The sequence below is a fragment of the Escherichia sp. E4930 genome, assembly GCF_005845405.1.
Classification (GTDB): Bacteria; Pseudomonadota; Gammaproteobacteria; order Enterobacterales; family Enterobacteriaceae; genus Escherichia.
Genome location: NZ_VCDZ01000007.1, coordinates 403,701 through 461,371 on the forward strand (window position 1 = coordinate 403,701; position 57,671 = coordinate 461,371).

Sequence of the window (57,671 nt, forward strand, 5' to 3'; positions counted from 1 at the left end):
GGGAACTCACTTCGCGACGCCAGATTTGCGCTTCGCCCTGCTGAGTTTGAGTTACCGGTAATACGCCTTCTGGCGCTTTGCTTTCACGAGCACCAATATTTTGGGTAAACAGTTTCCCTGGCAATTGCGCCTGTTCGTCAGTGCCATCAAACTGACCAACAAACAGTGGGGTTTGCAGTTTTGAATCCTCATACCAGCATAGCCCCGCGGCACCGTCTAACACCCCGTTCAACTTGTCGTTTTCCTGAGCGATTTGTGAGAGCATTTCTTCAGCAATACCGTGCGAGTAAGGCACCGCCACGCAGAAGCTGGCCCCGGCAGGCATACTGCTCCATACCGGCATAAAATCGAAACTGGCATCCACACTAGCGGATTCATCATTTAACGCCAGAAAGCTATGCCAGCCGTCGTTGCTCATTTCGAAACGCACTCCGGCAAAAGAAGGCATTAATCGCTGGTAGCCAAAACCCAGCAAATTTGCGCTAACCACGATGCGCTGGCGTACTGGCGTTTTTCCGGCAGTACGATCTTCCAGGACAAAACTAGCTTCCCAGCGTTTTTTACCGCTCAACAAATCACTTGCGATCGCCGTGGCTTCGGTATCCTGCTGGTCATCTTTAAACAGCATATCCGTGCTGGAAAACACCAGCATCTTGTCCTGATATGTCGCGAACATCAGGGCGTTATTGCCGTTATAGCGCAACTGATAAACAGGGATGGTTTCACTATTTAGCTTAATACTACTGATTTCCGTCTTGCTTAACTGGCTGTCGCTGGTAGCAGCAAACAGCAATGGCTCCAGCAACTTGCTCAAGCCACTACGCTGGATAAGCACCATATAATGTGAAAGATGGCCTTGTTTATCGTGCCACAGTGCCGCCTGCGCGGGCTGGTCTAAGAGCGACGAAAAGAGCTTATCTTTCAGCGTGAGATCGTGTTCATAGACAATGCGGCGAATACTGCCTTCAATGCCCAGACGATCGGCATGATTCTGATAATAGAAAACGAAATCTTCACTCAGGACATCGTGGAGAAAAGGAATAGTAAGGAGATCTTTGGGAAGCTGGCTTAGAGAGTCGCTATCGAGAAAGAGGTCAGGTTCATTGAGATCGATTTGCAAATTATTGTGCACTACCAGCGGCGACAACGTTTTTTCTGGACCACTGCCAGTGTATTGCAATGCCCAGACGCCCGCGGAAAGGAGCGCAACAACACCGACACCTACAAGGCCATAAAACTGCCAGCCTTTCGCCTTTTTTTCACCGCTCATTGCCACATTCCTTGTGTATAACCGTCATTTTTGACGAACGAACTCGCCCTTTAGCGCGCCCTAATACGACAAAAGCCCAGACTTTGCAGCCTGGACTTTTCATTTCGAAGAAGGGATGTTTACTCCCTTCAGTCATGAAGCGATGAAATTATTCTTCTTCCGGTTCGTCGTCAACGTCCACTTCCGGAGCGATTTCATCGTCCCCTTCCGCGGCACTGCCGTCGATGGTATCCAGATCTTCTTCGTCAACCGGTTCAGCAACACGCTGCAGACCCACTACGTTTTCATCTTCCGCTGTACGGATGAGGATCACGCCCTGGGTGTTACGGCCCACGATGCTGATTTCTGAAACGCGAGTACGTACCAGCGTACCAGCATCGGTGATCATCATGATCTGGTCGCAGTCATCTACCTGCACCGCGCCAACCACTAAACCGTTACGTTCGGTAACCTTGATGGAGATAACCCCTTTCGTCGCACGCGACTTAGTTGGGTATTCCGCCACCGCGGTACGTTTACCGTAACCGTTTTGCGTTGCGGTGAGGATTGCGCCATCGCCACGCGGCACGATCAGAGAGACGACTTTATCGCCTTCGCCTAAGCGAATACCGCGAACACCGGTAGTGTTGCAGCCCATCGCACGGACAGAAGACTCTTTAAAGCGCACCACTTTACCTTCGGCGGAGAACAGCATTACTTCGTCTTCACCGCTGGTCAGGTCAACGCCGATCAGCTCATCGCCTTCAACCAGTTTGATCGCCACTTTACCGGCGGTACGCAGACGGTTGAACTCGGTGAGGACGGTTTTCTTCACAGTACCGTTAGCGGTCGCCATGAAGACTTTCACGCCTTCTTCAAACTCGGTCACCGGCAGGATCGCGGTGATACGTTCGTCCTGCTCCAGCGGCAGCAGGTTGACGATCGGACGACCGCGCGCGCCACGAGAGGCTTCCGGCAACTGGTAAACTTTCATCGAATAGACGCGACCGCGGCTGGAGAAGCACAGGATATGATCGTGAGTGTTCGCCACCAGCAGTCGGTCGATAAAGTCTTCTTCTTTAATACGTGCGGCAGATTTACCTTTCCCGCCACGACGCTGCGCTTCGTATTCAGAAAGCGGCTGATACTTCACGTAGCCCTGGTGAGAGAGCGTGACGACGACATCTTCCTGGGTGATCAGATCTTCCAGGTTGATGTCTGCGCTGTTGGCGGTGATTTCAGTACGACGTTTGTCACCGAACTGTTCACGAACCAGCTCCAGCTCTTCGCGGATCACTTCCATCAGACGATCGGCGCTGCCAAGAATACGCAGCAGTTCCGCGATCTGATCCAGCAGCTCTTTGTATTCGTCGAGCAGTTTTTCGTGCTCAAGGCCAGTCAGTTTCTGCAAACGCAGATCCAGAATCGCCTGGGCTTGCTGTTCGGTCAGATAGTACAGACCATCGCGCACGCCGAACTCTGGCTCCAGCCATTCCGGACGCGCAGCATCGTCGCCAGCACGTTCCAGCATCGCGGCAACGTTGCCCAACTGCCACGGATTAGCAACCAGCGCGGTTTTCGCTTCTGCAGGCGTCGGCGCATGACGGATCAGTTCGATGATCGGGTCGATGTTCGCCAGCGCCACAGCTAATGCTTCAAGGATATGCGCACGGTCGCGAGCTTTACGCAGTTCGAAAATGGTACGACGGGTCACCACTTCGCGGCGGTGACGAACAAACGCCGCGATGATGTCTTTCAGGTTCATGATCTTCGGCTGACCATGGTGCAATGCCACCATGTTGATACCGAAAGAAACCTGCAACTGGGTCTGGGAGTAGAGGTTGTTGAGCACCACTTCACCGACCGCATCGCGTTTCACTTCAATCACGATACGCATGCCGTCTTTGTCAGACTCGTCACGCAGCGCGCTGATGCCTTCCACGCGTTTTTCTTTTACCAGTTCCGCAATCTTCTCGATCAGGCGCGCTTTGTTTACCTGATACGGAATTTCGTGGACGATAATGGTTTCACGTCCGGTTTTGGCGTCGACTTCCACTTCTGCACGGGCGCGGATGTACACCTTGCCGCGACCGGTACGGTAAGCTTCTTCAATACCGCGACGACCGTTAATGATTGCCGCCGTCGGGAAGTCCGGCCCCGGGATGTGTTCCATCAGCCCTTCAATGCTGATGTCTTCATCATCGATATACGCCAGACAACCATTGATGACTTCCGTCAGGTTGTGCGGCGGGATGTTGGTTGCCATACCTACGGCGATACCGGAAGAACCGTTCACCAGCAGGTTAGGAATTTTGGTCGGCATGACGTCAGGAATTTTTTCCGTGCCGTCATAGTTATCAACGAAATCGACCGTCTCTTTTTCGAGATCGGCCATCAGTTCATGGGCAATTTTCGCCAGACGGATTTCCGTATAACGCATTGCCGCCGCAGAGTCGCCGTCGATAGAACCGAAGTTACCCTGACCGTCTACCAGCATATAACGCAGCGAGAATGGCTGCGCCATGCGGACGATCGTGTCATAGACCGCCGAGTCACCATGGGGATGGTATTTACCGATTACGTCACCAACGACACGGGCAGATTTTTTATAGGCTTTGTTCCAGTCATTGCCTAGTACGTTCATGGCGTAAAGTACGCGACGGTGTACCGGCTTCAGGCCATCTCGGACATCTGGCAGCGCACGGCCAACAATGACCGACATCGCATAATCCAGATAGGAGCTTTTCAGCTCTTCCTCAATGTTGACCGGTGTAATTTCTCTCGCAAGGTCGCTCATCTAACCGCTATCCCTCTACTGTATCCCGGATTCAAAGGTCGCAAATTATAACACAGCCGCGCAGATTGAGGTAAACCAATACGCTTTATTCACATCCAATGCCTGATATACTCGATTGTCTTGCCAATTACGGAGTAGAAGTGCCAATGAATGCCGAAAAATCGCCGGTAAACCATAACGTAGACCACGAAGAGATCGCTAAATTTGAAGCCGTCGCCTCCCGCTGGTGGGATCTTGAAGGTGAGTTCAAACCACTGCACCGCATTAACCCGCTGCGTCTGGGCTATATTGCCGAGCGTGCTGGCGGATTGTTTGGCAAAAAGGTGCTCGATGTTGGTTGCGGCGGCGGCATTCTGGCCGAGAGTATGGCGCGAGAAGGTGCGACGGTGACTGGTCTGGATATGGGCTTTGAGCCATTGCAGGTGGCAAAGCTGCACGCGCTGGAAAGCGGCATTCAGGTAGAGTACGTACAGGAAACCGTTGAAGAACACGCGGCAAAACATGCCGGGCAGTATGATGTGGTGACCTGCATGGAGATGCTGGAGCACGTCCCCGATCCGCAGTCAGTGGTCAGAGCCTGCGCACAACTGGTAAAACCGGGTGGCGATGTCTTTTTCTCCACGCTTAATCGTAATGGCAAGTCGTGGCTAATGGCGGTGGTCGGCGCGGAATATATTTTGCGCATGGTGCCTAAAGGCACGCACGACGTGAAGAAGTTTATTAAACCGGCAGAATTGCTGGGCTGGGTGGATCAAACCAGTCTAAAAGAGCGCCATATGATCGGGCTGCATTATAACCCGATCACTAATACTTTTAAGCTCGGCCCCGGCGTTGATGTGAACTATATGCTGCACACGCAGAATAAGTAAGGTTGTTGTTTGGATTCATCCGGCAACCGCGCCAATGCCTGATGCGACGCTTGCCGCGTCTTATCAGGCCTACAAATACCCCCCATCGGCCGGATAAGGCGTTTACGCCGCATCCGGCAACGATGCCGGGCGGACAGCGATTACCATTTCACCGTCATCGACAAAAACCCGGCCGTCTGGGCAAAATCATCGCTTCCTTTCTGCCACGCCACGCTGCCACGCAGCGAAACTCGCTGACTGATATTGCCCGTTACTCCCACTTTTATTTCACCACGCTGCTTCGCCGCATCGTCGCTGATTTGGCTACCATCTTCTTCAATTTCCGTCGAATGGGGATCGTGATAATAATTCAAATCCAACGTTGGCGTGATATGAAGCGCAGTATGCCATTCGCTGTGTAATCCCAGCCGCGTCTGAATATCATCGCCCTGCGATTGTGACACCCGCGCATGGTTAGCGGCGGTAAAATCCTCCTGCTGCACGCCCTGATAAATCACCTGCGCCTGCGGTTCAATCACCACACCACGCCCCGGTAACCACTGATAGCCGGCTTCCAGCGAAGCAACGATCCCCGACGAATGGTAATGATCCGCACCATCACCTTGTTCAGAAACATCATTGCTAAACCAGGCATATTGCAGCCAGCTATCCAGCCATGCCCCTTGTTTTTGGCTACCGTGCTGAAACCAGCTTGAGGTCAGCCCAACAGCATAACCGTGGTTCTGGTTATCGGCGCGAGTTCCGGTCATGTTTGAGCGACTGTCCCCCTGATTATCACTGTAGCCACCTACGGCCCCTAGCATCCACTGGCCATCATCGCCCCAGTCTCCGCTTAACAGGTTGCTGCTAAGCTGTACCGTAGAAATGTCTTCATGCTGGGCCAACTGCCCTGCTGCTGTGTAATGATAATCTCCGCCGATAACGCGTAAATTCAGCGTCTGACCATCGCCACCAGCGTGATCGTGTCGCTCCATCATAAACGCCTGATTTGCCGCCCGAAGGTTATTAAAATATCCACCAACTTTGGCATTCAGCACAGGCTGATAAGCGGGTGTTGGGTCGGGCTCCGGCGTGGGATCGGGAGTCGGATCCGGATCGGGCGGTGGCGTCGGAGTGACTTTTTGCGAGCGCAGATACCAGTCATTATCATCTTCCACCAACGTATAGTCGTAAGCTCCCATATTGACGTAGCCGCTGCCCGCCAGACTAAACTGCGCATTGTTTTGAAATTGCGTGGGATCGGCTGCGAAATCAATCACTTTAATGCCTGTAGATGTCGGCTCACCAATCCCGGTAATGGGGTTAACCACCACGGTCGTGTTGCCAGCAGTATTACCGTTCAACACCAGTTGGTCGCTTGCTGAGTCATCACCGTTTAATTCGCTATCGAGCAGTAGCGTACCGCCGCCGGTATAATCACCGTTTACCGTCAGCGTATCGCCAGCGACGCCATTTTGCAGGCTAACCGCACCGGACGTATTGGTCAGATCACCATTAACCGTCACGTCTGAAAGATAAGTCAGACTGTCGGTTTCCAGGTTGGTATTAAGCTCACCTGTCAACATCACACCATCGGTGGCATTCACCAACGTACCGTCGCCGTTAAACAGCGAGGCATCCAGTGCGGCGGAAGTATCCTGCCCGGTCAGGCGCAAAACCGTACCATCGCTGATGTCGATAGTGCCGCTGGAAGTAGCATCAATAGACTGAATATCCTGATCCGCACCAGTCTCGAACGTCGCCCCATCACCGACCCACAGCGATGATGCATAAGGAAAGATATCCACAGCATCGCCTTTCAACGTGCCTTCTTCCACTCGCACCGCCGACTGCGCCGTGCCACTGGCAGTCAGTTCCAACGTTCCTGCACCGGTTTTCGTCAGTGTGGTTCCCGCGTCCTGCTGCTGCCCGCTGCTGTCAGCCATCAGTGCGCCCCACTGCGTGTCTACACCCGCATCCACCATCACTTCACCATCGGCGCGCATTTCGATATCACGTCCGTGGCCTGCCGCATCTGAACGCGTGTCAACGTCGGAGGTAATCTCCATCGTGCTATCTTGTTGATTATCAGTAAAGATAACCTGGCGGTTATAGTGGGTATCACCAAGCTGAGAGTTGTCGCTCACCACCAGCGTACCGGAAGCGATTTGTGTTGTGCCGAGGTATTGATTGTCATTTGCCAGGCTGACCTGCCCGTCACCTGCATCCACCACCACATAAACACCATTATTCCCGTCATCGCCAATATGCAGCTCGTCGCCGCCGTAAAGATCGACAACATCCTGCTGACCAATCACCGTACCGCCGCTGCCACTGATTTCCAGACCATCGTTCTCTGACGTACCGCTCTGCCAGGTAGTGAAATCGGAGAGATCCAATACGCCGCCGTTTAACACGATGGACTGCGGATCGTCCTGCATATCCGCAAGGTCCGTGGCGTTACCCGAAAGCGAGAGGATTGCGCCATCTTCCACCACAATATCGCCGGTCAGCGCCATCGACTGCGCCCCCGCCAGCACATAGCTACCGTTTTCAGCAATAGTGAGTTGCCCGGCACCTTCAATGGTTCCGCTAAACCCACCTGCATTAACGGTAACATTACCGCCAGCATCAATATTTAACGTGCCATTCTGAAACCCCGTCAGGGAGTGAACAAAAGTCTGCTGTGTAGCGCCAACGTTCAATTCCGCCTGGTCATCCCGATGGCTGATACTGCCGACCATCAGGCCATAGCAATTTTGCGAATTACTCTGGCAACGGTCATCGCCGACATTCATCAGCGAATTGCTACGCCCCAGCGTCACTTCACCGTTTTCGATCCGCATCTCGCCGGTAAAATTATTATTATCCGCATTGAGCACCAGTTCGCCCGCGCCGGTTTTACTGATACTCCCGGTTCCGGCAATGGAATCGATCGCACCATCGTTACTTACGTTACCGATAACCAGGGTTTTATTGGCAGCGATATCAAACCTTACCTGGCTTGAATCGACGAACATAAAGCCGCCCGCCGCTGGAGAAGGAGCATTGCTATAACCTGCTGCGCTGTTGTTCTCATCCACTAACACGCCGCCGTTCTGGCTGTAGCTGTCATCAACAGAAATATCAATAAGATAGGGAGCCGTCGCGCTATTGGTATAAATCGCCCCGCCATAACCTTCGGCAGTATTATTTGTAAAGGCAGTGTTATTTATTATCGTATAACCTGAAGGGTGTGTAATATCGCTATTATTATCGGTGACATCGATTGCACCACCATCACCATCACTGTAACTTGTTGATGTGTATGCCTGGTTATTATCAAAAATATCATCACTTAAATAGACGTCATTATTGATAGTATAAATTGCACCACCTTTGCCGTCATTGGCAATGTTTTTGCTGAACACAGTATTAGCAACACTTATATCTACTGCACCAGGGTCATTGGTCCCAGAAGAGTAGATAGCGCCACCATATCCTCCGGCCACGTTACCCACAAAAATAACATTATCAAGATTCAGCGTTGAGTTTTCTTTGGCAAATATTGCCCCACCATTATTATATTCGCCATTTACGGTATTATTCGCAAACAAGGTCATACCGCTTTCATTTTCTGGCGATAGTAAAAGTCCTGCCCCCTGTTGCAAAAATACTGCCCCTCCGCTGGCGTTATTTGTCATATCCGAAAAAACCAGCCATTGTCCATCAGCGACGATCCAGTCTTGTGTAATGCCTGAAAGGCTTTGTCTGCTGGCCTGGCAACTGCTGGCTACGTAGCTTCCCTGACATGATTCAAAAGCCTGCGACGAGGCATTTGCGGCTGTTAATGACCCCGCCATTATGGCAGGGATCCCCCATATCATCCCTTTAGCAGAAAAAAGAATCCATTTTTTACTTTGCATGACCTGGTTACCACTTAAATAACATCGGTCTATTAAAAAACAGGTTCTGCCTTTAAATAAAAATTAATTGTAAATCGAAAATAAATTAACCTTATGATATGGCAGTTAATGATAATAAATAGATCTGAAAATTTTCTTAAACTCACATTAATTCTTTAATTAACAATACTTAAATGACATTAATTTTATTAAATAATTTATCAACCATAAGAAAAATCAACATTGAGAGTAATTATTTAACATTAACTGAATAAAAAACCACCGTTACCAACCTTACAGCAGGTTACAAATGCTCATATTGTGAACAATGAAAATAAATGATTGCTCCAGATGCTGTTGTGGCAAAATCAATTTTTGTTGAATTGAATTAAGCGCAACAAATAACCTGGATCAATAATTATCTTAAATTGAACGTTCAAGAAATCACCGAACGGTTATTTTTAACAAATTTTTCTCTTCCCATTGACTTTCCCGAACACCTTGTCTGACCTAAGGTACGCGGAAGTCACTTTTTCCTTCCTGAGTTATCCACAAAGTTATGCACTTGCAAGAGGGCCATTTTCACACTATCTTGCAGTGAATCCCAAATAGACCCCCTATATATAGTGTTCGTTGCAGCTTTCCTTACTACAGGTAGTTGCGCGAAACTATTGCGGAAAAAACAGGTACGACATACATGAATCAGAATCTGCTGGTGACAAAGCGCGACGGTAGCACAGAGCGCATCAATCTCGACAAAATCCATCGCGTTCTGGACTGGGCGGCAGAAGGACTGCATAACGTTTCGATTTCACAGGTCGAGCTGCGCTCCCATATTCAGTTTTATGACGGTATCAAGACCTCCGACATCCACGAAACCATTATCAAGGCTGCCGCTGACCTGATCTCCCGTGATGCGCCGGATTATCAGTATCTCGCCGCGCGCCTGGCGATCTTCCACCTGCGTAAAAAAGCCTACGGCCAGTTTGAGCCGCCTGCGCTGTACGACCACGTAGTGAAAATGGTCGAAATGGGCAAATACGATAATCATCTGCTGGAAGACTACACGGAAGAAGAGTTCAAGCAGATGGACACGTTTATCGTTCACGATCGCGATATGACCTTCTCTTATGCTGCCGTTAAGCAGCTGGAAGGCAAATATCTGGTACAGAACCGCGTGACCGGCGAAATCTACGAGAGCGCCCAGTTCCTCTATATTCTGGTTGCCGCGTGCCTGTTCTCGAACTACCCGCGCGAAACGCGTCTGCAATACGTGAAGCGTTTTTACGACGCGGTTTCCACATTTAAAATTTCGCTGCCGACGCCAATCATGTCAGGCGTGCGTACTCCGACTCGCCAGTTCAGCTCCTGCGTGCTGATCGAGTGCGGCGACAGCCTGGATTCCATTAACGCGACCTCCAGCGCGATTGTGAAATACGTTTCCCAGCGTGCGGGGATCGGCATCAACGCCGGGCGTATTCGTGCACTGGGTAGCCCGATTCGTGGCGGTGAAGCGTTCCATACCGGATGCATTCCGTTCTACAAACATTTCCAGACGGCGGTGAAATCCTGCTCCCAGGGCGGCGTGCGCGGCGGTGCGGCAACGCTGTTCTACCCAATCTGGCATCTGGAAGTGGAAAGCCTGCTGGTGTTGAAAAACAACCGTGGGGTTGAAGGCAACCGCGTGCGTCATATGGACTACGGGGTACAAATCAACAAACTGATGTATACCCGTCTGCTGAAAGGTGAAGATATCACCCTGTTCAGCCCGTCCGACGTACCGGGGCTGTACGACGCATTCTTCGCCGATCAGGAAGAGTTTGAGCGCCTGTACACCAAATATGAGAAAGACGACAGCATCCGCAAACAGCGCGTGAAAGCGGTTGAGCTGTTCTCACTGATGATGCAGGAACGTGCGTCTACTGGTCGTATCTATATTCAGAACGTTGACCACTGCAATACCCATAGCCCGTTTGATCCGGCCATCGCGCCAGTGCGCCAGTCTAACCTGTGCCTGGAAATCGCTCTGCCGACCAAACCGCTGAATGACGTTAACGACGAAAACGGTGAAATCGCGCTGTGTACGCTTTCTGCTTTCAACCTGGGGGCAATTAACAGCCTGGATGAACTGGAAGAGTTGGCCGTTCTGGCGGTACGCGCACTCGACGCGCTGCTGGATTATCAGGATTACCCGATCCCGGCAGCCAAACGCGGGGCGATGGGTCGTCGTACACTGGGTATTGGTGTGATCAACTTCGCTTACTATCTGGCGAAGCACGGTAAACGTTACTCCGACGGCAGCGCCAACAACCTGACGCATAAAACCTTCGAAGCGATTCAGTATTATCTGCTGAAAGCCTCTAATGAGCTGGCGAAAGAGCAAGGCGCATGTCCGTGGTTTAACGAAACCACTTACGCGAAAGGGATCCTGCCGATCGATACCTATAAGAAAGATCTGGATGCCATCGCTAATGAGCCGCTGCATTACGACTGGGAAGCACTGCGTGAGTCAATCAAAACGCACGGTCTGCGCAACTCCACACTTTCTGCCCTGATGCCGTCCGAGACGTCTTCACAGATCTCTAACGCCACTAACGGTATTGAACCGCCGCGCGGTTACGTTAGCATCAAAGCATCGAAAGACGGTATTCTGCGCCAGGTCGTGCCGGACTATGAACATCTGCACGACGCCTACGAGTTGCTGTGGGAAATGCCGGGTAACGATGGCTACCTGCAACTGGTTGGTATCATGCAGAAATTTATCGATCAGTCGATCTCTGCGAATACTAACTACGATCCGTCACGCTTCCCGTCAGGAAAAGTGCCGATGCAGCAGTTGCTGAAAGACCTGCTCACCGCCTACAAATTCGGGGTCAAAACGCTGTATTATCAGAACACCCGTGACGGCGCAGAAGATGCGCAGGACGATCTGGTGCCGTCAATCCAGGACGATGGCTGCGAAAGCGGCGCATGTAAGATCTGATATTGAGATGCCGGATGTGGCGTAACCCTTATCCGGCCTACGGTTCGAATTTGTAGGCTTGATAAGACGCGCCAGCGTCGCATCAGGCACAGGATGCGGCGTAAAATGCCTTATCCGGCATTAAAACCACAGGACACATTCATGGCATATACCACCTTTTCACAGACGAAAAATGATCAGCTCAAAGAGCCGATGTTCTTTGGTCAGCCGGTCAACGTGGCCCGCTACGATCAGCAAAAATATGAAATCTTCGAAAAGCTGATCGAAAAGCAGCTCTCTTTCTTCTGGCGTCCGGAAGAAGTTGACGTCTCCCGCGACCGTATCGATTATCAGGCGCTGCCTGAACACGAAAAGCACATTTTTATTAGCAACCTGAAGTACCAGACGTTGCTCGATTCAATTCAGGGTCGTAGTCCGAACGTAGCACTGCTGCCGCTGATCTCGATCCCGGAACTGGAGACCTGGGTCGAAACCTGGGCATTTTCAGAAACAATTCACTCTCGTTCTTATACCCATATCATTCGTAATATCGTTAACGATCCGTCTGTTGTATTCGACGATATCGTCACCAACGAGCAGATCCAGAAACGCGCAGAAGGCATTTCCCGCTATTACGATGAACTGATCGAGATGACCAGCTACTGGCATTTGCTGGGCGAAGGCACCCACACCGTCAACGGCAAAACCGTGACCGTTAGCCTGCGCGAGCTGAAGAAAAAACTTTATCTCTGCCTGATGAGCGTTAACGCGCTGGAAGCGATTCGTTTCTACGTCAGCTTTGCTTGTTCCTTTGCCTTTGCAGAACGCGAACTGATGGAAGGTAACGCCAAGATTATTCGCCTGATTGCCCGTGACGAAGCCCTGCACCTGACTGGCACCCAGCATATGCTGAATCTACTGCGCAGCGGCGCGGATGATCCGGAAATGGCGGAAATAGCCGAAGAGTGTAAGCAAGAGTGCTATGAGCTGTTTGTCCAGGCGGCACAGCAGGAGAAAGACTGGGCGGATTATCTGTTCCGTGACGGTTCGATGATTGGTCTGAACAAGGACATTCTCTGCCAGTACGTCGAGTACATCACCAATATCCGTATGCAGGCAGTCGGTTTGGATCTGCCGTTCCAGACGCGTTCCAACCCGATCCCGTGGATCAACACCTGGCTGGTGTCGGATAACGTGCAGGTTGCCCCACAGGAAGTTGAGGTGAGCTCTTATCTGGTCGGTCAAATTGACTCGGAAGTGGACACCGACGATTTGAGTAACTTCCAGCTCTGATGACCCGCGTTACCTTGCGCATCACTGGCACACAACTGCTGTGCCAGGATGAACACCCTTCCCTTCTGGCGGCGCTGGAATCTCATAATGTGGCGGTTGAGTACCAGTGTCGCGAAGGCTACTGTGGCTCCTGTCGCACACGCCTGGTTGCAGGTCAGGTTGACTGGATTGCCGAACCGTTAGCCTTTATTCAGCCAGGGGAGATTTTGCCCTGTTGTTGCCGGGCAAAAGGCGATATTGAAATCGAGTTGTGATCTGGCACTAGTGCCAGATGCGACGCTGATACGTCTTATCTGGCCTACAACGATTACATGGCGTAGTAATACGCTTTCACCTGTTCCCAGTCGGCTTTGGGAATCGGCTCCAGATATTTTTCCAGTTGGCGGAAGTCATGATTGATCGCTTTATGGCGCCGTACACGACGGCGGCTTTTCTCCAGGTCAAGAAAACCAGCTTCTGCTTTACCTTCCGTTTTCACATAGATATGTCGAACATAACAGCAACCATGCTGCCGATTAACGCTATGCATTTTCTTAAACGCCAGCGCTACCGCTTTTAGCATCCCTTCGCGAACATCATCAGCAAAAGGCGTAATTGCATGTTGCGCATACCAGTCAGCAATGCTGACAAACCCCGCCATATCTTCTGTCACCAGCAACGCACGCCATTCGCCATCAATTTTCACCGCTTCTCCAAAAACGATTTTCGGCACAATCACGCCAGCGCGTTCCAGATCTTTTATCACCGCAACCTCGCGCACAATCGTCGGGCGACCAAACGGATAGCGGAGGGAATGAAACAGGTGCTGAGTCATGCGCTTCACGTAAATTTTTTGCCCGTCTCGTTCAACGCATTGCACCCCACTCATGCCATTGCGGCGGAAATTCGGCTCTTCAACCCAGTCTCCTTCCGTTGCCCACCAGTGATTAAATTCATCGAGTTTTGCTGAAACAACCATACCCTGTCGCCTGTTGTTATTGTTAACGACAACGACTATAGGTGTTCACCTTAAGAAAAACTTAATAAAAAGTGTTTATTAATGGGTTTCTTTTGCCGGAAACAAGTCATCCCGCGCTAAATAACAGCAAGTAAGGATAACCAACAGATTTTATTGAAGAATTAACTATGCCCACTATGTGTAGGGGTGTGGATGAAGAGTGGTATCGGATGGCACATAAGTGCCATCCGACACTGAATTTACTCTTTGTTGAGGAATTTTACCGCCTTGTCAGGGAAGTCGGTAAATAACCCATTAACACCGGCTTTATTGTACAGAATGTCATACAACTGATTCACATCGGTGGCATATTCCGGTAGCTTGTCGGCCCGCACGGTATAAGGATGCACCACCAGCTTATTCTGCTGTGCATCTTTTACCATTCCGGTAAGCTTGATATTACCCGGCTGCGATGTCTCATCAATCACCATATGGTAATCCGGGCCAATACCATCAGCATATTCCGCTACCTGTTTCATGGCACCCGGCTTGAACATCCAGTCATAGCTGTAATTAACCCAGCTTCCGTCCGGTTGTTTCTGCTGAGTTTCGTTCCAGTCGGTGTATGCAATCAGCTGTACCAGGTTGAGGTCCATACCCATTTTGGGTTCCAGCTCATTCTTAATACGCTTCAGTTCATCAGCATCAAAGCATTGCAGATAAACCTTATCATCCTTACCGGTGTAGCCATATTTCTTCAGCACTTCCAGGGTTTTTGCCGCAATATCCTTCCCTTCCTGATGATGGAACCACGGCGCTTTAATCTCTGGATAGATACCAATATTTTTCCCGGTCGAATGGTTTAGCCCCTGAACAAATTCAATTTCCTCTTCGAAAGTGTGCACCCGGAAGTCAGATTTACCCATCGGGAAACGCCCGGGAAAAGTCTGCACTTTTTTACCGTTTTCAATATCGAAGCCTTCAGTGAATTTTAAAGACTTAATTTCATCCAGCGTGAAATCTATCGCGTAGTAACGGCCATCTTTACGCGCCCTGTCCGGGAAACGATCGGCAACATCGGTTACCCGGTCAAGATAGTGGTCATGCAGAACGACCAGATGGTCGTCCTTCGTCATCACCAAATCCTGTTCAAGATAATCGGCCCCCTGCGCATACGCCATCGCCTTTGCAGGCAGCGTATGCTCCGGCAAATAACCACTGGCGCCACGATGGGCAATCACTATTTTCTCACTGTTATCCGCCGCCATTGCACTGCTTCCCATGATCATTCCACTCATCATGATAGCCATGCTAAGGTTTTTCAGCGTCAATTTCATGCCATTAGCCTCCGTTGCGTTTTTGCTGTAATTCCTGATGGCGACGTTTTTCGCCAATCATTACGACAATTAACAAGATAACCGCCAGGATGCTGCCGCCAATCATCACCATGAAGCCGCCATCCCAGCCAAAGTAGTCAACGGTGTAGCCGACAATCGCGCTTGCCGCTACGGAACCGCCAAGGTAACCAAACAGTCCGGTAAAGCCCGCCGCCGTACCTGCCGCTTTCTTCGGCGCCAGTTCCAGCGCGTGCAGACCAATCAGCATGACTGGGCCGTAGATCAGGAAGCCGATAACAATCATACAAATCATATCGACGGTTGGGTTGCCTGCCGGGTTCATCCAGTAAACGATGGTGGCGATGGTCACCAGTGTCATAAAGAAGACGCCGGTTGCCCCACGGTTACCGCGGAAGACTTTGTCCGACATCCAGCCGCACAGCAGAGTGCCTGGAATGCCCGCATACTCATAGAAGAAGTAGGCCCAGGAGGATTTATCCAGCGCGAAGTGTTTCACCTCTTTCAGGTAAGTCGGTGACCAGTCGAGGATACCGTAGCGCAGCAGATAGACGAACACGTTGGCGATGGCGATGTACCACAGCAGTTTGTTCGGCAGCACGTACTGCATGAAGATCTGTTTCGCGGTCAGTTCCTGTTCCGCTTTTTCGTTATAGTCGTCCGGGTAATCATTTTTGTACTCTTCGATCGGCGGCAGGCCACATGATTGCGGGGTATCGCGCATCATCGCAAAGGCGAACAGAGCCACCAGAATGGCACAGAAAGCCGGCATATAAAGCGCCGCGTGCCAGTCATTGAACCAGGCCATCCCCAGCAGGAACAACAGCGGCGGAATACCACCACCGACGTTATGCGCACAGTTCCACACCGACACAATGCCGCCACGTTCTTTCTGCGACCACCAGTGCACCATAGTACGACCGCACGGCGGCCATCCCATCCCCTGGAACCAACCGCAGAGGAACAGCAGCACAAACATCACCGCAATGCTCGATGTCGCCCACGGAACAAAGCCCATAAAAAGCATAACTGCCGCAGCAAGAATCAGACCTGCTGGCAGGAAAACGCGCGGATTCGAGCGGTCCGACACCGACCCCATGATGAATTTCGAAAATCCGTAGGCAATTGAGATCCCTGAAAGGGCAAAACCTAAATCACCACGTGAGAATCCCTGCTCCACCAGGTAGGGCATCGCGAGAGCAAAGTTCTTACGAACCAAATAGTAAGCGGCATAACCAAAGAATATCCCCAGGAAAATTTGCCAGCGTAATCGACGGTAAGTCGGGTCGATCTCCGCAGCAGGTAAGCGCGCCTTGTGTGGCGCTGGTTTAAAAATACTCAACATTTATAGCCTCCGTGGCCGTGGTCTTATTTATGATTAACAGCCTGATTCAATGGAAGAACCTGCCGTTTCTTGAGTTGCCGCGATGTTAATTAATCATTCATTCCATGAATGTGAATTACCGCACACATTATTAAATAAGATTTACAAAATGTTCAAAATGACGCATGAAATCACGTTTCACTTTCGAATTATGAGCGATTATGCGCGAAATCAAACAATGCATGTTTTTTCTGTGGCTAAATGAGACAAAACGAACTTTTGAGGGATAACAATGAAAACTCGCGATTCGCAAACAAGTGACGTGATTATCATTGGCGGCGGCGCAACGGGAGCCGGGATTGCCCGCGACTGTGCCCTGCGCGGGCTGAAAGTGATTTTGGTTGAACGCCACGACATCGCAACGGGAGCCACCGGGCGTAACCACGGTCTGCTGCACAGCGGCGCACGCTATGCGGTTACCGATGCGGAATCGGCCCGCGAATGTATTAGTGAAAACCAGATTTTGAAACGCATTGCGCGTCACTGTGTCGAACCAACCAACGGCCTGTTTATCACCCTGCCGGAAGATGATCTCTCCTTCCAGGCGACTTTTATTCGTGCTTGCGAAGAGGCTGGAATCAGTGCTGAAGCCATTGATCCGCAGCAAGCACGCATTATAGAACCTTCCGTTAACCCGGCACTGATTGGCGCGGTAAAAGTTCCGGATGGCACCGTTGACCCATTCCGGCTGACCGCAGCGAACATGCTCGATGCAAAAGAACATGGTGCCGTTATCCTTACCGCTCATGAAGTCACGGGACTGATTCGTGAAGGCGCGACGGTGTGCGGTGTTCGTGTACGTAATCATCTCACCGGCGAAACTCAGGCACTTTATGCGCCTGTCGTAGTTAATGCCGCCGGGATCTGGGGGCAACACATTGCCGAATATGCCGATCTGCGCATTCGCATGTTCCCGGCGAAAGGATCGCTGCTGATCATGGACCACCGCATTAATCAGCATGTGATCAACCGCTGCCGTAAACCTTCCGACGCCGATATTCTGGTGCCTGGCGATACCATTTCGCTGATTGGCACCACCTCTTTACGCATTAATTACGATGAGATAGACGACAACCGAGTGACGGCAGAAGAAGTGGATATTCTGCTGCGTGAAGGGGAAAAACTGGCCCCCGTGATGGCGAAAACGCGCATTTTGCGGGCCTACTCTGGCGTGCGCCCGTTGGTTGCCAGCGATGACGACCCGAGCGGCCGTAACGTCAGCCGTGGCATCGTGCTGCTCGACCATGCTGAACGCGATGGTCTGGACGGATTTATCACCATCACCGGTGGCAAACTGATGACCTATCGGCTGATGGCGGAATGGGCTACCGACGCAGTATGCCGCAAGCTGGGCAACACGCGCCCCTGTACGACCGCCGATCTGGCACTTCCTGGTTCACAGGAGCCCGCTGAAGTCACCTTGCGTAAAGTCATCTCTCTGCCTGCCCCGCTGCGCGGTTCTGCGGTTTATCGTCATGGCGATCGCACACCCGCCTGGTTAAGTGAAGGCCGTTTGCACCGCAGCCTTGTTTGTGAGTGTGAAGCCGTTACTGCTGGCGAAGTGCAGTACGCAGTAGAAAATTTAAACGTCAACAGCCTGCTGGATTTACGTCGCCGCACCCGTGTGGGGATGGGCACCTGCCAGGGCGAGCTCTGCGCCTGCCGCGCTGCCGGACTGCTGCAACGTTTTAACGTCACCACCTCCGCGCAATCTATCGAGCAACTTTCCACCTTCCTTAACGAACGCTGGAAAGGCGTGCAACCCATAGCCTGGGGAGACGCACTGCGCGAAAGCGAATTTACCCGCTGGGTTTATCAGGGACTGTGTGGTCTGGAGAAGGAGCAGAAAGATGCGCTTTGATACTGTCATTATGGGCGGCGGCCTCGCCGGATTACTCTGTGGCCTGCAACTGCAAAAACACGGTCTGCGCTGTGCCATTGTCACCCGTGGTCAAAGCGCGCTCCATTTCTCATCCGGATCGCTGGATTTGCTGAGCCATCTGCCAGATGGTCAACCGGTGACAGACATTCACAGTGGACTGGAATCTTTGCGTCAGCAGGCACCAACCCATCCTTACACTCTTCTCGGGCCACAACGCGTACTCGATCTCGCTTGCCAGGCGCAGGCATTAATCGCTGAAAGCGGTGCGCAATTGCAGGGCAGCGTAGAACTGGCTCACCAGCGAATTACGCCGCTCGGCACTCTGCGCTCAACCTGGCTAAGTTCGCCAGAAATCCCCGTCTGGCCACTATCCGCGAAGAAGATATGTGTAGTAGGAATTAGCGGTCTGATGGATTTTCAGGCGCATCTTGCGGCGGCTTCGTTGCGCGAACTGGATCTTTCGGTTGAAACTGCTGAAATTGAACTGCCGGAACTGGATGTGCTACGCAACAACGCCACCGAGTTTCGCGCGGTGAATATCGCCCGTTTCCTTGATAACGAAGAAAACTGGCCGCTGTTAATTGATGCGCTAATCCCTGTCGCCAATACATGTGAAATGATCCTGATGCCCGCCTGCTTCGGCCTGGCCGATGACAAACTGTGGCGTTGGTTGAATGAAAAACTACCTTGTTCACTTATGCTTTTGCCAACGCTGCCGCCTTCCGTGCTGGGTATTCGTCTGCAAAACCAGTTACAGCGCCAGTTTGTACGCCAGGGCGGCGTGTGGATGCCGGGCGATGAAGTGAAAAAAGTGACCTGCAAAAACGGCGTGGTGAGCGAAATCTGGACCCGCAATCACGCCGATATCCCACTGCGTCCACACTTTGCGGTGCTTGCGAGTGGCAGTTTCTTTAGCGGCGGGCTGGTGGCAGAACGCGACGGCATTCGTGAGCCGATTCTCGGCCTTGATGTACTGCAAACCGCCACGCGGGGTGAGTGGTATAGAAGTGACTTTTTTGCTGCGCAACCGTGGCAACAGTTCGGCGTAACTACTGACGAGGCGCTACGCCCGTCACAGGCAGGGAAAACCATTGAGAACTTGTTTGCCATCGGTTCGGTGCTGGGCGGATTTGATCCCATCGCCCAGGGATGCGGCGGCGGCGTTTGTGCCGTCAGTGCTTTACATGCCGCTCAACAGATTGCCCAACGCGCAGGAGGCCAACAATGAACGACACCAGCTTCGAAAACTGCATTAAGTGTACCGTCTGCACCACCGCCTGCCCGGTGAGCCGGGTGAATCCGAGCTATCCAGGGCCAAAACAAGCCGGGCCGGATGGCGAGCGTCTGCGTCTGAAAGATGGCGCACTGTATGACGAGGCGCTGAAATATTGCATCAACTGCAAACGTTGTGAAGTCGCCTGCCCGTCCGATGTGAAGATTGGCGATATTATCCAGCGCGCGCGGGCGAAATATGACACCACGCGCCCGTCGCTGCGTAACTTCGTTTTAAGCCATACCGACCTGATGGGCAGCGTTTCCACGCCGTTCGCACCAATCGTCAATACCGCTACCTCACTGAAACCAGTACGGCAACTGCTTGATGCGGCGTTAAAAATCGATCATCGCCGCACGCTACCGAAATACTCCTTCGGTACATTTCGTCGCTGGTATCGCAGCGTGGCAGCCCAGCAAGCGCAATATAAAGACCAGGTCGCTTTCTTTCACGGCTGCTTCGTTAACTACAACCATCCGCAGTTAGGTAAAGATTTAATTAAAGTGCTCAACGCAATGGGTACCGGTGTACAACTGCTCAGCAAAGAAAAATGCTGCGGCGTACCGCTGATCGCCAACGGTTTTACCGATAAAGCACGCAAACAGGCAATTACGAATGTAGAGTCGATCCGCGAAGCTGTGGGAGTAAAAGGCATTCCGGTGATTGCCACTTCATCTACCTGTACATTTGCCCTGCGCGACGAATACCCGGAAGTGCTGAATGTCGACAACAAAGGCTTACGCGATCATATCGAACTGGCGACCCGCTGGCTGTGGCGCCAGCTGGACGAAGGCAAAACGTTACCGCTGAAACCGCTGCCGCTGAAAGTGGTTTATCACACTCCGTGCCATATGGAAAAAATGGGCTGGACGCTCTACACCCTGGAACTGTTGCGTAAGATCCCAGGGCTTGAGCTGACAGTGCTGGATTCCCAGTGCTGCGGTATTGCGGGTACTTACGGTTTCAAAAAAGAGAACTACCCCACCTCACAAGCCATCGGCGCACCACTGTTCCGCCAGATAGAAGAGAGCGGCGCGGATCTGGTCGTTACCGACTGCGAAACCTGCAAATGGCAGATTGAGATGTCCACAAGCCTTCGCTGCGAACATCCGATTACGCTGCTGGCCCAGGCGCTGGCTTAAACTCCTTTCTGATGCCCGGTAAGCATGTTGTTACCGGGCATTTTTGCGTGCACGGTTCCGTACCCAATGTATGCGTTGCATCGCAGTAAAAATACTTATGAAAACGTCTCGCAAAGGCTAAAACTGGCAGATGTCAAAGGCCTAGGATAACCGTAATGTCGCGTCATCATAAATATCAGGTGACGGACAACCATGACCGAATCAACAACATCCTCCCCGCATGATGCGGTGTTTAAAACGTTTATGTTCTCGCCCGAAACCGCACGGGATTTTCTGGAAATACACCTGCCAGAACCGCTACGTAAGCTTTGCAACCTGCAAACCTTACGCCTGGAACCCACCAGTTTTATTGAAAAAAGTTTACGCGCTTACTACTCGGATGTTTTGTGGTCGGTAGAAACCACCGACGGCGAAGGTTATATCTACTGCGTGATTGAGCATCAGAGTACTGCGGAAAAAAACATGGCCTTTCGACTGATGCGTTATGCCACTGCCGTCATGCAGCGCCATCTGGACAAAGGCTATGACAGAGTCCCGCTGGTGGTGCCGTTGCTGTTTTATCATGGCGAAACCTCGCCCTACCCGTACTCACTCAACTGGCTGGATGAGTTTGACGATCCGCAACTTGCCCGGCAGTTGTACACCGAAGCTTTTCCGTTGGTGGATATCACCATCGTACCTGACGATGAGATCATGCAACATCGGCGTATAGCTCTGCTGGAACTGATTCAAAAGCATATTCGCGAGCGCGATTTAATCGGTCTGGTCGACAGGATCACCACGCTTTTGGTTAGGGGCTTCACTAATGACAGCCAGGTGCAAACGCTGTTTAATTATCTACTGCAATGCGGCGATACCTCCCGTTTCACCCGCTTTATTGAGGAAATTGCCGAACGTTCACCACTACAAAAGGAGAGATTAATGACTATTGCTGAACGGCTGCGGCAGGAAGGACACCAGATTGGCTGGCAGGAGGGTAAATTAGAAGGTTTGCAGGAAGGCATGCATGAACAAGCCATTAAAATTGCCTTGCGAATGCTGGAACAGGGCATCGATCGTGACCTGGTACTCGCAACTACCCAGCTAAACGAAGCCGATCTGACAGCGAAAAACCACTAACTAACATACCGGCCCACAGGTAATCCCTATGGGCCTTTGATATCAATAACTACCTTTTATGCGTGGCCCATTTTTGCCTGATTTAAATATCGCCAGTCGTTGATCCAGGGCATCGCTATAGAGCATCGTGTCAACGCCAACAGCGACAAAGTTCGCTCCCCACGCCAGGCATTGCTGCGCCATATCAGGAGCCACAGCCAGAAAACCAGCCGCTTTACCCGCAGCGCGGATCCGCCGAATGCTTGCTTCAATAATACGCTGTACTTCCGGGTGGCCGGCGTTATCCGGATACCCCAACGACGCTGAGAGATCCGCAGGCCCAATAAATACGCCATCAATCCCTTCGACTTCGAGGATTTCGTCCAGGTTATCCAGTGCCGTTTTACTTTCCACCTGCACCAACAGACAAAGCGAGTCGTTGACTTGCGCCATGTAATTCTCAATGCGTCCCCAGCGAGCAGCACGAGCTACACTGGCCCCGACACCACGCTCACCGTAGGGTGGATATCGGGTAGCAGACACCACCTGACGTGCCTGTTCGGCAGTATCGACCATCGGGATCAGTAGGGTTTGAGCGCCAATATCCAGTACTTGTTTAATCAGCGACTTACTCCCCTCCACCGGGCGGATCACGGGTTGGCTGGCATAGGGCGCTATCGCCTGTAACTGGTGATAAAGATCCTGAATGGTATTTGGCGCGTGCTCTCCGTCAATCAGCAACCAGTCATAACCGGAAGTAGCGGCGATTTCTGCCATATAGGCAGTCGTTGAGCTTAACCATAGACCAATTTGCACTTCACCTTTGTGTAAGCGTTCTTTGAAGGGATTGGTTAATAATGCGTTCATCATATTCCTTAACCTATTAGTGATGTGCCACGTTAGTCTGCACAACTGAGCGACTTACACGTAGAGTGAAAATAATCAGCGAGCCGACGACCGCCACCGCAGCCAGCGTCAGCAATCCTGCCGCATCGCTGGCAAACAAGGTTTCTGCTCTTACGCGCAGGATCGGGGCGATAAATCCGCCCACTGCGCCAAACAGGTTAACAAAACCAATCCCCGCCGCCAGCGCCGTACCAGAAAGCAGTTGTGTCGGCATAGTCCAGAACACCGGCTGCACGGCAATAAACCCTATTGCTGCAACACATAGCGCAACGATTGCCAGTACTGGCGAAAGTAGCCCGGAAAGGCCAATACCAATGCCCGCGGCCAGCAATGTCAGCGCTGCGACATTACGCCGTTCGCCGGTTTTATCGGAATAGCGCGGAATAAGCCAGGTTCCAAACAAGGCCGCAACCCACGGAATGGCGGTGACCACCGACGCCGTAAAGCCCACTTTTGTCCCCAGCAATGCAGCAACCTGTGTCGGCAGGAAGAAAATTAATCCGTAAACCGCCACCTGAATGGTCAGGTAGATAATCGCCAGTTGCCAGACTCGGCCATTACGCAGCGCATCGCTCAGTCGAGAAGTCACTTTCTGTTGTTCTTCACTTGCCAGTTGATTGATAAGCAACGTTTTTTCTTGTTTACTCAGAAAACGTGCCTGCTCCGGTGTGTCATCAAGCCAAAAGAATGTGAATACCCCAGCGCCGACTGCCAGCAATCCTTCAATCACAAACATCCAGAACCAGCCGGGATGCCCCATAAATCCATGCATCTCCAGCAGCGCGCCAGAAAGCGGTGATCCCAGAGTTAACGCCAGCGGTGCGCCCATATAGAACAGCCCCATAATGCTGGCGCGATTACGCTGCGGAAACCATTGCGAAGTGAGATAAATCATACCAGGGAAAAACCCAGCCTCCGCAGCACCAAGCAGTGTGCGAACGATCAGAAATTTCGCTTCAGTATCGGCCCATGCCATGGCTGCCGAAAGAAATCCCCACAGCAGTGTTGTCGTACCAATCCAGGTTCTGGCCCCCAGTTTTCGCATCAAAAGATTCGCCGGAACACCCAGAAACGCGTATACCACAAAGAAAATGCCTGCTCCCAGCGCATAAGCTTCATTACTCAGCCCGGTATCAATCTGGTAGGTCTGTTTGGCAAAACCGATATTCGAACGGTCGAGAAACGCCAGCACATACAGCGCCAACATAAACGGAATTAAACGCACACGGTTTTTCTTCACCACGGCGTCAAGCAAAGCGGTGCTCATAAAAAGCTCCTTAGAATATGTGGGCGTTACCGTTGTCACAGCAACGCCCGGAGTGATTAGTGGCTGTAGGGGCGTTTCAAATTGCAGTCACGATTGAGTTCGACGCCAAAACCGGGTTTATCAAGCACTGATTTATGAATACGACCATTCACCGGAACCGGCTCATTGAGCAGAATCGGGTCAAACTGCGGACGCATCGTTGAACAATCCGGACTGGTCATCAGGAATTCGCTGAATGGCGTATTGGTGAAGGTGATCACCGCATGGTGGGAGTAAACAGACGAACCGTGCGGCACCACCAGTTGCCCCCTGGATTTGGCGATTGCGGCAATTTCCACCAGCGTGGTTAAGCCACCGCACCAGCCAACATCCGGCTGCATGATGTCGATACCGGTTTCTGAAAGCGTACGAAAAGATTGCAGTGTGCCGTGGTGCTCACCGCTGGTGACCATCATTCCGACTGGCGCGTTGCGTTTCAGTTCGCGATAACCTTCATACTGCTGTGGCGGCAGGCACTCTTCGATCCATTTCAGGTTATAGGGCGCGCAAGCGTGGGCCAGTTTGGTGGCATAGTTCACGTCCTGACTCATCCAGCAGTCGAGCATTAACCAGAAATCCTCACCGCATTTTTCACGCATATCCGCGACCATAGCGGCATCTTTGCGGATCCCCGCATCGCCATCATGTGGCCCCCAGTGCGTCGGCATTTTGCCACCGATAAAGCCCATCTCTTTTGCCAGATCCGGACGCGCACCTGTGGCGTAGAACTGAATCTCATCACGAACAGCGCCGCCTAAAAGTTTATAAACCGGAAGCCCGACCACTTTGCCGAACAGATCCCACAGAGCCAGATCGACACAGGAAATCGTATTCATCACCAGGCCACCAGAGCCGGAGTAATACAGGGTGGCATTGAGCATTTGATCGTGGATCAGTTTGATATCACTGACACATTTACCCTCAATGAAACGGTTAAGGTGTTTTTCGACGATAAAACAGCCCATTTCACCGGCTGTCGAAACAGCGAATCCGGTCTGGCCGTTTTCTGCTTCGACTTCAACAACCAACGTGCCAAGAACGTTAATGCCAAATGACTGGCGTGACTGCTCGTAATCGCGGTATTTACTCATCGGGGTGGCAATATGATCGTCTATCCAGTGATTCGCCCCCTGGTCGTGATAATCACCGCCGCCAGCGCCTTTTTCTGCTGTCGCACCGCCAGTAAACCAGGCGCGAACCTGTTTAATTTTTGGTAGGGTCATGATGTTCTCCATTGTTATGAGGCTTGTAAGTCAAAGGGACTTTTCCATCCCAACAGACGTGAAATATCCCTGGCGCAGGCAATGGCCTTGCCCGCCAGATAATCACGGTATTCTTCATTGATTTGTAAGCGGGTACCGACCACCGAGATCGCAGCGGTAAGCTCGTTATTGGCGTTAAACACCGGCGCAGCGACACAACGGACATCGGCGTAATCTTCGCCGTTGTCATAGCTCCATCCCTGACGGCGAATACGCGCCAGTTCTTCGTGAAGTTGCTGTGGATGAGTAATCGTTGTGGGTGTCGCCTGCTCCCAGACCAGCCCTTCGATAATACTTTGCTGTACAGTTGCAGGTTGCCAGGCAAGCAGGCATTTACCTATTCCGGAGCGATAAAGCGAAAGGCTTTTTCCTTCATGTGAACGCACGCTGATAGTGGCTGATGACTCCACTTTCAAAATGTAATAAGCGCTGCCGTTATCAATAATCCCCAGGTGACATAACAGCCCGGTGGTATCCATCAGTTGCGTCAAACGCGGTCGAGCCAGTTCCCGGAGATCCATCTTGCTTAACGCATGACCGGAAAGCTCCACCAGCTTGGTCCACAAACAAAAATTTTCCTGGTGATCAAGGCTAAGAAAACGCTGACGCCTGAGTTCATTAAGCAGCAAATAGGCCGTACTTTTCGGGATCCCCAATGTGTCGATGATCGTTGCAGCACTACAGGGGCCAATGCGGGCAATCAGATTGAGAATATCAATAGCCCGTGTCAGGGCGGGTACTTTGCTTGATTCCAACATACTGGACTCCAGTCTTAGATACTGGAATCAGTCTCGTCGCTCAGGGTGAGTAAAATTGTGAAGCGCATCAAATCCCGCTCCTCGTCCAGCGGACTGGAGACATTACGCACAATTTTGTGAATCAGCGCACGGATTTTTTCTTATTGAGTACAACCGGTTGGACAAATTTGCGGGAGGGGAATGTGCCGGTGCAGTAAACCGGCACAGCGTGACTGAATCAGACGGATAAGGTCATGGACTCAACAACCTCAATCCAGCCATGCTCGCTGGCGATGTCCTGACCGTTCAGCCAACGGCGCAGCATATTAAGCGCCATCATTGCACACACTTCCTGACGAATAGCCAGACTGTAACGCGTGGCGCTGAAATGTACGCGCAGAGCATAAGTGCCGTCCGGCGTGGCTAGCGCAAAGTTGAGATGTTCGTTCTCGAAACCTGAAACAGCCAGTGCCAGCCCGGCAAAATGGTTGGCCCGCCGCTCTGTGATCCAGTGCGCGGTTTGTGCCAGAGTCTCTTCCTGTGAAGGAACCACTTCACACGCCAGCAATGGCGCACCTGCGCGAGAAAGTTGCAAAGCCAATAAACCACCAGTGAATTGCTCGCTCAACGTCAGACTGAACTGGCGGTTTTGCAATTCGCGACTGATCTGCGCTGGCAGTCCTTCGGTGCCTTCGAAAATCACGCTCTGTCCGGCAACACGTTTAACGTCCAGCCACAGTTTTTCCATCGCCTGTTGCTCGCTTGCCGGTCCGGTCAGCTTCAGTTCAATTATCGGCATTGAGGAGCGATAGCCCATTGTTACGCCCGGCGGCAGTTGTAGAGTGTCCAGGCTTTGTGCCAGATCGCTTTCCGAACGACCAAAGGTAGTCAAACGCAGGCAAACCGGCGGCTGCGGTAAAGAAAAACGCTCACGCAGGCGCGGCAGGATTTCGTGCTCGACCATCACCTTAAATTCTGACGGTACGCCGGGGGTAAAGAACATCAGGCAACGATTAAGCTGCACGGCAAAACCACAGGCGGTGCCTACCGGGTTATTGATAAATTCAGCACTGGCAGGCAGCTCCGCTTGTTTACGGTTGCTCGGTGCCATTACTCGTCCACGTTCGTGGAAATAGCGTTCCATCTCTTTAAGCCAGGCTTCATGTAGCACCAGACCTTCACCTTTTGCTGTCGCAGCAGCGAGCGCGCTTAAATCATCGCTGGTTGGCCCCAGTCCGCCGTTGACGATCAGCACATCGGCGTGCTGACTGCGCTCTCGAAGAATGGTGACTAAATCTTCAAGGTTATCGCCTACCGTATTACGGCGAGATAGCGGCAAGCCCTGATGAAAGAAAAAGTCGGCCAGCCAGGCTGCATTCGTGTCAACGATTTGCCCGTGTAACACCTCATCCCCGGTGGATAGCATTTCCACTTTTAACATGGTTATCTCCTGCTTTTGTTATCGAATCACTATAACGCAAAGGGAGATAAGGCGTAGTAAGAAACTGAAAGGCGCGACAGAACGCCGCGCCGGAAGGTATCAGAAGCTGGCGTTAACCCCGACATAAGGGCCGTCAGCCACGGCATTATCGCGGTCGCCATCTTTCCCAGACAGGTTCAGGTAACGGTAGCCTGCCTCAATACTGACTGGACGCATAATGGTGTAACGCGCGCCAGCATTCGCTTCTTCATAACTTTGAATACCGCTGGAGAGCGAATCCGGAGAGTAATAATACTCGCCAAACAGACGGAAGCTGTCACCAATTTGCCACTGTAAACCACCACCGACTGCCGCCGCATAACCTTCATCGCCGTAATTCGGATTGGTATAAACACCTTTCCCACCTACAGTTGCCATTAACGGCCCCAGAGGAAGATTCAGGCCCAGCCCCACGCCCGCGACATCACCGTCGTCGTCGTTATGTGTCCAGTTACCGCTTAACGCCAGTCCCGTAGACTCGGTCCCGAAACCGACGCCAATATTGGTGTATTCCTTACCTGCCTGGCCGCTGATGCTTATCGCATTTGCCGATGCAGAAACCAACAGCATTCCAGCCAGAACTGGTAGCGCAAATTTTTTCATTTTTACCTTTTTCCGCAAGAAGATAATCAACATTCCCCAAAGCTGCGGGATTGTACTGCCTGACGCAGAGGATTCAATGCGCGAAAAAAGTGATCTGCTAACTTATTGTAACTAAATACTTCTCAAATAATTTAACGCCGAAAAAATAAACATGATTTACGTTATAAACCAAAATAATAATCAGCGCAGTTATCATCGCAAAAGAGACTAATGTCACTTTCGCATATTTCTGAGTTGCCGTATTCTCTTGGTTTATTTTCGATTATAAGGAACATCCCTGTGCGACAACGGACTATTGTTTGCCCTTTGATTCAAAATGATGGTGCTTATCTGCTATGCAAAATGGCTGACGATCGCGGCGTTTTCCCGGGTCAATGGGCGCTTTCGGGTGGTGGCGTGGAACCTGGCGAACGTATTGAAGAAGCATTACGCCGTGAAATCAGAGAAGAGTTAGGCGAGCAACTGATTCTTACTGACATCACTCCGTGGACTTTCAGCGATGACATTCGTACTAAGACGTATGCAGATGGTCGTAAGGAAGAGATTTATATGATTTACCTGATCTTTGACTGCGTTTCTGCCAACCGTGAAGTGAAAATAAACAAAGAGTTTCAGGAATACGCGTGGGTAAAACCAGAAGATCTGGCGCAATACGATTTGAATGTTGCTACCCAGAAAACATTACGTTTGAAGGGTCTTCTGTGATAGTGATGACAGCCATTACTGGCTGTCAGATTCAAAGATCAGTGATTGACAAATTCCCCATCCAGTAAAACTTTACCGTTTTCCACATGCATCACCAGTCCATCCAGATAATCTGGTTTAAATGTCACGTTACGTTTATCTTTCGCGATATACGTCAGACAGTGGTTGTGGGTGAAGATAACAATATTTTTATCAGGCGCTTTACTTTGTAAGTCTTTAATTGCGCTATAAATCTCATTACCACATTGTAACAGTCGTTTATCTACCGTCAGTTTTTTGCCCGCAGAAAACCAGGTTGCCGACTGAATAGTCCGAACGGTATTACTGGAATAAAGATCGAAATCAGGGATATCTGCGCTGAAGGCTTTGCCCAGTTCACGCGCATCCTGAGAGCCATTTACCGTAATACCTGTTTTGTCTGACAAGCATTGATTGGAGGAACGATCGCAGCGTTCTCCATGGCGAAACAGAACCACCACCGGGTGCTGCTGCGCCAGCCTGGCCAACGTTTTATTGTCGATTCGTGGCAACCCATTGCTACTCCAGGCAGCATGACTACCCAACCCGGCAATTACAGCAAGCACCAGTAAAATGAAGATATATTTTTTAGACTTCATCGAAGTCCGACAAAAAGCTAACACCTAAGCTCCACCTATAGACACGCGTAGCCAGCTAAATGACCGTGAAAACAAATAACATTTTCACCGGCAAATAGGGGCTGGGGATAGTATTAAAACATTACGATGCACGCAAAATGCCTTAAATCTTGTCAAATGAAAAGCCCGAATAAGCTAAAAAAACGAAAAAAAATAATATGTAAGTACTATATTAGTTCCTTAAGGTTAAATTAATATTCTACCCTTAGAATTTCACTCCAAATGGCAAAATACATATAACGCTCCCTATAACAAATATTAGTGAATAGATGGGAAAAGTATTCAATGGCCGAAGGAATAATAATGTCAGATTTTTTGCCCTTTTCACGTCCGGCAATGGGTGTGGAAGAACTCTCTGCGGTTAAAGATGTTCTCGAATCTGGATGGATCACCACAGGTCCGAAGAATCAGGCGCTTGAACAAGCCTTTTGCCAGTTGACGGGAAATCAACATGCCATCGCGGTCAGTTCAGCCACAGCCGGAATGCATATTACGCTGATGGCGCTGGAGATAGGTGCTGGCGATGAAGTGATCACGCCTTCTCTGACCTGGGTATCAACCCTCAATATGATTTCTTTGTTGGGCGCTACGCCGGTAATGGTAGATGTCGACAGCGATATGCTGATGGTCACGCCTGAAGCGATCGAAGCAGCCATTACGCCGCGTACCAAAGCCATCATTCCAGTGCATTATGCCGGTGCGCCAGCAGATATTGACGCCATTCGCGCCATTGGCGAACGTTACGGCATCGCAGTTATCGAAGATGCCGCCCATGCCGTCGGTACGCATTACAAAGGTCGACATATTGGCGCGAAAGGTACCGCTATTTTTTCGTTTCACGCCATCAAAAATATTACCTGTGCAGAAGGCGGCCTGATTGTTACTGATAATGAAAACCTCGCCCGCCAGCTACGGATGCTGAAATTTCACGGTCTGGGTGTCGATGCATATGACAGGCAAACCTGGGGCCGCGCACCGCAGGCAGAAGTATTAACGCCGGGCTATAAGTACAATCTGACCGATATTAACGCCGCGATTGCCCTGACACAGTTAGCAAAATTAGAGCAACTCAACACCCGTCGTCGGGAAATTGCCCTGCAATATCAGCAAGCACTGGCAGCTCTCCCCTTTCAGCCATTAAGCCTTCCCGCCTGGCCGCACGTTCACGCCTGGCATCTGTTTATTATTCGTGTCGATGAACAACGTTGTGGTATCAGTCGCGATGCGTTGATGGAAGCGTTAAAAGAAAGAGGCATTGGCACCGGGTTACATTTCCGCGCTGCTCACACGCAAAAATATTATCGCGAGCGTTTTCCCACGCTGTCGTTACCGAATACCGAATGGAACAGTGAACGCATCTGTTCGTTGCCGCTTTTTCCAGATATGACCACCGCCGATGCCGACCGCGTCATCGCTGCCCTTCAGCAACTCGCAGGACAATAAGCCATGTTTGAAATCCACCCTGTTAAGAAAGTCTCGGTGGTTATTCCCGTTTATAACGAGCAGGAAAGCTTACCGGAATTAATCAGGCGCACCACCGCAGCCTGCGAAACGCTGGAGAAAGAGTATGAGATCCTGCTGATTGATGACGGCAGTAGCGATAATTCCGCACAAATGCTCGTCGATGCCTCACAAGCAGAGGGCAGCCACATCGTGTCTATTTTGCTTAATCGTAATTACGGACAGCATTCGGCGATCATGGCAGGTTTCAGCCACGTTACCGGCGACTTAATTATTACCCTCGATGCCGATCTCCAGAATCCGCCAGAGGAGATCCCCCGTCTGGTAGAAAAAGCCGATGAAGGTTACGACGTAGTGGGTACTGTGCGCCAGAATCGCCAGGATACCTGGTTTCGTAAAACCGCTTCGAAGATGATTAACCGACTTATTCAGCGCACCACCGGCAAAGCGATGGGCGACTATGGCTGTATGTTACGCGCCTATCGCCGTCATATTATCGATGCCATGTTGCACTGCCATGAACGCAGCACCTTTATCCCGATTCTGGCGAATATCTTCGCTCGCCGCGCCATTGAAATTCCGGTACATCATGCCGAGCGTGAGTATGGCGAATCTAAATACAGCTTTATGCGCCTGATTAATTTGATGTACGACCTGGTGACCTGCCTCACGACCACACCGCTACGTATGCTGAGTCTTCTCGGCAGCGTGATTGCGATTGGGGGTTTCAGCATTGCGGTACTGCTGGTGATTTTACGCCTGACCTTCGGACCACAATGGGCCGCGGAAGGCGTCTTTATGCTATTTGCCGTGCTGTTTACTTTTATTGGCGCTCAGTTTATCGGCATGGGATTGCTCGGTGAATATATTGGCAGGATCTACACCGATGTCCGCGCCCGCCCCCGCTATTTTGTTCAGCAAGTTATCCGTCCATCCAGCAAGGAAAATGAATAATGAAAACCGTCGTTTTTGCCTACCACGATATGGGATGCCTCGGTATTGAAGCCCTGCTGGCTGCCGGTTACGAAATTAGCGCCATTTTTACCCATACTGATAATCCTGGCGAAAAAGCTTTTTATGGTTCAGTCGCTCGCCTGGCGGCGGAAAGAGGCATTCCGGTTTACGCGCCGGATAACATTAATCATCCGCTGTGGGTGGAACGCATTGCCCAACTGTCACCAGAGGTGATTTTCTCTTTTTATTATCGCCATCTCATTAGCGATGAGATTTTACAGCTCGCTCCCGCAGGTGCATTTAATCTGCATGGTTCGCTGTTACCAAAATATCGTGGTCGCGCGCCGCTGAACTGGGTGCTGGTGAACGGTGAAACGGAAACGGGCGTTACATTGCACCGAATGGTTAAACGTGCCGATGCCGGGGCCATTGTTGCCCAACTGCGCGTTGCCATTGCGCCAGATGATATCGCCATTACGCTGCATCATAAATTGTGCCATGCCGCGCGTCAGTTGCTGGAACAGACGTTACCCGCCATTAAACACGGTAAGATTCTGGAAATAGCCCAACGCGAGAACGAAGCCACCTGTTTTGGTCGCAGAACACCAGAAGACAGCTTCCTCGAGTGGCACAAACCGGCAGCCGTATTGCATAACATGGTCCGCGCCGTCGCCGATCCGTGGCCTGGCGCCTTCAGCTATGTTGGTAATCAGAAATTTACCGTCTGGTCGTCACGCGTACATCCTCATACGTCCGTAGCACAGCCGGGAAGCGTGATTTCTGTTGCGCCATTGCTGATTGCCTGTGGCGATGGCGCGCTGGAAATCGTCACCGGACAGGCGGGCGACGGCATTACCATGCAAGGCTCACAATTAGCCCAGACGCTGGGGCTGGTGCAAGGTTCACGCTTGAATAGCCAGCCTGCCTGCGCCACCCGACGCCGTACCCGGGTGTTGATCCTCGGGGTAAATGGTTTTATCGGTAACCATTTGACAGAACGCCTGCTGCGCGAAGATCACTATGAAGTTTACGGTCTGGATATTGGCAGCGACGCGATAAGCCGTTTTCTGAATCATCCGCATTTCCATTTTGTTGAAGGCGATATCAGCATTCATTCCGAATGGATTGAGTATCACGTCAAAAAATGTGATGTCGTGTTGCCGCTGGTGGCGATAGCCACGCCGATTGAATATACCCGCAACCCGCTACGCGTATTTGAACTCGATTTTGAAGAGAATCTGCGCATTATCCGTTATTGCGTGAAGTACCGTAAGCGAATCATCTTCCCGTCGACTTCAGAAGTTTATGGGATGTGTAGCGATAAATACTTCGATGAAGACCATTCTAATTTGATCGTCGGCCCGGTGAATAAACCACGCTGGATTTATTCGGTGTCAAAACAATTACTTGATCGGGTCATCTGGGCCTATGGCGAAAAAGAGGGGTTGCAGTTCACCCTCTTCCGCCCGTTTAACTGGATGGGGCCACGACTGGATAACCTTAATGCGGCGCGAATTGGTAGCTCACGCGCGATTACGCAACTCATTCTCAATCTGGTGGAAGGTTCACCGATTAAGCTGATTGATGGCGGAAAACAAAAACGCTGCTTTACTGATATTCGGGATGGTATCGAGGCGTTATACCGCATTATCGAAAATGCGGGAAATCGCTGCGACGGCGAAATTATCAACATTGGCAATCCTGATAACGAAGCGAGTATTGAAGAGCTCGGCGAGATGCTGCTGGCGAGCTTCGAAAAACATCCGCTGCGCCATCACTTCCCACCGTTTGCGGGCTTTCGCGTTGTCGAAAGTAGCAGTTACTACGGCAAAGGATATCAGGACGTAGAGCATCGTAAACCGAGCATCCGCAATGCCCGCCGTTGCCTCGGCTGGGAACCGAAAATTGATATGCAGGAAACCATTGATGAAACGCTGGATTTCTTCCTGCGCACTGTCGATCTTACGGATAAGTTATCATGACCAAAGTAGGTTTACGTATTGATGTCGATACTTTTCGTGGCACCCGCGAAGGGGTGCCACGTCTGCTGGAAACCTTAAGTAAGTATAATATTCAGGCCAGCATTTTTTTCAGCGTCGGCCCGGACAATATGGGCCGCCATCTCTGGCGACTGGTGAAGCCACAGTTTTTGTGGAAGATGCTGCGCTCAAACGCGGCATCGCTTTATGGCTGGGATATTTTACTGGCAGGTACGGCATGGCCAGGAAAAGAGATTGGTCATGCCAATGCCGATATCATTCGTGAAGCGGCTAAATACCACGAAGTCGGCCTGCACGCCTGGGATCACCACGCCTGGCAAGCCCATAGCGGCAACTGGGATCGGCAAACGATGGTCGACGATATTGCACGCGGCCTTCGCACCCTAGAAGAGATTATCGGCCAACCGATAACCTGCTCCGCTGCCGCTGGCTGGCGTGCCGACCAACAGGTGATCGAAGCAAAAGAAGCGTTCCATTTGCGTTACAACAGCGATTGTCGTGGGGCGATGCCGTTTCGTCCCTTGCTCGAATCAGGAAAACCCGGCACTGCGCAAATCCCGGTGACATTACCCACCTGGGATGAAGTGATTGGTCGGGATGTGAAAGCGCAAGATTTTAATGGCTGGCTGCTCAATCGCATCCTGCGAGATAAAGGGACGCCGGTTTATACCATCCATGCTGAAGTTGAAGGTTGTGCTTATCATCCTGATTTTGTTGATCTCCTGAAGCGTGCCGCCCGTGAAGGCATTACGTTTTGTCCATTAGGCGAGCTGCTGCCGGAGACGTTGCCGCTCGGACATGTGGTGCGTGGAAGAATCGCTGGACGTGAAGGCTGGCTGGGTTGCCAACAAGTTGCGGGAACTCGTCCATGAAATCCATTCGCTATTACGCAGCATTCTTTGCGTTTATTACCGTCTATTATCTCTTGCCGATTAATTATCGCCTGCTCTGGCAACCTGATGAAACACGATATGCGGAAATCAGTCGGGAAATGCTGGCTTCCGGCGACTGGATTGTGCCCCATCTGTTAGGGCTACGTTATTTCGAAAAACCGATTGCCGGATACTGGATTAACAGCATTGGGCAATGGCTATTTGGCGCGAATAACTTTGGTGTTCGGGCAGGCGTTATCTTTGCGACCCTGTTAACCGCCGCGCTGGTGACCTGGTTTACTCTGCGCTTATGGCGCGATAAACGTCTGGCACTACTCGCCGCTGTGATTTATCTCTCGCTGCTTATTGTCTACGCCATCGGCACTTACGCCGTGCTCGATCCGTTTATTGCATTCTGGCTGGTGGCGGGAATGTGTAGCTTCTGGTTGGCAATGGATGCGCAAACGTGGAAAGGCAAAAGCGCGGGATTTTTACTGCTGGGAATCACCTGCGGTATGGGGGTAATGACCAAAGGTTTTCTCGCCCTCGCCGTGCCGGTATTCAGCGTGCTGCCGTGGGTGGCGATGCAAAAACGCTGGAGAGATTTCTTTATTTACGGCTGGCTGGCAATCATCAGTTGTGTACTGACGGTTCTCCCCTGGGGGTTAGCAATAGCGCAACGGGAGCCTGACTTCTGGCACTATTTTTTCTGGGTTGAGCATATTCAACGCTTTGCGATGGCTGATGCCCAACATAAAGCCCCGTTCTGGTACTACTTGCCTGTCATCATTGCCGGTAGCCTGCCATGGCTGGGATTACTCCCCGGCACACTGCGCACTGGCTGGAAAAACCGCAATCATTCCGCAATCGTCTATTTGTTGAGCTGGACGGTGATGCCACTGCTGTTTTTCTCCATCGCCAAAGGTAAATTACCCACCTATATTCTCTCCTGCTTTGCACCTTTAGCGATGTTGATGGCGTATTACGCGTTGCAGGCAGCAAAAAATAATCCTCTGGCGTTGCGAATTAATGGCTGGATTAACATCGCATTTGGCGTTACTGGCATTATTGCCACGTTTGTTGTCTCTCCCTGGGGACCAATGAGCACGCCAGTCTGGCAAACTTTCGAAATCTATAAAGTCTTTTGCGCATGGTCGATTTTTTCGCTATGGGCATTTTTCGGCTGGTACACATTAACGAACATTGAAAAAAACTGGCCTTTTGCGGCACTTTGCCCGTTGGGGCTGGCGTTGCTCGTGGGAATTGCGATTCCTGACAGAATTATGGAAGGCAAACATCCGCAATTTTTTGTCGAGATGACGCAAGAATCACTTCAGCCGAGCCGCTATATTCTTACTGATAGCGTCGGCGTTGCCGCAGGTCTGGCATGGAGTCTGCAACGCAATGACATCATCATGTATCGTCAGACGGGTGAGTTGAAATATGGCCTTAACTACCCGGATGCGAAAGGCAGATTTGTCAGCGGTGATGATTTCGCCAACTGGCTTAATCAACATCGTCAGGAGGGGATTATTACTCTCGTACTTTCGATTGACCGCGATGAGGATATCAACAGCCTTGCCATTCCACCTGCAGATGCTATCGATCATCAGGGGCGTCTGGTGCTCATTCAGTATCGGCCCAAATGATCTGGCTGATTTTAGTCTTTGCTAGCCTGCTTAGCGTAGCCGGACAGCTCTGCCAGAAACAGGCAACTCGCTTTGTGGCGGTCAGTAAACGGCGCAAACATATTGCACTGTGGCTGGCGCTGGCATTGGTGTGTCTGGGGGTGGCAATGGTGCTCTGGCTGCTGGTATTGCAGAACGTACCGGTAGGCATTGCTTACCCAATGTTGAGTCTGAATTTTGTCTGGGTGACGCTGGCTGCGATAAAACTGTGGCACGAACCAGTGTCTTTTCGTCACTGGTGTGGGGTGGCCTTCATTATTGGCGGTATTGTGATTTTGGGGAGCACGGTGTAATGGGCCTGATGTGGGGATTATTCAGCGTCATTATTGCTTCTGCTGCGCAATTAAGCCTCGGTTTTGCAGCAAGTCATCTACCGCCGATGACGCAGTTGTGGGATTTTATCGCTGCGCTTTTGGCTTTTGGCCTGGATGTCCGGATGCTGGTGATCGGGCTACTGGGTTATCTGCTTTCCGTTTTTTGTTGGTACAAAACACTTCATCAACTCACACTCAGCAAAGCCTATACTTTGCTGAGTGTGAGTTATGTACTGGTATGGATTGCATCAATAGTACTTCCCGGCTGGGAAGGGACTTTTTCTGTGAAGGCACTGCTTGGAGTGGCCTGTATTATGGGTGGATTAACGCTGATTTTCCTGCCAGTTCGAAATAAAAATCACTGACGACTTCTGGCCATTTTGCGTACATTCTCCCACTCTTCGCCACTGTAGCTTCGGGCATCAATAACTTTAATTGTGCGTTGTGTATCCCGGTTAATACAGTACATAGCATCCTGTAGCGGTGAGAGTAAATCACCTGGCTGAACAATGACATCATTGCACACTTCGGCAATCATTTTGAGAGCACCACTGGTATCACTAAGGACCAATACATGACGATTTTTCGCCACGCCGCAACACGTCTTTTTTACTAACCACTCCATTGCACCTCCCTGTCGGATAAGAATTGTCACATTAATTTACAGATTAACAGATAAACTCATTATCAATGGCAATGGAATAGCGGAAATGAGAGATGAAGCTAATGATTTCTTAATACTGGCGTTGCACCCACTCTTTTAATGCCTGACGTGAAATCTTAATGCCGCCGTTTTTCAGCTCCGGCGGAAGCGTCAGCCAACGCACCGGTTGTTGAAAACGGGCCAACTTGTCTTTCACCCATTCGCTAAGATCAACGGTTTCGTGGTCATACTCCACCACCGCTACCGGTCGATGACCAAACTCCTTGTCAGTAACGGGGACGATAAACACCTGCAAAACTGCAGGATGCGCGGCAATCACACGTTCGACTTCTTCTGGCTGAATGCCTTCGCCACCACTGAAGAACAGATTGTCTAAACGTCCGACAATGGTCAGCTTGCCATTATGCATCTCACCGCGATCGCGCGTGGCGTACCAGCCTTCGTCATTAACCAGCGGCACCAGTTTCCCGTTACGCCAGTAACCTTCTGCCATACTGGCAGCCCGCAGCCACACTTCATCGTTAACGATTTTTACTTGCCGCCCCGGCAGAGGCGAACCGACGTCAGCCAGGCCGTCCGCTTCTTTCGCGCAAACCGTGGAAGCGAACTCCGTCAGACCATAGCCACAAAAGCAACGAATCCCCTGTTCGCGCGCCTGTTCCGTCAACTCGACCGGGATCGCCGCGCCGCCGAGTAACACCGCTTTCAGGGAAACTGAACTGCGGTTAACCAGCAAACGCCAGAGCTGTGTTGGCACCAGTGAAGCGTGAGTACAGCCTGCCAGCATTTGCTCCAATGGCTGTTTATCACGTACCGTCATCCGCGCACCAGCGTATAACCAGCGCCACATAATTCCCTGACCAGAGACGTGAAACAACGGCAAAGAGAGCAGCCAGTCATCATGCTCGCCAAACTGAATCAGCGATAACACCCCTTCGGCACTGGCAAGATGGGCCTGATAAGTATGAACTGCGGCTTTCGGCAAGCCAGTGGAGCCAGAGGTTAACGTCATTGAGCACAGACGCGTCGGCTGCCACGCAGCGGCATATGCGCCTTCAACCAGCTGAATGTGCAGCGACGTTAACGCCGGAAACGTGTTTTCCCCTTCCGGCACCAGCGCAAATTGCAGAGTGAGATTTGGCAGCAATTCCTCAAGCAACGGTTGCGGCAGTTGTGGATTCACGGGCAGCACCCGCGCCCCACATTGCAGTAACGCCAGCCAGGCCAGCAGCGTTTGCGGCGTATTCCACGCCCGCAACATTACGCCGCTGCCCTCAACCACACCCTGCGCCGCAAAGCCGGAGGCTAATTCATCGACGCGAGCACAAAGCTCGCACCAGTTGAGTGGCTCGTCATTAAGACGTAAGGCGATGGCTTCTCCCCGCACCTGCCGCCAGTGACGCCACGGCCAGTCAGAGAAGATCATAACAGCCGCTCCAGTGCATCAACTTCCACTAATGGCAGCGGGCTACCCGGCCAGCGACGAACCTGCTGCGCCTGCATCAGATCCAGCGTATCCAGCCCCGGAATGGTGTCTGGCGTTAACCAGGCAGCAATCCGCGCCAGTTGCGTTAAGCCTAAGCTCGACTCGATGGAAGAACTGATCACCGCCGTCAGCCCCAGCGCGTGCGCCGCCTGCACCTGCTCGCGGACTTTCTCCAGGCTGCCCGTGAGCGTGGGTTTGATCACCACCGCACGCACGCCCTCTTCCGCCACAAAGGCAAAATCCGGCTCGCGCAGGCTTTCATCCCAGGCAATGGCAATGCCGGTTTCACGGGCAAACGCACGCGAATCATCGCGGGTTTTGCACGGCTCTTCGAGAAACGCGATGCGGTGGCGATAATCCGGGTTAACGTATTTGGCAAACTGCTGGCCTTTCAGCGGCGTCCAGGCGCGGTTCGCGTCAAGACGCAAATGCAGATCCGGAACTGCCTCCAGCAAAAGATTGACCACCATGCCGTCGCGCACCGCTTCGTACAATCCCACTTTGACCTTCGCCACTTTCTCGCCAGGCATATCGGCAAGTTTGAGGATCAGATCGTCTGGATCGCCATTACACAGCGGCGCAGCACGGTAATTGGCCGCCTGCGGGAGCGTATCTGCCAGCTCCGCCAATGCACAGCTTACGCCAAAGGCGACGGAAGGCATCTGCGGTAATTCGCAATCGCCTGCCAGCCAGTTATTTACCCAGGCAAGCAGCACACTTTGCGCCTCTTCCCAGGTTTCCTGACTGAAGCCCGGCAGTGGGGAGATCTCCCCCCACCCTTCGCGCTCGCCCTCACGCAGGCAAACGTATAGCCCGTCGCGGGTTTTTAACCGCCTGTCGCGCAGAACCACCCCCGCGTCCATGGGGATCTGCCAGCGGTATACCTGCGCGCTACGCATTACGGATTCCGTTTAAATTTGCTGAAATCAGGCTGACGTTTCTGGTTGAAAGCGTTGCGACCTTCCTGACCTTCTTCCGTCATGTAGAACAGCATGGTGGCGTTACCCGCCAGTTCCTGCAGACCTGCCTGACCGTCACAGTCGGCGTTCAGCGCAGCTTTCAGGCAGCGCAGCGCCATCGGGCTGTTTTGCAGCATTTCGCGGCACCAGCGGACGGTCTCTTTTTCCAGATCGGCCAGCGGCACCACGGTGTTCACGAGGCCCATATCCAGCGCCTGTTTTGCATCGTACTGACGGCACAGGAACCAGATTTCACGCGCTTTTTTCTGCCCGACGATGCGAGCCATATAGGAAGCTCCCCAGCCGCCGTCGAAGGAACCGACTTTCGGGCCAGTCTGACCGAAGATGGCATTATCTGCCGCGATAGTCAGGTCGCACATCATGTGCAGAACATGACCGCCGCCGATGGAGTAGCCAGCCACCATCGCGACGACCGGTTTCGGGCAGGTACGGATCTGACGCTGGAAGTCCAGCACGTTGAGGTGATGTACGCCGGAATCATCTTTATAGCCGCCGTAGTCGCCACGGACTTTCTGGTCACCGCCGGAGCAGAACGCTTTATCGCCCGCGCCAGTCAGAATGATCACGCCGATGTTGTCGTCATAACGGGCATCCGCCAGCGCCTGGATCATCTCTTTTACCGTCAGAGGACGGAAGGCATTGCGCACCTGCGGACGATTAATGGTGATTTTTGCGATACCGTCGGTGGATTTTTCATAACGAATGTCCTCAAAACCTTCGGAGCAGTCGTGCCATTCAACCGGTGCGTAAAGCATTGCTTCATCAGGATAAATCATATTGTGTCCTTTAGTCAGAAACGCAAGATCTGCGCCAGACTTGCTATTACGCCAGCGGGATTTTCCCGATGCGCGTTATGTCCGGCGCGAGGAATGACATGGCAGTCGGCAGCCAGTTCCGCCGCCAGAGCGCGGAATTTGCTGTCACGTTCACCACATAAATAATAAAACGCAAATGTGCGGGCGCTAAGGTTAGCACGTAAATCAGGCTGGACGGCGAGAGAAGTCGCCTCCAGCATGGCGGCAAGGGTTGCGCCATTATTGTTGCTGCGCAGCGCCACCAGCTCCCGGCGTTGATCGTCATTGAGCGAGGCAAAAACAGGCTGTTGGTACCAGTCGGTAAACACCGCCGTTAATGGTTCTGTGCGAAAACGCTGCGCCCAGCGATGATCGGAAAGCTGACGTTCCGTGCGTTGTTCAGCACTTTGCAGCCCAGGATGCCCACCTTCGACAATCACACCACAAAGCCCCGGCATCCCCTGACAAGCCGCCATCATCGCCACCCGTCCGCCGAGCGAGTACCCCACCAGCCAGAAGTTAAGGATGTTGTAACTAACAAGGGTTTTACGCAGTACGTCGGTGACATCATCAAATCCATCGACGCTAATTGCCGCCGAACCGCCGTGACCGGGGAGATCAACATACAACCGCGAGTAGTCGGTAAACGCCTCGCCCACTTTTTGCCATTCATGGCAATCGCCGGAAAAACCGTGCAAAAACACCAGCCAGGGTAAACCTGGTTTGCCGTGTTTTGCCTGCGCTTGCAGGATCATAAATGGCTTACCTGCGCCAGCAACTGCTGGAGTGTTTGCGCACCATCAGTATCGTTAACGACCATTTCAATCACCGTGGTGGTCGGCGTGCGCCAGGCGTCAGCAAGCGCCGTTTCAAGTTCCTGCCAGTTTTGCGGACGATGATATTTCAGCTCAAACATCGCGGCAGCGTGCTCAAAATGGACGTTTTGCGGCATCAGATAGAAACGCTCGCGCTCGCTTTTCGGCGTCGGCAACAGCGAGAAAATTTGTCCGCCGTTGTTGTTCACCACAATTAATACCAGCGGCGCGGAAACCTGACGCAATAGCGCCAGCGCGTTGAGATCGTAAAGAGCAGAGAGATCGCCCACAATCGCCAGCGTCGGTTTACCACTGGCCCGCTGAACGCCTGCGGCGGTAGAGAGCAGCCCATCAATTCCGCTGGCCCCACGGTTGCTGTACACCGGGTAACCTGCCGGAAGTTGCGAGAGAGCATCGATCAAACGTACCACCAGGCTGTTACCGACAAACAGTTGCCCCTGCTCCGGCAAATAGTCGCTGATGCGATGCGCCAGTTGCGCTTCGCCAAACGCATCACGACGGGCAACAACTGCCTGCATTGCCTGTTCAGCCAGACGCGGGATCTCCACGCACCAGGGCTGGCGTTTTTCAGCCGGATGCAGCTCCAGCCAGTCGGCAATATTAGCGACCAGGCGACGTCCACGGTGGTGTGCCGGGTCAAGCTGCCCTTCGATGTTATCAACAATCCAGTACTCTTCTGGTTCACAGCTTGCCTGCCATTGCAGTAACCGTTTACCGGTCAGGCTGCTACCCAGTTGCACGACAATCTGCGCCTGTTGCAGTTCGCTGGTCGCTTTGGCATTGCCTAACCAGAGATCGGCACACGGCAGCGGCTGCCCGGTTTGCGACAGCACGTCGCCAATCAGCGGCCAGCCAAGAGTTTGCGCCCACAATGCAACTTTTTTGCCCTCTTCCGCACTCATGCGCCCGGCAACCACCACGCCGCGCTTTTGCCGCCAGAAGAACCAGTCGCACTGTTTTTCGCTCTCAAGACGAGGCGCTTCACGCAGCCACGGTTTATCGCCCTGCCACCAGTCGCCAAGACATTGTTGCCAGCTAAGTCCGGTATCGTCCATCTCGCCATAAAGCGGTTCGGCAAACGGGCAGTTGATATGGACTCCACCCGCATGCAGCGTGCCTAAAGCGTGGTCGATAGTAGAAACCAGCCAACGGGCGGGAATATCCTGAGTCGGGCGCGGTAGTGAAATGCTATGCGTAGGATGAGAGGCGAACATACCCGGCTGACGAATTGCCTGATTCGCGCCGCAGTCAATCAGTTCCGGAGGACGATCGGCGGTTAACAGGATCAGTTTTTCTCCGGTTAACCCAGCTTCAATCAGTGCCGGATAGAGATTCGCTACCGCCGTGCCGGAAGTCACTATCACCGCCACCGGCTGTTTACTGACCTTTGCCAGTCCCAGCGCCAGATGCCCCAGCCCACGCTCATCAAAATGAGTGTGATGAATGAAAGCGGAATTTTCCGCCGCCGCCAGAGTTAATGGCGTAGAACGAGAGCCAGGGGCGATGCAGACGTGTCTGACGCCGTGACGTGTTAATGCTTCCAGAATGACCGCCGCCCAGCGTCGGTTAAATGCGCTTACTGACATGAGTTTGTCCGGTATCAATATTGCGGCTAAGTATAAGGAGCTACAAAAATAGATTATTGATATGAATCGGTAATGATGCGACTCATTACTATTCCAATTGTAATAAAGTGCGCAGTCCTGCCGCTTTGTTGTCGATTTCCTGCCACTCCAGTTCGGGGTCTGAGCCTCGGACAATACCCGCTCCGGCATACAATCGCACGACATTGCCACTGATTTTCGCCGAGCGCAGGGAAACGCAGAATTCGCTTTGTTGTAATGAGAGATAGCCCGCAGAACCCGCATACCATTCACGGGTAAACGGTTCGTTCCGGGCGATGAACTGCCGTGCCAAATCGCGCGGTAAACCTGCCACCGCTGCCGTTGGCTGCAACTGATGCAGACAAACCACATCATCTGCCGTATTAAGCGAGGTCCAGATACAGCGACGCAGATGCTGCACTTTACGCAGACGAAGCACCTGCGGCGGTAAAACATCCAGCGCCTGGGTGTCGCTCTGTAATCGCTGGCAGATATCTTCCACCACCAGCATATTCTCGCGCTGGTTTTTATCATCCGCCATCAGCCACTCGCCCAGTTGCTGCGCCTGTTTATCATCAGGATGATTCGCCACCGTTCCCGCCAGTGCTTCAGTACGCAACGCTTTGTCACGCCGCCGCCAAAGCCGCTCAGGAGATGAACCCAGGAACGCGCTTTCGCCATCAAAAGCCATGTAGAAATGGTAGCAGTTCAGGTTCAACCGACGACTGGCAGCCATCATTGCCGCCGCGTTAACTGAATCGGAGAAATGCAGATCGGTCGCCCGCGCCAACACCACTTTATCCAGTTCACCTTCAGCAATGGTGTCAGTCGCCAGTTTAATTAACCCCGTCCAGGCTGGTTTGTCCGGCCAGTGATTTTCTTGGATGATGGTTAAATGCAGAGCTGGCAACGGTTTAATGTTTGCCAGAGCAGCAATGTATTCCTTTGCCTGATATGCGTCATGCTGAAGGGAGTTTTCGCTGAAAAGGGTCAGTCGAAGGGTCGCTTTGCCTGCACAGCGTCGCCATTCCAACCGCGGGAGGAGTAAATTGCCCTGGGAAGGGTCAAACGCATTCAGCCCCCAGATACGTAAGTCGGTGTGATCCGGGTATTGTCGGAGAAAACGCTGCGCCTGCGCCAGCGACGAAAAGCTGGCTATTGTACCCAGCACGGCAGCCTCTTCATCACCATTGCGTTGTTGCCAGTAAAATTGCGGATACATTTTCTGGCTGGCCAGCCAGCTTAAGGCATCAAAGGCGTCATTTAATGGGAAAGGAACATCAAAAACCCGAATGCCGGGCGTCGCTGGAAACTCTTGCGACAGATGGCGCAATAGATTTTCCAGCGCCGTAGTGAGTGATTGCACGCGGACCTCTCCCTGTTAAAAGCCTCACATTATACGGGGTACTGCAAAAAAAATGCAGTACCCCAGTGTAGGGAGGTTTTAACGGCGTGCCAGCAACAGTCCTAATACCAAACCAACCGCAGCGCCAACGCCAATCCCCTGCCACGGTTTTTCATGAACGTAGTCATCGGCACGATAAACCGCTTGCTTCGCCCGATAGTAATAGCTGTCTGAAGCCTGACTGACTCTTTTTTTCACATCATCCAGCGCCTTCTCTGCTCGCGCCTTCAGCTCAACATATTTCTGATCGGCGGGATCGCCAGAGGAGCGCAGCACTTCTTCCAGTGTTTCACTCAGCAACGTCAGGTCGTCATCGATGCGTGTATCACCAAATTGATTAGACATTCTCGTTCTCCATTTGCTTAAAACCTGCCACTAACTATAGACAACGGTTATCAATTACGCCTGAATGACTTCGCGCGCCATCCCAATGTGGGGAATACCATCTTCCTCGTAAATGTCGGTCACAGGGATAAAGCCAAAACTGCGGTAAAAGTTTTGTAAGTGCGCCTGCGCTCCCAGATAAATCGCCTTGTCCGGCCAGTGGCGCGTACATGATTCCAGCACCTTACTCATCAGTTGCTGCCCCACTTTTTCGCCCCGCAACGCTTCGCTGACAATCACCCGACCAATCACCACCGGTTCGAGATCATCATCACTTTTCAGAATCCTCGCATACGCGACCAGTTTCCCGTTTTGCCAGCCGAGAATATGACGATTTTCCCCTACCAGATCGTCACCATCGACATCCTGATAAGGACAGTTTTGTTCGACCACGAATACCGCACAACGCAGTTGTAATAAGGCATAAAGATGAGAAACCGATAATTCAGAGTGATGAAGATCCTGCCAGTCGATCATGATGCGCTCCTTTTGGTTGTATGCCTTATACTAGCCGGATTATTTTTAGAAATGTGATGGTCTTATGGAATTAATTTTCTTAGGTACTTCGGCGGGAGTTCCGACCCGGGCGCGTAATGTCACGGCGATATTGCTCAATCTGCAACATCCGACCCAGGCCGGACTTTGGTTATTTGACTGTGGCGAAGGCACTCAACACCAAATGCTGCACACGGTGTTTAATCCCGGCAAACTGGACAGGATTTTTATTAGCCATCTTCATGGCGATCATCTTTTCGGTCTGCCCGGTTTGCTGTGCAGTCGTTCCATGTCAGGTATTGTGCAACCCTTAACCATTTATGGTCCGAAAGGTATCCGTGAATTTGTTGAGACAGCGCTACGCATTAGTGGCTCGTGGACCGATTATCCACTGGAGATTATTGAAATTAGCGCAGGCGAAATTCTTGATGATGGCTTGCGTAAAGTGACAGCTTATCCGATGGAACATCCGCTGGAATGTTACGGCTATCGCGTAGAAGAACATGATAAGCCTGGTGCGCTGAATGCTCAGGCATTAAAGGCCGCAGGCGTACCGCCAGGCCCATTGTTTCAGGATTTGAAAGCCGGAAAAACTGTCACACTGGAAGACGGTCGGCAGATTAACGGCGCTGATTACTTAGCCGCGCCTACACCAGGAAAAGCGATCGCCATTTTCGGCGATACGGGTCCTTGCGATGCCGCGCTGGCGCTGGCTAAAGGTGTCGACGTAATGGTTCACGAAGCGACTCTGGATTTGGCGATGGAGGCCAAAGCCAACAGCCGCGGCCACAGCTCCACACGCCAGGCGGCGGCACTGGCCCGTGAGGCTGGTGTCGGTAAGCTAATCATTACCCATGTTAGTTCGCGCTATGATGATAAAGGCTGTCAGCACTTGTTACACGAGTGCCGGACGATTTTCCCGGCAACTGAACTGGCGAGCGATTTCGCGGTGTTTAGCATTTAAGTCGAAAGCGGTGATTAGTTGGCAGATTAATTTAATGATGCCAACGCACTTATTTTTCATCTGTTTGCCGAATACGCTGGATGTCGATATCCGGCAAACAGATTTATCATTTTTAGTTTTGTGAATTGTCCAGACCTTCCGCCTGCCCAATCAGGCGAATAAATTCCGCTCTGTAGCCTTGTTGATCCGGTCCTTTCGCTTGCCGCGCCCACTGTTCGATCTGCTGCCAGGAGGTATTATTCAGGTATTCAGAACCGCGCAATTTTTGCCCAAACGCAGCTACTGCTGCGCGAAAATGCATATCTTCTGAAGGTGCGTTTATTGTGGGTGCCAACGGGAATTCAACTAACTGACTTTCTTTTCCCTGCGGGTATTTCCAACGAATCTTTAACCAGGCCAGTTCTTTCGCTTTATCCGATTTCGCTGATTTGCTATCCGGGGCATAGCGTAACTTATCAATTGATGCTTTTTGCCCGTTCAGCGTTAGCTGCCGGTGTCGACGTCAAGGCTAAACATCGCCAACGGGTTTTGCGCTACCTGCTTAACCGGATTATCATCGAACTGCTGATAGCGAGCGGTTCCTGGATTTGCGATACGTGTAGCTTTTGCTTTAGCCGCTCTTTCAAATGTTGGCGCTTCCTGTAATCGCCCCTGCAAAGCCTGTTTGTCTGAGGATTGTTGGACTTCTTGCTGGGCTAAGGCTTTCGCGTCTGCAGCGGCTTTGGCGGCGCTTTGCTCAGCCACTTTTGTTGCCGCTTGTTGCGCGGCAAGCACTTGCTGGTCAGTGGGTGTAGTAGATTGTTGTTGCTGACTTTCCTTATCATCAGATTCCGGTCCACATCCTGACAAAATAAAACCACTAATAAGCAACATGATTATATTTTTATTTCGCATATAAAATCCTTTTAAATAAACTCAGCTACCAGACATAAAATAGACTCTTTGTATAATCCGACCAATCTTAATAAAATACAATCTCGAAACCTATAACAAATAATAATTCAACAGCAAAACCCATTAGCAATTTATATATGAAAAAAAATAACCTTTTCCTTTTTTATATTATTCCTGTTTTCACTTCCTCTGATTGTTTTTTACCAACCCTGGGTCAATGCATTACCGCCAACACCCCAGCACGCAAGTCCCGAGCAATTAGAAAAAACAGTTCGTTATTTTACACAAACTGTGCATCCACGTAGTGCTGACAATATTGATAATCTGAATAGATCCGCTGAGTATATAAAAGAGGTCTTTGTCAGTAGTGGTGCCAGAGTTACCGTGCAGGACGTCCCCATTACTGGTGGCCCCTACAAAAACATTGTTGCTGATTATGGTCCTGCCGATGGACCGCTGATTATTATTGGTGCGCACTATGACTCTGCCAGCAGTTACGAAAACGATCAATTAACCTATACGCCGGGCGCGGATGATAACGCCAGCGGCGTGGCAGGATTACTCGAACTGGCACGTTTGTTACAACAGCAAGCGCCGAAAATAGGTGTGCAACTGGTCGCCTATGCGTCGGAAGAACCGCCCTTCTTTCGTAGCGATGAAATGGGGAGCGCGGTACACGCCGCTTCGCTTGAGCGTCCAGTGAGATTAATGATAGCGCTGGAGATGATTGGCTATTACGACTCTGCGCCTGGGAGTCAGGATTACCCTTACTCTGTCATGTCCTGGCTTTATTCCGATCGTGGTGATTTTATTGCTGTCGTCGGCAGAGTGCAGGATATCAGCGCTGTGCGTCAGGTAAAATCTGCGTTGTTATCAGCAACAGAGTTGCCTGTTTATTCTATTAATGCGCCAGGTTTTATTCCCGGTATCGATTTCTCCGACCACCTAAATTATTGGCAACACGATATTCCCGCCGTAATGATTACCGACACCGCTTTTTATCGTAATAAACAATACCACTTGCCCGGTGATACCGCAGACAGACTCAATTATCAGAAAATGGCTCAGGTGGTGGATGGCGTTATAACCTTGTTGCAAAATAGTAAATAATAAAAATTCCTCGAGGAGGATCCAGAAAAAACAACATGCACATTTTATTTTCCCTCGTCTGTTTTAAGATGCGAAAAATTAAATTCAACGGAGGAAAAACAAATGGGAATGATTGGCTATTTTGCAGAAATTGACTCAGAGAAAATTAACCAACTGCTTGAGTCTACTGAAAAACCTTTGATGGATAATATACATGACACGCTTTCAGGTTTACGGCGACTGGATATTGATAAACGCTGGGATTTTTTACACTTTGGCCTAACGGGTACCTCTGCTTTTGATCCAGCGAAGAATGATCCGCTGAGTCGTGCCGTGCTTGGTGAACACAGCCTCGAAGATGGCATAGATGGTTTCCTGGGATTGACCTGGAATCAGGAGTTAGCCGCGACAATCGACCGCCTGGAAGCTCTGGATCGAAGTGAGCTGCGTAAACAGTTTTCCATTCAGCGACTCAATGAAATGGAGATTTATCCGGGAGTGACCTTTTCAGAAGAGTTAGAGGGGCAACTCTTTGCTTCGATCATGCTTGATATGGAAAAGCTGATTAGCGCGTATCGACGTATGCTGCGACAAGGGAATCATGCGCTGACGGTTATTGTTGGGTGATGGTGTCAAAGGCACCATAAAAAAACCGCCGAACATGTCGGCGGCTTTCTGACTTACAAACTAACAGATTACATCAGCGGCATTGCTAACCGCACAATACTAATCAGCGGTTGTGGCCATACACCCAGCACCAGAACCAGCAGTGCAGAGATGAGCACCACGATACCGCCTGCGCTGTACTGCCAGTTTGACGGTGCATCGCGACCCGGTTGTTCCGGTGCGTGCAGGTACAGGCTCACCGCCACGCGCAGATAGTAGTAAAGGCCGATTGCCGAACCGACAACCACGGCACCCACCAGCCACCACAAGTGTGCCTGGACACCGACCGCCAGCACGTAGAACTTACCAATAAAGCCCAGCGTCATCGGGATACCGGCCAGAGACAGCATCATCACCGTCATCACCGCCGCGAGGATCGGACGATGCCAGAACAGTCCGCGGTAAGAGAACAGGGAATCAGCATCCGGGCCACGATACGGGCTGGACATCAGGCTGACCACGCCGAACGCGCCGAGGCTGCTGAACAGATAACCGGCGAGGTAAACCCCTACCGCTTCCATCGACATCTCGCCGGTTTGCAGTGCAATCAGCGCCACCAGCAGATAGCCGAGGTGAGAGATAGATGAGTAACCGAGCAGACGCTTGATATTGGTCTGGCTCAGCGCCATCAGGTTACCGAAGATGATGGAGGCAAAGGCGATAATCGCCAGCACCACGCGAATCGCTTCGCTGTCACCCACCGGTGCGTAGAGGAACAGACGCATCACCACACCGAAGATAGCGATTTTGCTCGCCGTCGCCAGGAAAGTGGAAACCGGCGCAGGCGCGCCCTGGTATACGTCTGGCGTCCACAGGTGGAACGGCACCAGAGAGAGTTTGAAGCCGAGGCCAACAATCATCAGGCCGAAACCTGCCAGCAACAGCGGCTCGTTGAGCATACCGTCGCCGAGGTTTTTACCCAGCGCGACAAACGACAGGTCGCCAGACTGCGCATACACCAGCGCCATACCGAACAGCAGGAAAGAAGACGCTGCGGCAGAAAGGATAGTGTATTTGATACTGGCTTCCAGCGAACGTTTCTGGCGGAAAGCGTAACCGACCAGGCCAAACAGCGGCAAAGAGATCAGTTCGATACCGAGGAACAGAGACGCCAGATGGTTAGCATTCGCCAGCAGGATCCCGCCCAGGGCGGCAATTAACACCAACAGGTAGAACTCGTCCTTGTTGTCGTTATAGCCTTCAAGCCACGGGTAGGCGAAAGTACAGGTGGCGAGGCTCGCCAACAATACCAGCCCGGTGTAAAGCATGGCGAAACCATCAACGCGCATCAGCGGCGTAACGTCCATAGCGCCCGCCTGGCCGACAAACCAGAGCGAAACCAGCGCCGCGTTAAGCCCAATAACCGAGAGCGTAGCGTTGAGGAAATGATTGCGTCGCCACGCAATGGAGAGCATCACAACCACCACCGTCAAGCCGACGATCAGCAACGGTAGCAGTGCGATCAGGTTTTGTGGAGTTATTGTCATGGCGATTTACGGCCTTGTAGTAGTAACGGAATTAACAAACCACTGCTGGATGTTGCCAATCGCGGAGTGCGAGGTATCCAGAATCGGCTGCGGATAGAAGCCCAGCAGTACCAGCAGCACCACCAGCAACAGGATCATAAACAGCTCACGCAGCGACATCCCTGGCAGTTCCTGGCTGGCAATCTCGCTTTTCGCTTTACCGAAGTAAGCGCGATGTAACATCGCCAGCGAATAAACGGATGCAAAGACCAGCCCAAAGGTAGAGATAACGGTAATCACCGGGACAACCTGGAAGCTGCCGAACAGAATCATAAATTCGCCGACGAAGTTACCGGTGCCTGGCATCCCAAGCGTTGCCACCGCAAAGAACAGAGACAGTGCTGGCAGCCATTTCATCTTGCTCCACAGACCGCCCATCATGCGCATGTCGCGGGTATGGATACGTTCATAGAGCTGACCGCAGAGAATAAACAGACCCGCCGCTGACAAGCCGTGCGCAATCATCTGAATTACCGCACCCTGGTAGGCCAACTGGCTGCCGGTGTAGATGGCAATCAGCACGAAGCCCATGTGGGAAACCGAGGTGTAGGCGATCAGACGTTTGATGTCGGTCTGGGCGAAGGCCATCCACGCACCGTAGAAGATGCCGATAACACCCAGCCACATAGCGATTGGCGCAAACTCTGCCGACGCGTTCGGGAACAGCGGCAGGGAGAAACGCAGCAGACCGTAAGCGGCGGTTTTCAGCAAGATCCCTGCGAGGTCCACGGAACCCGCAGTTGGTGCCTGGGAGTGCGCATCCGGCAGCCAGCCATGCAGCGGAACCACCGGCATTTTCACCGCGAAGGCGATGAAGAAGCCCAGCATCAACAGGTATTCCACGCCGTTAGACATCGGCGTATTCAGCAGCTCTTCATAGTTGAAGGTCCAGACGCCGGTCGCGTTGTAGTGAACAAAGACCAACGCCAGGATGGCGATCAACATCACCAGACCACTCGCCTGGGTATAAATGAAGAACTTGGTTGCCGCCGTGATACGCGTTTTACCGTCAGAAGCTTTATGCCCCCACAGTGCGATCAGGAAGTACATCGGCACCAACATCATTTCCCAGAAGAAGAAGAACAGGAACATGTCGATGGCAAGGAACACGCCGATAACGCCGCCCAGGATCCACATCAGGTTTAGGTGGAAGAAGCCCTGATATTTTTCGATCTCGTTCCACGAACAGAGTACCGCCAGCACGCCGAGCAGACCGGTCAGCACGACCATCAGCAGCGACAGACCGTCAATGGCGAGATGGATAGAGATACCAAAACGCGGGATCCACGGCATGTCGAATTCAGACTGCCACTGCGGAATTCCGGCGGATTGCGTCAGTGAATAACCGCCCTGCAACCACAGTTGCAGCGACAGCGCCAGCGTCAATCCCATGGTGATCAGCGCGATCCAGCGCGGCACCTTGACGCCAAAGCGTTCGGTCTGCCAGCACAGGAAGCCGCCAATAAAGGGAATTAATATTAGCCAGGGTAGTAACATGGCGATCTTTATTCCTTGTAAAAGTCCCGTCAGGACCGGATTTTCAACGAATTCTCACGACAGAAAATTCTCTTCGGATTGTGGTTGTAGTGTCGGATGCGCCGCGAAGACGGCTTATCCGACCTACGTTCTTAAATCCCCAGGCGCAAGCCCACAATCCTTAACTCAACGCAGTACCATCAACAGTGCCAGCACCACGACCGCACCGATGCTCATGGATGCCACATACCAGCGCAGATAACCGTTCTCGCTTAACAGCAGGCCTTTACCTGCAAAGCGGGAAAGAACCGCCGGAATGTTCATCATTGAGTTCAGCGGATCGCGTTTCAGCAACCAGGCAATACCCAGGAACGGCTTGACGAACACTTTGTCGTACAGCCAGTCAAAACCCCAGGCGTTGTACCACCAGGTGCTCAGCAGACGGCCCGGCGCACTGTTGGCGATGGAGGTCACCAGAGTACGTTTACCCAGCCACAGCCAGGCTGCCAGCAGAATGCCGACCACCGCGACCACGCCAGAGGTAATTTCCAGGGTCAACATGCTGCCGTGCGCCAGCTCCGTCGTTTGCGGAAGCACGCCCTGCAGCGGCGGTACAATCAGTGCGCCAACGAAGGTGGAAAGGATCAGCAGCACAATCAGCGGCAGGCTGTGAGTTACCCCTTTCACGGCGTGAGCGTGAATTTGTTCTTTTCCGTGGAAGACGATGAAAATCATACGGAAGGTGTAGAGCGAGGTCATAAACGCACCGACCAGACCTGCCACCATCAGATTGATATGACCATTCGCCATCGCACCCGCGAGGATCTCATCCTTACTGAAGAAGCCCGCAGTGACCAGCGGCAGTGCCGACAGTGCTGCGCCACCCACCAGGAAGCAGAGATAAACCAGCGGAATAGATTTACGCAGCCCCCCCATCTTGAAGATGTTCTGTTCGTGATGGCAGGCCAGAATGACGGAACCGGATGCCAGGAACAGCAGCGCTTTAAAGAACGCGTGAGTCATCAAGTGGAAAATCGCCGCATCCCATGCCTGCACGCCAAGCGCGAGGAACATGTAGCCAATCTGGCTCATGGTAGAGTAAGCGAGAACACGTTTGATGTCGGTCTGTACCAGCGCGGCAAAACCGGCCAGCAGCAGCGTAACCGCCCCGACAATGCCCACCAGATGCAGAACTTCCGGGGTCATCAGGAACAGGCCGTGGGTACGGGCGATCAGGTAGACACCCGCGGTTACCATCGTTGCAGCGTGGATCAGCGCGGAGACAGGCGTCGGGCCCGCCATCGCGTCGGCAAGCCATGTCTGCAACGGCAACTGCGCAGATTTACCGACCGCACCGCCCAGCAGCATCAGCGTCGCCCACATCAGCATGTTATTGCCGTCAGCAAAGTGCGCAGGCGCCAGTTCCACCATTTCGCGGAAGTTCAGGGTGCCCAGTTCGTTGTAAAGAATGAACAGTGCGAAAGCGAGGAACACGTCACCCACACGGGTCACGACGAACGCTTTCATTGCCGCTGCGCCATTCTTCGGATCGGTGTAATAGAAACCGATCAGCAGATAGGAGCACAGGCCCACGCCTTCCCAGCCGAGGTACATCAGCAGCAGGTTATCGGCGAGAACCAGAACCACCATGCTGGCGATGAACAGGTTGGTGTAAGCGAAGAAGCGAGAGTAGCCCTCTTCACCACGCATATACCAGGAGGCGTACATGTGGATCAGGAAACCCACACCGGTGACCACTGAGAGCATGGTCAGCGACAGGCCGTCCAGCACCAGGTTAAAACCGATGTTAAAGTCGCCTACCGACATCCACGTCCACAGCGGCTGGCTGTATGCCTGCTCGCCGTTAGCGAAGAAGTCAACGCCGATAAAGGCAGTTACCAGCGCCGCCAGGCCCACAGAGCCAACGCCGACGATCGCCGAGACGTTTTCAGACCAGCGCCCACGGGAGAACGCCAGCAGGACGAAGCCAATAAATGGCAAAATAATGGTTAAGGCAAGCATGTTCATCCGCGCATCTCACTTACTGAATCGATGTTCAGGTTCTGGCGACGACGGTGAAGTTGCAGCAGCAGCGCAAGGCCGATACTCGCTTCTGCCGCCGCGAGGCTGATGGCGAGAATGTACATCACCTGACCGTCGGTCTGGCCCCAGTAGCTTCCGGCGACCACAAAGGCCAGCGCGGAAGCGTTAATCATGATTTCCAGACCAATCAGCATAAACAGCAGATTGCGACGGATAACCAGACCGGTTAAGCCAAGAACGAATAAGATTGCCGCGAGGATCAGTCCATGTTGTAAGGGGATCATGCGTGCTCCTCCGTTTTTCTTTTCGCGCTGTCGTCTTTACGATTGCTCAGCACTTCACCCGCACGCTCTTCACGACCGACGTGGAAGGCCACAACCAGACCCGCGAGCAGCAGCATAGAGGCCAGTTCCACCGCCAGTACGTAAGGCCCAAACAGCGTAATACCCACTGCTTTAGCACTGATTGGCGTACCGTCGATACCCTGATCGTTAACACCGAGAATGGCGTAAACAATCACCACCAGCATGATGGCCGACAAAATTGCCGGACCAATCCACACCTGCGGTTTCAGCCACTGGCGTTCCTGTTCGATTTCTGAACCGCCCAGGTTGAGCATCATCACCACGAACACGAACAGCACCATAATGGCACCCGCGTAGACGATAATTTCCAGCGCACCGGCGAAATAAGCGCCCAGTGAGAAGAACACCCCGGAAATCGCCAGCAGCGAAATAATCAGGTACAGCAGTGCGTGTACCGGATTGGTATGGGTGATCACTCGCAAGGTCGCAAGTATGGCTATCAGGCCACAGATATAAAAAGCGAACTCCATTGCCCCTCTCCTTACGGTAACAGGCTCTTGACGTCGATAGGCTTGGCTTCGTTCTCTGCTTCGCCCTTATCTTTGCCGTCGATTGCCATACCTGCCATCCGGTAGAAGTTATATTCCGGGTATTTGCCCGGACCGGAGATCAGCAGATCCTCTTTCTCGTAAACCAGATCCTGGCGCTTGTATTCCCCCATTTCGAAATCCGGGGTTAACTGAATCGCCGTGGTCGGACAGGCTTCTTCGCACAGACCACAGAAAATGCAGCGTGAGAAGTTGATGCGGAAAAATTCCGGATACCAGCGACCGTCTTTGGTTTCTGCTTTTTGCAGCGAGATACAGCCGACCGGGCAGGCTACCGCGCAGAGGTTACAGGCTACGCAACGCTCTTCGCCGTCCGGGTCGCGGGTCAGAACGATACGACCACGATAACGGGGCGGCAGATAGACCGGCTCTTCCGGGTACATTCGCGTTTCGCGTTTGGCGAACGCGTGCAGGCCGATCATCCAGATACTACGAACCTGGGTGCCGAAACCTACTAACAATTCTTTTAAGGTCATGGTCTTATTGCCCCTTATTGCGCCTGCCAGAGAATGACAGCCGCCGTTACCAGCAAGTTGATCAGCGTCAGCGGCAGGCAGATTTTCCAGCCGAAGGACATTACCTGGTCATAACGCGGACGCGGTAACGACGCACGAATCAAAATGAACATCATCATAAAGAACGCGGTTTTCAGCGCGAACCAGATGAATGGCGGTAACAACGGGCCTTGCCAGCCACCGAAGAACAGCGTCACCATCAGTGCAGAGATGGTCACAATCCCGATGTACTCACCCACGAAGAACAGACCGAACTTCATACCGGAATATTCAATGTGGTAACCATCCGCCAGTTCCTGCTCGGCTTCCGGCTGGTCAAACGGGTGACGGTGACACACCGCCACGCCCGCGATGGCAAAGGTAATAAAACCAAAGAATTGCGGGATGACGTTCCACACATGCGCCTGGCTGTTGACGATGTCGGTCATGTTGAATGAACCGGCCTGCGCCACCACGCCCATCAGGGAAAGCCCGAGGAACACTTCGTAGCTCAGGGTCTGCGCAGAAGCACGCATCGCACCGAGCAGCGAGTATTTGTTGTTACTTGACCAGCCCGCAAACAGCACCGCGTAAACCGCCAGACCTGCCATCATCAGGAAGAACAAAATCCCGATGTTCAGGTCGGCAACCACCCAACCCGGACTGACTGGCACAATTGCAAAGGCCAGCAGCAGCGAGGTAAAGGCAATCATCGGTGCCAGGGTAAAGATGACGCGATCCGAGAATTTCGGGATCCAGTCTTCTTTAAAGAACATTTTGATCATGTCCGCAACCAGCTGGAGCGAACCGCCCCAGCCAACACGGTTAGGTCCGTAACGGTTCTGGAACAGACCCAGCAGGCGACGTTCGCCAAAGCTCATGAATGCCCCACAGGTGACAACCACCAGCAGGATCACCACCGCTTTGAGGATGGTCAGCAGGATCTCAATCAGTTCCGGTGATAACCAACTCATTGTTGTGCCTCCTTGAGATCCTCAAGATGCGCGCCGGCCAGCACCGGAGCAATGCCGGACATACCCATCGGCAAGCCCACCTGCCCTGCCGTCAGCCCTTCGGCGATTTCAACCGGCAGCGTGACCGTGTTGCCATCGTAACTAAAGGAGACGCGTGTCCCCGCATTCACGCCCAACTTCGCGGCATCCGCTGGGTTGAGTTTGATGTACGGTTGCGGCATACGGCTCTGGAAGACCGGAGCACGCTGTGACAATTCATCGCTGCCAAACAGGTGGTAGTACGGCGCGATACGCCATTTCCCGTCCTGCGGCTGGAAGCGTGCCGGTACACTGGTGAAGTAATCCAGACCATTTTCGCTGGTTTCAAACAGACGCACGCCCGGATCGCCAAAGCGCAGTTTGCCGCCCACTTCGTCCTGGAATTTGTTCCACGCCTGCGGGGAGTTCCAGCCCGGCGCCCAGGCAAACGGCACTTGCGAACGGTGCGCGGTCGGCTGGTTGTTACCTTCCATCGAGAAGGTGAACATGGTGTCAATATCCTGCGGCTGACGCGGCTCATGAACGCTGATGTTGGCGCGCATGGCGGTACGACCGCTGTAACGGTGCGGCTCACGGGCCAGTTTCTGCCCACGAATGCGGAATGTCGCATCCGGTGCAGCATCTTTGATACCTGCCAGTTCCGGGATTTTCGCCACAACGGCGTCAATCACGTGGTCGAGCTGCGTCCAGTCCACTTCACGGCTCAGCAGGGTGCTGTGCAGCGAGTGTAACCAGCGCCAGCTTTCCAGCATGACAGTTTTGCTGTCGTAATAGGACGGGTCGTAAACCTGGAAGAAACGTTGGGCGCGGCCTTCATTATTAATTACCGTACCGTCGCTTTCAGCAAAGCTGGCGGCGGAAAGCACCAGATGGGCGTTTTCCATGATCGCTGTGCGT

Annotated in this window: 49 protein-coding genes and 1 pseudogene (2 of these 50 cut by a window edge); 19 read left to right on the top strand and 31 right to left on the bottom strand. The window is 52.1% G+C overall.

From position 1 onward, the window contains the following. Both FFT88_RS12155 and gyrA read right to left on the bottom strand, forming a co-directional pair. Positions 1-1,270: the 5' portion of a DUF2138 domain-containing protein gene (locus FFT88_RS12155; protein WP_135404788.1), read on the bottom strand. 419 nt of this gene lie to the left of the window's left edge; only the first 1,270 of its 1,689 coding nucleotides appear in the window; it begins with the start codon at positions 1,268-1,270; the stop codon falls past the left edge of the window. Positions 1,271-1,418: 148 nt separating this feature from the next. Next, complete coding sequence (gene gyrA / locus FFT88_RS12160; protein ID WP_001281237.1) at positions 1,419-4,046, bottom strand: DNA topoisomerase (ATP-hydrolyzing) subunit A; 2,628 nt, start codon at positions 4,044-4,046, stop codon at positions 1,419-1,421. A gap of 146 nt (positions 4,047-4,192) precedes the next feature. Here gyrA and ubiG point away from each other — a divergent pair, with 146 nt between their 5' ends. Next, positions 4,193-4,915, top strand: a complete 723-nt coding sequence (ubiG, locus tag FFT88_RS12165) for a bifunctional 2-polyprenyl-6-hydroxyphenol methylase/3-demethylubiquinol 3-O-methyltransferase UbiG (protein ID WP_130207157.1) — start codon at positions 4,193-4,195, stop codon at positions 4,913-4,915. Between the two features lie 140 nt (positions 4,916-5,055). Here the strand turns inward: ubiG and yfaL are convergent, their stop codons facing one another. Continuing rightward, positions 5,056-8,799, bottom strand: coding sequence for an AIDA-I family autotransporter adhesin YfaL/EhaC (gene yfaL / locus FFT88_RS12170; protein ID WP_135404786.1), 3,744 nt, complete (start codon positions 8,797-8,799; stop codon positions 5,056-5,058). Positions 8,800-9,475: 676 nt separating this feature from the next. Here yfaL and nrdA point away from each other — a divergent pair. From nrdA to yfaE, 3 genes are all read left to right on the top strand, one after another. Further along, the gene (gene nrdA / locus FFT88_RS12175; protein WP_130236895.1) at positions 9,476-11,761 is read left to right on the top strand and encodes a class 1a ribonucleoside-diphosphate reductase subunit alpha; all 2,286 of its coding nucleotides are present in this window, start codon (positions 9,476-9,478) and stop codon (positions 11,759-11,761) included. Positions 11,762-11,902: 141 nt separating this feature from the next. After that, the gene (gene nrdB, locus FFT88_RS12180; protein WP_130207160.1) at positions 11,903-13,033 is read left to right on the top strand and encodes a class Ia ribonucleoside-diphosphate reductase subunit beta; all 1,131 of its coding nucleotides are present in this window, start codon (positions 11,903-11,905) and stop codon (positions 13,031-13,033) included. Continuing rightward, a complete protein-coding gene (yfaE, locus tag FFT88_RS12185) occupies positions 13,033-13,287 on the top strand; it encodes a ferredoxin-like diferric-tyrosyl radical cofactor maintenance protein YfaE (RefSeq protein ID WP_130207161.1) in 255 nt (84 codons plus the stop codon). Before nrdB ends, yfaE begins: the two co-directional genes overlap by 1 nt. A gap of 53 nt (positions 13,288-13,340) precedes the next feature. Here yfaE and inaA read toward each other — a convergent pair whose 3' ends face one another. The 3 genes from inaA to glpT all read right to left on the bottom strand — a co-directional run bounded on the left by inaA (position 13,341) and on the right by glpT (position 16,670). After that, on the bottom strand, positions 13,341-13,991 hold the full coding sequence (gene inaA / locus FFT88_RS12190; protein ID WP_135404783.1) for a lipopolysaccharide kinase InaA: 651 nt from the start codon (positions 13,989-13,991) through the stop codon (positions 13,341-13,343). 239 nt (positions 13,992-14,230) lie between these two features. Beyond that, positions 14,231-15,307, bottom strand: coding sequence for a glycerophosphodiester phosphodiesterase (gene glpQ, locus FFT88_RS12195; RefSeq protein ID WP_130217028.1), 1,077 nt, complete (start codon positions 15,305-15,307; stop codon positions 14,231-14,233). A 4-nt stretch (positions 15,308-15,311) separates the two neighbouring features. Continuing rightward, positions 15,312-16,670 (bottom strand): glycerol-3-phosphate transporter, encoded by a 1,359-nt coding sequence (glpT, locus tag FFT88_RS12200; RefSeq protein WP_064526704.1) that lies wholly within the window; start codon positions 16,668-16,670, stop codon positions 15,312-15,314. A 271-nt stretch (positions 16,671-16,941) separates the two neighbouring features. On the opposite strand from glpT, the gene glpA reads away from it, so the two are divergent. The 4 genes from glpA (at position 16,942) to FFT88_RS12220 (ending at position 22,125) form a co-directional block, all read left to right on the top strand. After that, positions 16,942-18,570 (top strand): anaerobic glycerol-3-phosphate dehydrogenase subunit A, encoded by a 1,629-nt coding sequence (gene glpA / locus FFT88_RS12205; protein ID WP_135404782.1) that lies wholly within the window; start codon positions 16,942-16,944, stop codon positions 18,568-18,570. Then, complete coding sequence (gene glpB / locus FFT88_RS12210) at positions 18,560-19,819, top strand: glycerol-3-phosphate dehydrogenase subunit GlpB (RefSeq protein WP_135404779.1); 1,260 nt, start codon at positions 18,560-18,562, stop codon at positions 19,817-19,819. Before glpA ends, glpB begins: the two co-directional genes overlap by 11 nt. Further along, positions 19,816-21,006: an anaerobic glycerol-3-phosphate dehydrogenase subunit GlpC gene (gene glpC, locus FFT88_RS12215; protein ID WP_130221917.1), complete on the top strand. Its 1,191-nt coding sequence runs from the start codon at positions 19,816-19,818 to the stop codon at positions 21,004-21,006. The genes glpB and glpC overlap by 4 nt, the downstream gene beginning before the upstream one ends. A gap of 192 nt (positions 21,007-21,198) precedes the next feature. Further along, positions 21,199-22,125: an ISNCY family transposase gene (locus tag FFT88_RS12220; protein ID WP_135404777.1), complete on the top strand. Its 927-nt coding sequence runs from the start codon at positions 21,199-21,201 to the stop codon at positions 22,123-22,125. A 42-nt stretch (positions 22,126-22,167) separates the two neighbouring features. On the opposite strand, the gene yfaU is transcribed toward FFT88_RS12220, so the two are convergent. The 6 genes from yfaU to FFT88_RS12250 all read right to left on the bottom strand — a co-directional run bounded on the left by yfaU (position 22,168) and on the right by FFT88_RS12250 (position 28,398). Continuing rightward, entirely contained in the window at positions 22,168-22,971 is an 804-nt protein-coding gene (yfaU, locus tag FFT88_RS12225; protein ID WP_135405191.1) for a 2-keto-3-deoxy-L-rhamnonate aldolase, read from the bottom strand. Between the two features lie 16 nt (positions 22,972-22,987). Further along, positions 22,988-24,277 carry an MFS transporter gene (locus FFT88_RS12230; protein ID WP_135404774.1) on the bottom strand — a complete coding sequence of 430 codons (1,290 nt, stop codon included), beginning with the start codon at positions 24,275-24,277 and terminating at the stop codon, positions 22,988-22,990. A 56-nt stretch (positions 24,278-24,333) separates the two neighbouring features. After that, positions 24,334-25,539, bottom strand: coding sequence for an L-rhamnonate dehydratase (gene rhmD / locus FFT88_RS12235; RefSeq protein ID WP_000174592.1), 1,206 nt, complete (start codon positions 25,537-25,539; stop codon positions 24,334-24,336). A gap of 14 nt (positions 25,540-25,553) precedes the next feature. Further along, on the bottom strand, positions 25,554-26,336 hold the full coding sequence (locus FFT88_RS12240) for an IclR family transcriptional regulator (RefSeq protein WP_135404771.1): 783 nt from the start codon (positions 26,334-26,336) through the stop codon (positions 25,554-25,556). A 217-nt stretch (positions 26,337-26,553) separates the two neighbouring features. Then, a complete protein-coding gene (locus tag FFT88_RS12245; protein ID WP_135404769.1) occupies positions 26,554-27,756 on the bottom strand; it encodes a nicotinamide mononucleotide deamidase-related protein YfaY in 1,203 nt (400 codons plus the stop codon). A 99-nt stretch (positions 27,757-27,855) separates the two neighbouring features. Further along, positions 27,856-28,398 carry a YfaZ family outer membrane protein gene (locus FFT88_RS12250; RefSeq protein ID WP_135404766.1) on the bottom strand — a complete coding sequence of 181 codons (543 nt, stop codon included), beginning with the start codon at positions 28,396-28,398 and terminating at the stop codon, positions 27,856-27,858. Positions 28,399-28,677: 279 nt separating this feature from the next. On the opposite strand from FFT88_RS12250, the gene nudI reads away from it, so the two are divergent. Then, positions 28,678-29,103, top strand: a complete 426-nt coding sequence (gene nudI, locus FFT88_RS12255) for a nucleoside triphosphatase NudI (RefSeq protein WP_135404765.1) — start codon at positions 28,678-28,680, stop codon at positions 29,101-29,103. Positions 29,104-29,141: 38 nt separating this feature from the next. Here nudI and ais read toward each other — a convergent pair whose 3' ends face one another. Beyond that, positions 29,142-29,744: a lipopolysaccharide core heptose(II)-phosphate phosphatase Ais gene (gene ais / locus FFT88_RS12260; RefSeq protein WP_130217014.1), complete on the bottom strand. Its 603-nt coding sequence runs from the start codon at positions 29,742-29,744 to the stop codon at positions 29,142-29,144. 318 nt (positions 29,745-30,062) lie between these two features. On the opposite strand from ais, the gene arnB reads away from it, so the two are divergent. Genes arnB through arnF form a run of 7 tightly spaced genes read left to right on the top strand, consistent with a single transcriptional unit; the run spans position 30,063 to position 37,413 of the window. Continuing rightward, positions 30,063-31,202 carry a UDP-4-amino-4-deoxy-L-arabinose aminotransferase gene (arnB, locus tag FFT88_RS12265; protein ID WP_135404762.1) on the top strand — a complete coding sequence of 380 codons (1,140 nt, stop codon included), beginning with the start codon at positions 30,063-30,065 and terminating at the stop codon, positions 31,200-31,202. 3 nt (positions 31,203-31,205) lie between these two features. After that, a complete protein-coding gene (arnC, locus tag FFT88_RS12270) occupies positions 31,206-32,174 on the top strand; it encodes an undecaprenyl-phosphate 4-deoxy-4-formamido-L-arabinose transferase (RefSeq protein WP_135404759.1) in 969 nt (322 codons plus the stop codon). Next, positions 32,174-34,156, top strand: a complete 1,983-nt coding sequence (arnA, locus tag FFT88_RS12275; RefSeq protein ID WP_135404757.1) for a bifunctional UDP-4-amino-4-deoxy-L-arabinose formyltransferase/UDP-glucuronic acid oxidase ArnA — start codon at positions 32,174-32,176, stop codon at positions 34,154-34,156. Before arnC ends, arnA begins: the two co-directional genes overlap by 1 nt. Beyond that, entirely contained in the window at positions 34,153-35,046 is an 894-nt protein-coding gene (arnD, locus tag FFT88_RS12280; protein ID WP_130217006.1) for a 4-deoxy-4-formamido-L-arabinose-phosphoundecaprenol deformylase, read from the top strand. Before arnA ends, arnD begins: the two co-directional genes overlap by 4 nt. After that, the gene (arnT, locus tag FFT88_RS12285) at positions 35,043-36,695 is read left to right on the top strand and encodes a lipid IV(A) 4-amino-4-deoxy-L-arabinosyltransferase (protein WP_135404754.1); all 1,653 of its coding nucleotides are present in this window, start codon (positions 35,043-35,045) and stop codon (positions 36,693-36,695) included. The genes arnD and arnT overlap by 4 nt, the downstream gene beginning before the upstream one ends. Continuing rightward, positions 36,692-37,027, top strand: a complete 336-nt coding sequence (gene arnE, locus FFT88_RS12290) for a 4-amino-4-deoxy-L-arabinose-phosphoundecaprenol flippase subunit ArnE (RefSeq protein WP_135404752.1) — start codon at positions 36,692-36,694, stop codon at positions 37,025-37,027. The genes arnT and arnE overlap by 4 nt, the downstream gene beginning before the upstream one ends. Next, positions 37,027-37,413 carry a 4-amino-4-deoxy-L-arabinose-phosphoundecaprenol flippase subunit ArnF gene (gene arnF, locus FFT88_RS12295; RefSeq protein WP_130221927.1) on the top strand — a complete coding sequence of 129 codons (387 nt, stop codon included), beginning with the start codon at positions 37,027-37,029 and terminating at the stop codon, positions 37,411-37,413. Before arnE ends, arnF begins: the two co-directional genes overlap by 1 nt. Here the strand turns inward: arnF and pmrD are convergent. The 9 genes from pmrD to FFT88_RS12340 form a co-directional block, all read right to left on the bottom strand. Then, positions 37,407-37,673: a signal transduction protein PmrD gene (gene pmrD, locus FFT88_RS12300; RefSeq protein ID WP_130221928.1), complete on the bottom strand. Its 267-nt coding sequence runs from the start codon at positions 37,671-37,673 to the stop codon at positions 37,407-37,409. The two genes, arnF and pmrD, sit on opposite strands and share 7 nt — an antisense overlap. 109 nt (positions 37,674-37,782) lie before the next feature. Next, on the bottom strand, positions 37,783-39,138 hold the full coding sequence (gene menE / locus FFT88_RS12305) for an o-succinylbenzoate--CoA ligase (protein ID WP_135404751.1): 1,356 nt from the start codon (positions 39,136-39,138) through the stop codon (positions 37,783-37,785). Continuing rightward, entirely contained in the window at positions 39,135-40,097 is a 963-nt protein-coding gene (menC, locus tag FFT88_RS12310; RefSeq protein WP_135404748.1) for an o-succinylbenzoate synthase, read from the bottom strand. The genes menE and menC overlap by 4 nt, the downstream gene beginning before the upstream one ends. Beyond that, positions 40,097-40,954: a 1,4-dihydroxy-2-naphthoyl-CoA synthase gene (gene menB, locus FFT88_RS12315; protein WP_000639996.1), complete on the bottom strand. Its 858-nt coding sequence runs from the start codon at positions 40,952-40,954 to the stop codon at positions 40,097-40,099. The genes menC and menB overlap by 1 nt, the downstream gene beginning before the upstream one ends. 14 nt (positions 40,955-40,968) lie before the next feature. Further along, a complete protein-coding gene (menH, locus tag FFT88_RS12320) occupies positions 40,969-41,727 on the bottom strand; it encodes a 2-succinyl-6-hydroxy-2,4-cyclohexadiene-1-carboxylate synthase (protein WP_135404746.1) in 759 nt (252 codons plus the stop codon). Beyond that, positions 41,724-43,394: a 2-succinyl-5-enolpyruvyl-6-hydroxy-3-cyclohexene-1-carboxylic-acid synthase gene (gene menD / locus FFT88_RS12325; RefSeq protein ID WP_135404743.1), complete on the bottom strand. Its 1,671-nt coding sequence runs from the start codon at positions 43,392-43,394 to the stop codon at positions 41,724-41,726. The genes menH and menD overlap by 4 nt, the downstream gene beginning before the upstream one ends. An 88-nt stretch (positions 43,395-43,482) precedes the next feature. Next, positions 43,483-44,778 (bottom strand): isochorismate synthase MenF, encoded by a 1,296-nt coding sequence (gene menF / locus FFT88_RS12330; RefSeq protein ID WP_135404741.1) that lies wholly within the window; start codon positions 44,776-44,778, stop codon positions 43,483-43,485. Positions 44,779-44,856: 78 nt separating this feature from the next. After that, entirely contained in the window at positions 44,857-45,162 is a 306-nt protein-coding gene (gene elaB / locus FFT88_RS12335; protein ID WP_000070621.1) for a stress response protein ElaB, read from the bottom strand. Between the two features lie 54 nt (positions 45,163-45,216). Next, on the bottom strand, positions 45,217-45,678 hold the full coding sequence (locus FFT88_RS12340) for a GNAT family N-acetyltransferase (RefSeq protein ID WP_135404739.1): 462 nt from the start codon (positions 45,676-45,678) through the stop codon (positions 45,217-45,219). 64 nt (positions 45,679-45,742) lie between these two features. Here FFT88_RS12340 and rbn point away from each other — a divergent pair, with 64 nt between their 5' ends. Further along, positions 45,743-46,660 (top strand): ribonuclease BN, encoded by a 918-nt coding sequence (gene rbn / locus FFT88_RS12345; RefSeq protein WP_130207200.1) that lies wholly within the window; start codon positions 45,743-45,745, stop codon positions 46,658-46,660. Positions 46,661-46,772: 112 nt separating this feature from the next. Here rbn and FFT88_RS12350 read toward each other — a convergent pair. Then, positions 46,773-47,554 (bottom strand): annotated as a pseudogene (locus tag FFT88_RS12350) (YfbK domain-containing protein). A gap of 147 nt (positions 47,555-47,701) precedes the next feature. On the opposite strand from FFT88_RS12350, the gene FFT88_RS12355 reads away from it, so the two are divergent. Together FFT88_RS12355 and FFT88_RS12360 are read left to right on the top strand one after the other, a co-directional pair. Then, positions 47,702-48,664 (top strand): M28 family metallopeptidase, encoded by a 963-nt coding sequence (locus FFT88_RS12355; protein WP_135404736.1) that lies wholly within the window; start codon positions 47,702-47,704, stop codon positions 48,662-48,664. Between the two features lie 102 nt (positions 48,665-48,766). Further along, on the top strand, positions 48,767-49,270 hold the full coding sequence (locus FFT88_RS12360; protein ID WP_131162037.1) for a YfbM family protein: 504 nt from the start codon (positions 48,767-48,769) through the stop codon (positions 49,268-49,270). Positions 49,271-49,338: 68 nt separating this feature from the next. On the opposite strand, the gene nuoN is transcribed toward FFT88_RS12360, so the two are convergent. From nuoN to nuoG, 8 genes are all read right to left on the bottom strand, one after another. Then, the gene (nuoN, locus tag FFT88_RS12365; RefSeq protein WP_000156701.1) at positions 49,339-50,796 is read right to left on the bottom strand and encodes an NADH-quinone oxidoreductase subunit NuoN; all 1,458 of its coding nucleotides are present in this window, start codon (positions 50,794-50,796) and stop codon (positions 49,339-49,341) included. A gap of 6 nt (positions 50,797-50,802) precedes the next feature. Then, on the bottom strand, positions 50,803-52,332 hold the full coding sequence (gene nuoM, locus FFT88_RS12370; RefSeq protein ID WP_130221938.1) for an NADH-quinone oxidoreductase subunit M: 1,530 nt from the start codon (positions 52,330-52,332) through the stop codon (positions 50,803-50,805). A gap of 165 nt (positions 52,333-52,497) precedes the next feature. Continuing rightward, complete coding sequence (gene nuoL / locus FFT88_RS12375; RefSeq protein ID WP_130257463.1) at positions 52,498-54,339, bottom strand: NADH-quinone oxidoreductase subunit L; 1,842 nt, start codon at positions 54,337-54,339, stop codon at positions 52,498-52,500. Then, positions 54,336-54,638: an NADH-quinone oxidoreductase subunit NuoK gene (gene nuoK, locus FFT88_RS12380; protein WP_000612644.1), complete on the bottom strand. Its 303-nt coding sequence runs from the start codon at positions 54,636-54,638 to the stop codon at positions 54,336-54,338. The genes nuoL and nuoK overlap by 4 nt, the downstream gene beginning before the upstream one ends. Next, positions 54,635-55,189, bottom strand: coding sequence for an NADH-quinone oxidoreductase subunit J (nuoJ, locus tag FFT88_RS12385; RefSeq protein ID WP_000393511.1), 555 nt, complete (start codon positions 55,187-55,189; stop codon positions 54,635-54,637). The genes nuoK and nuoJ overlap by 4 nt, the downstream gene beginning before the upstream one ends. 11 nt (positions 55,190-55,200) lie before the next feature. Continuing rightward, complete coding sequence (gene nuoI, locus FFT88_RS12390) at positions 55,201-55,743, bottom strand: NADH-quinone oxidoreductase subunit NuoI (protein WP_000172749.1); 543 nt, start codon at positions 55,741-55,743, stop codon at positions 55,201-55,203. Positions 55,744-55,757: 14 nt separating this feature from the next. Next, on the bottom strand, positions 55,758-56,735 hold the full coding sequence (gene nuoH / locus FFT88_RS12395) for an NADH-quinone oxidoreductase subunit NuoH (RefSeq protein ID WP_000118685.1): 978 nt from the start codon (positions 56,733-56,735) through the stop codon (positions 55,758-55,760). After that, positions 56,732-57,671 carry the final stretch of an NADH-quinone oxidoreductase subunit NuoG gene (gene nuoG, locus FFT88_RS12400; RefSeq protein ID WP_130257462.1) on the bottom strand. Its footprint extends 1,787 nt past the window's final position, so 940 of the gene's 2,727 nt are visible here — the last part of the coding sequence; its start codon lies off the right edge, out of view — the gene reads right to left on this strand; the stop codon is at positions 56,732-56,734. Before nuoG ends, nuoH begins: the two co-directional genes overlap by 4 nt.

Excerpts from the sequence above, each read along its gene's own strand:
- nuoK (WP_000612644.1), bottom strand. The coding sequence starts at position 54,638 with ATGATCCCCTTACAACATGGACTGATCCTCGCGGCAATCTTATTCGTT.
- FFT88_RS12340 (WP_135404739.1), bottom strand. The coding sequence starts at position 45,678 with ATGATCGACTGGCAGGATCTTCATCACTCTGAATTATCGGTTTCTCAT.
- menC (WP_135404748.1), bottom strand. The coding sequence starts at position 40,097 with ATGCGTAGCGCGCAGGTATACCGCTGGCAGATCCCCATGGACGCGGGG.
- FFT88_RS12240 (WP_135404771.1), bottom strand. The coding sequence starts at position 26,336 with ATGTTGGAATCAAGCAAAGTACCCGCCCTGACACGGGCTATTGATATT.
- inaA (WP_135404783.1), bottom strand. The coding sequence starts at position 13,991 with ATGGTTGTTTCAGCAAAACTCGATGAATTTAATCACTGGTGGGCAACG.
- arnA (WP_135404757.1), top strand. The coding sequence starts at position 32,174 with ATGAAAACCGTCGTTTTTGCCTACCACGATATGGGATGCCTCGGTATT.
- nuoI (WP_000172749.1), bottom strand. The coding sequence starts at position 55,743 with ATGACCTTAAAAGAATTGTTAGTAGGTTTCGGCACCCAGGTTCGTAGT.
- FFT88_RS12360 (WP_131162037.1), top strand. The coding sequence starts at position 48,767 with ATGGGAATGATTGGCTATTTTGCAGAAATTGACTCAGAGAAAATTAAC.
- arnD (WP_130217006.1), top strand. The coding sequence starts at position 34,153 with ATGACCAAAGTAGGTTTACGTATTGATGTCGATACTTTTCGTGGCACC.
- FFT88_RS12230 (WP_135404774.1), bottom strand. The coding sequence starts at position 24,277 with ATGAGCACCGCTTTGCTTGACGCCGTGGTGAAGAAAAACCGTGTGCGT.
- arnE (WP_135404752.1), top strand. The coding sequence starts at position 36,692 with ATGATCTGGCTGATTTTAGTCTTTGCTAGCCTGCTTAGCGTAGCCGGA.
- nuoL (WP_130257463.1), bottom strand. The coding sequence starts at position 54,339 with ATGAACATGCTTGCCTTAACCATTATTTTGCCATTTATTGGCTTCGTC.
- glpQ (WP_130217028.1), bottom strand. The coding sequence starts at position 15,307 with ATGAAATTGACGCTGAAAAACCTTAGCATGGCTATCATGATGAGTGGA.
- yfaU (WP_135405191.1), bottom strand. The coding sequence starts at position 22,971 with ATGAACGCATTATTAACCAATCCCTTCAAAGAACGCTTACACAAAGGT.
- menD (WP_135404743.1), bottom strand. The coding sequence starts at position 43,394 with ATGTCAGTAAGCGCATTTAACCGACGCTGGGCGGCGGTCATTCTGGAA.
- yfaE (WP_130207161.1), top strand. The coding sequence starts at position 13,033 with ATGACCCGCGTTACCTTGCGCATCACTGGCACACAACTGCTGTGCCAG.
- menH (WP_135404746.1), bottom strand. The coding sequence starts at position 41,727 with ATGATCCTGCAAGCGCAGGCAAAACACGGCAAACCAGGTTTACCCTGG.
- menE (WP_135404751.1), bottom strand. The coding sequence starts at position 39,138 with ATGATCTTCTCTGACTGGCCGTGGCGTCACTGGCGGCAGGTGCGGGGA.
- menB (WP_000639996.1), bottom strand. The coding sequence starts at position 40,954 with ATGATTTATCCTGATGAAGCAATGCTTTACGCACCGGTTGAATGGCAC.
- elaB (WP_000070621.1), bottom strand. The coding sequence starts at position 45,162 with ATGTCTAATCAATTTGGTGATACACGCATCGATGACGACCTGACGTTG.
- arnF (WP_130221927.1), top strand. The coding sequence starts at position 37,027 with ATGGGCCTGATGTGGGGATTATTCAGCGTCATTATTGCTTCTGCTGCG.
- yfaL (WP_135404786.1), bottom strand. The coding sequence starts at position 8,799 with ATGCAAAGTAAAAAATGGATTCTTTTTTCTGCTAAAGGGATGATATGG.
- ubiG (WP_130207157.1), top strand. The coding sequence starts at position 4,193 with ATGAATGCCGAAAAATCGCCGGTAAACCATAACGTAGACCACGAAGAG.
- FFT88_RS12250 (WP_135404766.1), bottom strand. The coding sequence starts at position 28,398 with ATGAAAAAATTTGCGCTACCAGTTCTGGCTGGAATGCTGTTGGTTTCT.
- glpB (WP_135404779.1), top strand. The coding sequence starts at position 18,560 with ATGCGCTTTGATACTGTCATTATGGGCGGCGGCCTCGCCGGATTACTC.
- arnT (WP_135404754.1), top strand. The coding sequence starts at position 35,043 with ATGAAATCCATTCGCTATTACGCAGCATTCTTTGCGTTTATTACCGTC.
- glpA (WP_135404782.1), top strand. The coding sequence starts at position 16,942 with ATGAAAACTCGCGATTCGCAAACAAGTGACGTGATTATCATTGGCGGC.
- FFT88_RS12220 (WP_135404777.1), top strand. The coding sequence starts at position 21,199 with ATGACCGAATCAACAACATCCTCCCCGCATGATGCGGTGTTTAAAACG.
- pmrD (WP_130221928.1), bottom strand. The coding sequence starts at position 37,673 with ATGGAGTGGTTAGTAAAAAAGACGTGTTGCGGCGTGGCGAAAAATCGT.
- nuoN (WP_000156701.1), bottom strand. The coding sequence starts at position 50,796 with ATGACAATAACTCCACAAAACCTGATCGCACTGCTACCGTTGCTGATC.
- nuoM (WP_130221938.1), bottom strand. The coding sequence starts at position 52,332 with ATGTTACTACCCTGGCTAATATTAATTCCCTTTATTGGCGGCTTCCTG.
- glpT (WP_064526704.1), bottom strand. The coding sequence starts at position 16,670 with ATGTTGAGTATTTTTAAACCAGCGCCACACAAGGCGCGCTTACCTGCT.
- arnB (WP_135404762.1), top strand. The coding sequence starts at position 30,063 with ATGTCAGATTTTTTGCCCTTTTCACGTCCGGCAATGGGTGTGGAAGAA.
- arnC (WP_135404759.1), top strand. The coding sequence starts at position 31,206 with ATGTTTGAAATCCACCCTGTTAAGAAAGTCTCGGTGGTTATTCCCGTT.
- nuoH (WP_000118685.1), bottom strand. The coding sequence starts at position 56,735 with ATGAGTTGGTTATCACCGGAACTGATTGAGATCCTGCTGACCATCCTC.
- gyrA (WP_001281237.1), bottom strand. The coding sequence starts at position 4,046 with ATGAGCGACCTTGCGAGAGAAATTACACCGGTCAACATTGAGGAAGAG.
- nrdA (WP_130236895.1), top strand. The coding sequence starts at position 9,476 with ATGAATCAGAATCTGCTGGTGACAAAGCGCGACGGTAGCACAGAGCGC.
- FFT88_RS12245 (WP_135404769.1), bottom strand. The coding sequence starts at position 27,756 with ATGTTAAAAGTGGAAATGCTATCCACCGGGGATGAGGTGTTACACGGG.
- rhmD (WP_000174592.1), bottom strand. The coding sequence starts at position 25,539 with ATGACCCTACCAAAAATTAAACAGGTTCGCGCCTGGTTTACTGGCGGT.
- glpC (WP_130221917.1), top strand. The coding sequence starts at position 19,816 with ATGAACGACACCAGCTTCGAAAACTGCATTAAGTGTACCGTCTGCACC.
- nrdB (WP_130207160.1), top strand. The coding sequence starts at position 11,903 with ATGGCATATACCACCTTTTCACAGACGAAAAATGATCAGCTCAAAGAG.
- nuoJ (WP_000393511.1), bottom strand. The coding sequence starts at position 55,189 with ATGGAGTTCGCTTTTTATATCTGTGGCCTGATAGCCATACTTGCGACC.
- rbn (WP_130207200.1), top strand. The coding sequence starts at position 45,743 with ATGGAATTAATTTTCTTAGGTACTTCGGCGGGAGTTCCGACCCGGGCG.